We start from the raw sequence: 57,671 nt of genomic DNA on the forward strand, positions 1-57,671 counted from the left end.
GCAGACTCGGCGCCCATGGAGCTGATCGACCAGACGTATGTCGACAAGGAGTTGCCGGCCCTGCTGGCGACGGCCACCGACGCGGTGTCGTTGCTGCGGTGCGACCTGCGCGGGTCCGACCTGCGGGACGTCGATCTCACCCAGGTCACCTTCACCGACTGCGTTCTCGACGAGGTGCGATTGGACGGCGCATCGCTCGGCGGGGCGACCTTTGACGGGTGCCGTTTGATGGGTGCCGCGTTGCCGCACACCCGCGGCCTCGGCTTCACGATGCGACGCTCGAATCTCTTTGCTGCCAACCTGATCGGCGCGGTGCTCTCGCACACGGACCTGACCGGGTGCCGGTTCACCGAGGCGGTGCTGCGGGGCGCGGACCTGCGCTCGTCCGTGCTCGACGGTTGCGATCTCACGCACGCCGATCTGTATGACGCGAAGCTCGACGGCGCCGACCTGCGTGGTGCAGCGCTCGGCCCGTGCGACCCGGACCGACTGCGCGCCATGAAGGGCGCGATCATCACCGCAGAGCAGGCCACGCAGATCGTCGTGGAGCTCGCCGGAGTGACAGTGCTGGGTTAGAGATGCACGCCGTTGGTCTCGATACGTCGCTCGTCGCTCACGACTACTCGACCCGCGGTTTACGGGCGGTCACTGCGCGCGGCCGGCCAGCCAGATCGCGGTGATCGGCGACTTCGGACCAACCTTCCCGGGCAAGTGCGGCGGGCAGCGAATCTCCTTGACTGTCAGCGTGTTCCATCACCAGCAGGCCACCCGGGCGCAACAACTCGTGCGCCCGTCGCGCGACGGCGAGCGGGATCCGCAGGCCGTCCTCGCTGCCGCCATACAGGGCCACCTCGGGGTCGTGATCGCGGACCTCCGGATCGATCGGCACCATCCCGACCGGAATGTATGGCGGATTGCTCACCACCACGTCCAGCGTTCCCTCACGTCCGGGCAATGCCGACTCCGCGGGCCCCTGGACGACGTCGACAGCGAGCCCGAGCAACTCCGCATTGCGGGCCGCCCAGGCGTGCGCCATCGGATCCAGCTCCACCGCGGCCACCGCTGTGCCGGGCGCCTCGTGCTTGATCGCCAGCGCGATCGCGCCGGAGCCGGTGCACAGGTCGACGATCTGCATGCCCGACCGGTCGCCGATCTCCGCGAGCACCAGCTCGACGAGCAGTTCGGTCTCCGGGCGCGGAATGAAAACCCCTGGACCGACACGTAATTCGATCCCACGGAACGGTGCCGTGCCGGTGAGGTGCTGCAACGGCACCCGGGTGACGCGCTCATCGATCAACTCGGCGAACCGACGCTCCACCCCAGCGGGCGGTTCATCGCCGAGCACCTGTCGGCGTTGCAGCTCCCCGGTCGACACGTCCCACGCGTGAGCCAGCAGGAGCTGCGCGTCGGTGCCGGCACTGGGCACACCCGCGCCGGCCAACCGTTCGGTCGCGGACCCGAGCAGCGGACGGACCTGGGTCATGTGGTGGTCGAACCCTCTGCAACCGCAGCCATTCTCGCGGCCTCGTCGGTGTCGATCGCGGACTGGACCACCGCCTCGAGGTCGCCGTTGAGGACGGCGTCGAGGTTGTAGGCCTTGTAACCCGTGCGGTGGTCGGCGATGCGGTTCTCCGGGAAGTTGTAGGTGCGGATCCGCTCACTGCGGTCGACGGTGCGCACCTGCGAGCGCCGCGCCGCGGATGCCTCCGCCTCCTTGGCCTCCCGGGCCTGCTGCCGCAGCCGCGCCTTGAGCACGCGCATCGCGGCTTCCTTGTTCTGCAGCTGGGACTTCTCGTTCTGGCAGGAGACGACGAGCCCGGTCGGCAGGTGGGTGATGCGGACCGCCGAGTCGGTGGTGTTGACCGACTGTCCGCCCGGGCCGGAGGACCGGTAGACGTCGATCTTCAGGTCATTGGGACCGAACTCGATCTCCTCGTCATCACCCTCGTCGAGGTCCGGCATCACCATCACCCCGGCCGCGGAGGTGTGGATGCGGCCCTGACTCTCGGTCACCGGCACCCGCTGCACGCGGTGCACGCCGCCCTCGTACTTCAGCTTGGCCCACGGCGCCTGCCCCGGCTCCGGCTGGCCCTTCGCGCGGATCGTCAGGCGCACGTCCGTGTAGCCACCCAGGTCGGACTCGGTGCCGTCGGTGATCTCGGCGCGCCAGCCGGCGTGCTCGGCATACCGGAGGTACATGCGCACCAGATCGGCAGCGAACAAAGCGGATTCAGCACCGCCGGCACCAGCCTTCACCTCGAGTATGACGTCCCGGTCGTCGTCCTCGTCCCGGGGCAGCAGCAGCTTGCGCAGCTTGTCCTCGGTCGCGCTGACCGTCTCCTCCAGGGCTGGTATCTCCTCGGCGAAGGCGGCGTCCTCATCGGCGAGTTCGCGCGCCGCGGCCAGGTCGTCACGCGCCGCGGTCCACGCGCGGTATGCCGCGACGGTCGGCGCCAGTGCGGCATACCGCTTGTTGAGGCGGCGCAGCGCCTTGGGATCGGCGTGCACCGCCGGATCGGCCAGTTGCCGCTCCAGGTCCGCGTATTCGTCGGCGACGGCGGCTGCTGACTCGATCATGGGAATGCCTTCCAGGAGAACGGATGCGCTGGGCAAAGCAAACCGCCGGCCCCTTCTCTCGCGAACGAGAGTGGGACCGGCGGTGCGGGAAAGCTACTTGGCTGCTGCCTTCTTGCCGTAGCGCTCCTGGAAGCGTGCGACACGACCACCGGTGTCCAGAATCTTCTGCTTACCGGTGTAGAACGGGTGGCACTGCGAGCACACGTCGGCGGCGATGGCGCCGGACTGAGCAGTGCTGCGGGTGGTGAAGGTGGCGCCGCAGGTGCACGTGACCACGGTCTCACCGTAGGACGGGTGAATGTCCTTCTTCATGGGATCTCCTCGCGATTTCATGCCCACCGGGTCGCTGTCGCGGGTGCGAAGCGTGAACCGGGGAGCCAACCGATGATTCTGCCAGCTGGCAGACAATCAGTCCAAACGAGAACCGTTCCCGACATATTCCCGTCGAGGACGCGCGCGCTGAAATCAGGCGACCTCCGGAAACCATTTACGTGCGATCCCGTGCCAAAGTGAAACAGTCAGCTCTCCCCTGGGCCGATTGTCCTCTGATGATCATGGAGCAACGATGAGTCGTCATCCTATTTCCCGACGCAACTTCCTGGTGGCCGCACTGGCTGTGCCGGTCGCCGCCACGGCCACCGCCGCCCCGGCCCTTGCCGTGGATGAGCACGCCCAATTCACTGCAGCAGCAACCAAATATGGCGTGCCCGCCTCCGTGCTCGCCGCGATCTCCTACGGTCAGACCCGCTGGGAGGACCACGCGGGTGTGCCGAGCACCAGTCTCGGCTACGGCCCGATGCATCTCGTCGACGGAGCTGCCGCACAGGCGCAGCGGGATGCCGCGGCCGGCAAGCGCGCCGCGGGCGTCATCGACACCCTGGGGCAGGCCGCAACGCTGACCGGGCTCTCCAAGGACGAGCTGCGCACCGACACCGCGGCGAACATCATGGGTGCCGCGGCCGTGCTCGCCGCCGCTCAGCGGGAGGCCGGCCACGCCGTCGGCACCGACACCGACCCGGCCACCTGGTATGTCGCGATCGCGTCGACCTGTGGTTTCTCCGCCGTCGCTTCCCAGCGCGACTTCGCCGACGACGTGATCAGCGACCTGCGCGCCGGCGCCAGCAAGAAGGTGTCCGGTGCGCAGCTGGAGCTGCAGCCGACCCGCGTCGGGAGTGTCACCTCGCAGCGCGCGGTCATCACCCGGCGGGTGGCTGCCGCCCAGCAGGCCGCTCCGACCGATCCGATCGATGCGCCCACGGGCCTGCCGGTCGAGTGGGTCGAGGCGCCATACGAGCAATTGAGCTCCGACCCGGGCAACTACGGCAACCACGACCTCGGCAACCGGCCGGCCTCCCCCGCGCTCAACACCATCGTCATCCACGACACCGAGTGCTCGTATGACGAGGCGCTGAAGCTGGTGCAGATGCCGACCTACCTGGCCTGGAACTACACGGTGCGCTCCAGCGACGGCATGATCGCGCAGCACCTGCAGGCCAAGGACGTCGGCTGGCACGCCGGCAACTGGTACGTCAACGCCCACTCGATCGGCGTCGAGCACGAGGGTTATGCCACAGCCGGCCCGACCTGGTTCACCGAGGCGATGTACCGCAAGTCGGCCCGGTTGATCGCCTACCTGTGCAAGAAGTACGACATTCCGGTCGATCGCGCACACATCATCGGGCACGACCAGGTGCCGGCCACGACGACGAACGGCATCAAGTCGATGCACTGGGACCCGGGCCCGTTCTGGGACTGGGAGCACTACTTCGAGCTGCTGGGCGCGCCGCTGACGCGCGGGACCAAGGGCATCAGCCAGTTCACCGCCGGCGACATGATCCGGATCCTGCCCGGTTTCGAGGGCAACGAGCAGATCGTCACCGGCTGCGACACCAACAACCCGCCGATCTGTGTCGTCGACGGCCCGCAGCCGGCCGCCAACTTCGTCGCGCTGCACCAGCAGCCCGACGCGAACTCACCGCTGGTCAAGGACATCGGCCTGCACCCCGGCGGCGGCCCGTCCGGCACCGGACCGGCCGACGTCGGCGCCCGTGCCGCGGCCGGTGAGGACTACGTGGTCGCGGACGTCGACGGCGACTGGACGGCGATCTGGTACCTCGGTGCGAAGGGGTGGTTCCACAACCCGGCGGACACCCCCACCGCGCGACTGCTGAAGAACGGCACCAAGGCGACCGCCACGAGCGACATACAGGTCTACGGCCGGGCCTACCCCGAGTCCTCGGCCTACCCCGACCCGTCGTGGGACCAGGGCGTGTCGCCATACAGCTATGTGTGGGGCGCCGGTCAGGAGTATGTCGTGGCGGACACCAACGTCCCGACCGACTACTACAAGGCCTGGTACTACGACATCAACACCCCGAACGACCACATCGACATCGTCGGCAAGACGAAGTACTACCTGGTCTACTTCGGCCACCGCGTGATGTACGTCCAGGCGGACGACGTCACGCTGAGCTAACCCTCCCCCCGGCCCGGCCCACCCACCCGAGTGACGGCCCACCCATCCCGAGTGACGGCTCTCTCGGCGAGTGACGGTCCGATCGGGCCGTCACTCGGCGAAGAAGCCGTCATTCGGGATCAGGTATGACGAAAGCGGCGGGGAGCTCACCGAACTTGTTCGGATGAGCTCCCCGCCGCTTTGCGAGGGGCGAGGCGAAAAGTCCGCTCAGTCCTCGTCGTCGAGCTTGATGGAGCTGGTCTGCTGCACCTGCATCAGGAACTCCGTGTTGGACGGGGTCTTCTTCAACCGGTCCAGCAGCAGCTCGATGCCCTGCTGCGAGTCGAGCGCGGCGAGCACTCGACGCAGCTTCCACATGATCTTCAGCTCGTCGCCGCCGAGCAGGATCTCCTCGCGGCGGGTGCTGCTCTGGTTGACGTCGACGGCCGGGTAGATGCGGCGTTCGGCGAGCTGACGCGACAGGCGCAGCTCCCAGTTACCGGTGCCCTTGAACTCCTCGAAGATGACCTCGTCCATGCGCGAGCCGGACTCGATCAGCGCGGTCGCCAGGATGGTCAGCGAGCCGCCGTTCTCGATGTTGCGGGCGGCACCGAAGAACTTCTTCGGCGGGTAGAGCGCTGCCGAGTCGACACCACCGGACATGATGCGGCCGGAGGCCGGCGCTGCCAGGTTGTAGGCGCGGCCCAGACGGGTGATGCCGTCCAGCAGCACCACGACGTCCTTGCCCAACTCCACCAGACGCTTGGCACGCGCGATGGCGAGCTCGGCGACCTCGGTGTGGTCGGTGGCGGGACGGTCGAAGGTCGAGGAGATGACCTCGCCCTTGACAGAGCGCTCGAAGTCGGTGACTTCCTCGGGACGCTCGTCGACCAGCACGACCATCAGGTGGCACTCGGGGTTGTTCTTCGTGATCGCGTTGGCGATCGCCTGCATCACCATGGTCTTACCGGACTTGGACGGCGCGACGATCAGCCCACGCTGGCCCTTACCGATCGGGGCGACCAGGTCGATGACGCGGTTGGTGATGTGCTTCGGGTCGTCCTCGAGACGCAACCGCTCCTGCGGATAGAGCGGCGTCAGCTTGCCGAACTCGACACGCTCCTTGGCCTGCTCGGGCGTCATACCGTTGACGGTGTCCAGGCGCACCAGCGCGTTGAACTTCTGTCGGGTCGGCAACTGCTCGCCCTCGCGCAGCGCACGGATCGCACCGGTGACCGCGTCACCCTTGCGCATGCCGTTCTTCTTGACCATGCCCATCGGCACGTAGACGTCGTTCGGGCCGGGCAGGTAGCCGCTGGTCCGCACGAACGCGTAGTTGTCGAGCACGTCGACGATGCCGGCGACGGGCACCAGCACGTCGTCCTCGCGCACCTGCGTGTCGACATCACCGAAGTCGTCGGCGCGGCCACGGCCACGCTTGCGGTCCCGGCCACGCTGGCGCCGGCGGCCGCGGCCGCCACCGTCGTCGTCGTTCCAGCGGTCATTTCCGCGGTCATTGCCACGGTCGTTGCCGCGGTCGTTGCCACGGTCGTTGTTGCCCTGGCGGCCGCCCTGACGGTTGTTGCCGCCCTGGCGGTTGCCCTCGTTGTTGCGGTTGCCGCGGTCACCGTCGTTACGGTCGCTGGTGCGGTTGCCACCGTCGTTGCGGTTGCCGCCCTGGCGGTTGTTGCCGCCCTGACGATCACCGTCGTTGCTGCGGTTGCCGCGGTCACCGTCGTTGCGGTCGCCGGTGCGGTTGCCACGATCGTTGGCGCGGTCATTGCCGCGGTCATTGCCACGGTCGTTGCCGCCCTGGCGCTGCGACTTGTCGCCGTCGCGGTCGGTCCCGCCATCGGCGCGGTCGCCCCGGTCGGCGGACATTTCGGTGGACTGGTCGGTGCCGCTCTCGGTGGCCTTCTCGGCAGGCTTGTCAGCAGCCTTGTCGGAAGGCGTGTCGGCGGGCTTGTCGCCCGGGACCTCGACCGGCTGCCCGGCGGACTTGTCGCCGGGGTTCTGGTCACTGCGGTTGTCCGACGTGTCGGCGGCGGGGGCCGACTCGGTGCGCTCGGCCTCGACGGGCGTGGCCGGCGCGGAGGTCGCGCGGCGGGAACGGCGCGGGGCGCTCTGCGCACTCTGGGCGCCGTCGGCGGCGGGCTTGCTCTCGCCGCCGCGCTCGCGGATCGCCGAGAGGACGTCGCTCTTGCGCATCTTGGAGGTGCCGCTGATGCCCATGGTCACCGCGAGCTGCTTGAGCTCGTCCAGCTTCATCGTGCTCAGGTTGCCCCGAGAGCTCGAAGCGGGCGCCGATGTCGGCGCGGAGAGTTCGGTGGTATCGGTCACGAAGGTTCCTTCCCCCTCGTTCGTCCGGCGCTGAGGCCGGTGTGGGGTATGCCAAAAATGGTTACTTCTCTGTCCTTGCTGAACCAACTTCAGCGAAGCAACACTCATCACCGACATGCGCACTGCCGAAAGGATCGGTGAGAAGCGTTGCGGTGAGACATCGACATCCGGGACAGAACTGTCACGCGGACGGCTTGGGCCGTCGATGTATGGCCAAACTTACACCGTCGAGGGCCGGGAATGCGAAACGACTCGCACACCGGATGTGGCGATCCCCGGCCGCAGCACCTGCCAGCCGGCCGGCAGGTCGTCCGCAGCCACTTCGAATTCGCCCGCGCTGAGGACCAGAACGGCCGGCCCGGCGCCGGAGATCGTCGCTGCGAGACCGCGTGCTCGATGGCGGTCGACGACCTCCATGCTCTGCTCGTATGACGCCCTGCGGGGCTCCTGGTGCAGCCAGTCCCGGGTGGCCGGCAGCAGCAGCTCCGGCTCCTCGGTCAGCGCGTGCACCAACAGGGCGGCGCGCCCGACGGTCGAGGCCGCGGCCGACATCGACACGGTGTCGCCGAGCGCGGCCCGCGCCGAGTCGGTGGACAGCGTCGCTTCCGGGAGCAGCAACGCAACGGTGACGTCGGGGTGCAGCCGCGGACGCACTGTGCGCCAGCCGGCTCCTTCGTCGTCGGCCCAGGAGACGGTCAGGCCGCCATAGACACTGGCCGACGCGTTGTCCGGATGACCCTCGGCGTCGCCGGCCATGGTGCTCAGCATCGCGAGGGATGCCGGAGCATCGATGTGATCGCGGACCAGCGCGAGCGCTGTCGTCATACCCGCGACGATCGCGGCGGCGGACGATCCCAGACCGCGCGAATGCGGAATTCCGTTGCGGCAGTGCAGGATCAGGCCAGGAGGTGGTTCAATGCCGAGCCGTTGCCACATCGTCAGCGCCGACCGCCAGACCAGGTGCGTCTCATCCGTCGGCACCATGTCCGAGCCGTGACCCTCGACCGTGATCTGCAGGCCGGCGTCACTCACCGTCGCCTGGACGGTGTCGGTGATGCCCAGGCCGAGGCCTATCGAGTCGAAGCCCGGGCCGAGGTTGGCACTGCTCGCCGGGACCTCGACAGTGACGGAGGCACCGAGCGAAAACTGTTCAGAATCCATCGAAGCGAGTCCCGGTCAGCCCTCGAGGCCGAGCGCACGCGCCGCGGTCACCGCGTCCACCGGCACCTTGGTCGGCTGGACCTGTTTGCCGTCCGCGTCCTGCAACGCCCACTGCGGGTCCTTCAGACCGTGCCCGGTGACGGTGCAGACGATCGTCGCGCCGGCCGGGATCTCACCACGCTCGTGCATCATCAGCAGGCCGGCGATGCTCGCAGCCGAGCCCGGCTCGACGAAGATGCCTTCCTTGCTGGAGATGAGGTGGTGCGCGCGCAGGATCTGCTCGTCGGTCACGGCGTCGATCAGGCCGCCGGACTCGTCGCGCGCCGCGATCGCCTGCTCCCAGGACGCCGGGTTGCCGATCCGGATCGCAGTCGCGATGGTGTCCGGCTCATCGACCGGGTGACCCTTGACGATCGGCGCCGAGCCCGCAGCCTGGAAGCCCCACATCTTGGGCTTCTTGGTTGTCGCACCGTCGGATCCGCCTGTCAATGCAGCGGATTCGCGATATCCCTTCCAGTAGGCGGTGATGTTGCCGGCGTTGCCGACCGGCAGGCAGTGGATGTCCGGGGCATCGCCGAGGACGTCGATCACCTCGAACGCCGCGGTCTTCTGGCCCTCGATCCGCGCCGGGTTGACCGAGTTGACCAGCTCCACCGGGTACGACTCGGCCAGCTTGCGTGCCAGCGTCAGGCAGTCGTCGAAATTACCGTCGACCTGCAGCAGCTGCGCCCCGTGCGCGATCGCCTGGGCGAGCTTGCCCATCGCGATCTTGCCCTCGGGGACGAGCACGCCACACGTCATACCGGCCTTGGTCGCGTATGCCGCGGCGGACGCCGACGTGTTGCCGGTGGAGGCGCAAATCACTGCCTTCGCACCGGCTTTCGCGGCTGCCGAGATGGCTGCCGTCATACCGCGGTCCTTGAACGAACCGGTCGGGTTGAGACCCTCGAACTTCACGTGCACGTCGGCGCCGACGTGCTTGCTGAGCCACTCCGCATGGATCAACGGGGTGCCGCCCTCGCCCAGCGTGATCACCGGTGCGCCCTCGAGAGACGGCAGTCGGTCGGCATATTCGCGGACGACGCCGCGCCATTGGTTGGCCACTACATTCCTTCCACACGGAGCACGGAGCTGACCTCGTGCACATCATCGAGCTTGCGAAGTTCTTCGACTGTTGCGACCAGCGCCTCGTCCGCGGCTTGGTTCGTGACCAGCTGCAGGATCGCCAGACCTTCCTCCGACCGGCGCACGCCCTGGCGCATGCTCTCGATCGAAACATCGTGTGCGCCAAAGACATTCGCGACTCGTGCAAGCACACCGGGGCGGTCCAGCACGTCGAGCCGGATGAAGTAGCTGGTCTGTGTCCGGGCGATCGGCAGCACCGGCAGCTCGGCGTATGCCGACTCCCGCGGCCCGTGACCGCCCACGACACGGTGCCGGCCGGCCTGGACCAGGTCACCGAGCACGGCCGAGGCGGTCGGAGCCGCTCCGGCGCCCTGCCCGTAGAACATCAGCTCGCCCGCCAGCGCGGTCTCCAGGAAGACGGCGTTGAATGCGTCGTGCACCGAGGCGAGCGGGTGCGAGCGCGGCACCAGCGTCGGGTGCACGCGTGCGCTGACCCCGTCGGAGGTCCGCTCGCAGATCGCGAGAAGCTTGACGACACAACCGATTTTGCGCGCATCGCGGATATCGGCATCGGTGATCGCCATGATGCCTTCGCAGTAGACGTCGTCACTGGAGACACGGGTGTGGAACGCGAGGGAGGCGAGGATGGCGGCCTTGGCCTGCGCGTCGTGGCCCTCGACATCAGCCGTCGGATCGGCCTCGGCATACCCGAGCTCCTGGGCCTCGGCGAGCACGTCCGGCAGCGCGGCACCGGTGCGGTCCATCTTGTCCAGGATGTAGTTGGTGGTGCCGTTGACGATGCCCATGACCCGCTGCACGTCGTCCCCGGCGAGCGACTCGCGCAACGGTCGCAGCAGCGGTATGGCGCCCGCGACCGACGCCTCGAAGGACAGGTCGACGTTGCGCGCGTCCGCCGCGGCATACAGGCGTGGCCCGTCGGCGCCGAGCAGCGCCTTGTTGGCGGTGATGACCGCCGCACCGTGCTCGATCGCTCGCAGCAGCAGCGTGCGCGCGGGTTCGAGGCCACCCATCAGCTCGACGACCAGGTCGGCGTTGGAGACCAGGGACTCCGCGTCCGTGGTGAAAAGCTCTGGTGGCACACCGGATTCGGGTCTCGGCTTGGTCACGTCACGCACCGCGACACCGATCAGCTCGAGTGGTGCGCCGACACGGGCAGCGAGGTCCGCGGCGTCATCGGTCAACTGTCGGGCTACCGCACTGCCGACCACTCCGCAGCCGAGCAGCGCAACCCTCAGTGGCTTCGCCATACGTTCTCTACTCCCCTTCGAGGGCCAACAGGTCGTCAATGGTCTCGCGTCGCAGCCACGTGCGTACGGCGTCCGGCGTGACCGCGAGCACCGGCGGCCTCGTGACGTGGTTGTACTGGCTGGACAACGCCCGACAGTAGGCGCCGGTGGCGGCAACCGCGAGCAGATCCCCCGGGCGGATGTCCCCCGGCAGCTGCTGGTCGCGAACGACGATGTCGCCGGACTCGCAGTGCTTGCCGACGACTCGCGCCTGGGTCATTGGCTCGTCACTGCGCCGATTGGCAAGCGCCGCAGTGTAATCGGCCTCGTAGAGCGCCGGGCGCGGGTTGTCACTCATGCCGCCGTCGACGGAGATGTAGGTGCGCACGAGGTCGTCGGTGGCCTGCACCGGCTTGACCGTGCCGACCTCGTAGAGGGTGACGCCGGCGGGCCCGATGATGGCGCGGCCGGGTTCGATCGAGACCCGCGGGACCGGCGTCTGCGCGGTCTCGCACGCGGCCTGCACGATCGCGGCCAGTTGGGTCGCCATCTCCCGTGGCGACAGCGGCTGGTCCTCCGGAACGTAGGCGATGCCGAAGCCGCCACCCAGGTCGAGTTCGGGCAACACGACACCGTGCTCCTGTGCGACCTTCAGCTGCATGGCGATCAGGCGCTCCGCGGCGGCGCGGAAGCCGTCCGAGTCGAAGATCTGCGAACCGATGTGTGAGTGAAAACCCAGCAGGTGCAACTCATCCGGGTGCCGCAGCACCTCCGCGGCCGCTTTCGTCGCCTGGCCGCCGGACAATGAGAAACCGAACTTCTGGTCCTCGTGCGCGGTCGCGATGAACTCGTGCGTATGTGCCTCGACGCCGGTCTTGACGCGCAGCATGACGCCGACGCGAACGCTCTTGCGGCGGGCTGCCGCGACGACCCGCTCGATCTCCTCCAGCGAGTCGACGATGATCCGGCCGACCCCGTAGTCCACCGCGGCGTCGATCTCGGCGACGGACTTGTTGTTGCCGTGCATGCCGGTGCGCGCGCCGGGGAAGCCGGCCTTGGCCGCCACGGCGAGCTCGCCACTCGTGCAGATGTCGAGGTTGAGGTTCTCGGCATCGAGCAGCCGGACCAGCGCCGAGCACAGGAACGCCTTGCCCGCGTAGAAGACGTCGCAGGTCGTGCCGATCGCCTCGAATGCCGCGCGGAACTCGTCCCGGAAGTCCCGGGCGCGCGCGATGAGGTCCGGCACGTCCACCAGGTATGCCGGCGTGCCATGGGTCGTCGCAAGCTCGGCCAGCGTATGCCCGTGTATGGCGAGGTCGCCACCGGCATTCTCGGTGAGACCGGTCGGCCAGATGTGCGCATCGAGTCGGGTGGTCGCGGAAGTCACGGGCGACACGATACGGCGCGGCGGTTGCGCCATACCCGCTCGTCCGTCGGCTGAACATCGACCGCAACCGCCACCGTGTCGAGAGCACCCTCTCGCGGCTGATAATCTTGCGACGTGCCGGCCGCAGAATGGGCCAGTGGCACATGCGATTGACGCGATGATGACGAACGAAACGTCGCGCCAGGAGCACGGTTCATCGCACGCCCCCGTAGCTCAGGGGATAGAGCACCGCCCTCCGGAGGCGGGAGCGCAGGTTCGAATCCTGCCGGGGGCACAAAGAAAAATGGTCCGCAGCTTGCTGCGGACCATTTCTTTGTGCCCGCAGCAGAAGCAACAGGCGCATCGCACGACCGAGGAACGAGGTCGAATGAACACCCCACGAAGTTCTCCACTCGTCCCTCGCTCCGATACTTCGCGGGGACCCCGTTAGGGAGGCGCCGACGGGGGCACAAATCGGCCACCGAAACGCGTACCCACCGGTAGCCGGTCGCACGGCCGGCAGTTACTGTCCCGATGGCCAGTGACGCGGGGCACATTGCGGCGGAAGACTGGATCAGGGAGCCCACGCAGCGGATATCTTCATCGTCCGCGGCTTGTACGCCGACCCCCTGAGGAGCCCCCCATGCAGACCCCTCTGAATCCCGCGGTCGCCGAGGTGACCGACCGACTGACCGAACGCAGCCGAGCCGATCGCACGGCATACCTCGAGCGCATCTCCCGATCCGCATCCGAACTCAGCCTGCGCCCGGCGCGCACCGACCTCGGCTGTTCCAACCTGGCCCACGCGGTCGCACCGTGCACCGGAAGCGACCGGGACCTGTTGGCAGCCGACGAGGGCGTGAGCGTCGGCATCGTCACCGCCTACAACGACATGCTGTCCGCCCACGCACCGTTCGAGCACTACCCGTCGCAGATCAAGGCGGTGGCGCGCTCGGCCGGCGCCGTGGCGCGTGTCGCCGGCGGTGTGCCGGCCATGTGTGACGGCATCACGCAGGGCCGAGCCGGAATGGAGCTCAGTCTCTTCAGCCGTGACGTCATCACGATGTCGACGGCGATCGCGTTGTCGCACGACGTCTTCGACGCCGCACTGCTGCTCGGTGTCTGCGACAAGATCGTGCCCGGCCTGGTCGCCGGAGCGTTGTCGTTCGGCCATCTGCCGGCGGCACTCGTGCCCGCCGGGCCGATGGCCAGCGGACGTTCGAACGCCGAGAAGGCGGAGACCCGCAAGGCATACGCCGCGGGCGAGGCGGGCCGCGACGAGCTGCTGGCCAGCGAGGTGGCCTCCTACCACTCGCCGGGCACCTGCACGTTCTACGGCACCGCCAACTCCAACCAGATGCTGATGGACGTCATGGGCCTGCACCTGCCCGGCGCCGCGTTCATCCACCCCGACGACCCGCTGCGCGACGCGCTCACTGCCGCTACGACCCGCCGGGTCGTGGAGATCGCGGCGAGCGAACGTCCTTACGGCACAGGGCAGATCGTCGACGAGAAGTCCGTCGTGAACGGCGTGGTCACACTTCTGGCGACGGGTGGCTCAACCAACCACACGATGCATCTCATCTCGATGGCGGCCGCTGCGGGGATCGACCTGCGATGGGAGGACTTCGATCAGCTGTCGGCCGCTGTGCCACTGGTGGCGAGGATCTATCCGAACGGTCCGGACGACGTCAACCACTTCCACGCCGCGGGCGGGACACCGTTCCTCGTCCACACCCTGCTCGATGCGGGCCTGTTGCACGAGGACGTCCTCACCCTCGCCGGCCCGGGGTTGCGCCGTTACAGCCGGCGGCCCACCCTCGATGCCCATGGTGAGCTCGAATTTGCCACCGCGGTAACGGAATCCAGCAACCACGATGTCCTCCGCCCTGCGCACGAACCCTTCGCCCAGGACGGCGGCCTGCGGGTGCTGCAGGGCACCCTCGGCCACGCCGTCATCAAGACGTCGGCGATCGCCGGGAAGGATCGCGTCGTCGAGGCACCCGCCCGGGTCTTCACCGACCAAGTCGCCTTCCTGCGTGCCTTCTCCCGCCGCGAGCTGGACCGGGATGTCGTGGTCGTGATCCGCGAGCAGGGTCCGTCGGCCAACGGTATGCCGGAACTGCATGGCCTGACGCCCTCCCTCGGCGTCCTGCAGAAGCGTGGCCACGCGGTCGCCCTGGTCACCGACGGCCGGATGAGCGGTGCCTCCGGATCCATCCCGGCAGCCATCCACGTCACCCCCGAGTCGGTGCACGGGGGCCCGATCGCCAAGATCCACGACGGCGACGTCGTGCGTGTCGACTCGCTCAGCGGTCGGCTCGATGTGCTCGTCGACGAGGACGAGTTCGCCGCACGCGAGCCCGCAGCCCGGGTGACCGAGGATGGTGTGGGCACCGGCCGCGAACTGTTCGCGTCCATGCGAGCCGCCGTCGGCCGTGCCGACGAAGGTGCCCACGTGTTCGGCGCCTCCGACCTCCGCAGCAGCCGGCACGCCGTGCCACTCACCGTCTCCGAGGAGTCCCGATGACCGCCACCCCCAAGACCCAGCCCACCATCGCCAGCGCGGCCGACGTGCTCGATGTCGCACCGGTGATCCCGGTCGTCGTCGTCGACGAGGTCGAGCAGGCGGTGCCGTTGGCTCGGGCCCTGGTCCGCGGCGGGATACCGATCATCGAGCTGACGCTGCGTTCGGAGGCCGGGCTGGCGGCGATCGAGGCCGTCGCGTCGCAGGTGGAGGGCATCGTCGTCGGTGCCGGCACCGTCCTCACACCCACCCAGGTGCAGCAGATCGTGGACGCGGGCGCACAGTTCCTCGTCACGCCCGGTTCGCCGCCGCACCTGCTCGACGCGGCGCTCGGCTGCGGCCTGCCCTTGCTCGCCGGGGCGGGAACCCTCACCGAGATGCTGACGCTGGCCGAGGAGGGACTCCTGGTCCAGAAGTTCTTCCCCGCGGAGGCCAGCGGCGGACGGCCGTACCTGTCGGCCGTGTCCGGGCCGTGCCCGCAGCTGCGCTTCTGCCCCACCGGCGGCGTCACCCCACAGAACGCCTCGGACTGGCTCGCGCTGCCCAACGTCGGTTGTGTCGGCGGCACCTGGCTGACGCCGAAAGATGCGGTCGCACAAGGTGATTGGAACCAGATCGAGCGCCTCGCACGCGCCGCGTCCGCGCTCGCTCCTGCGTAGTGCGGCGGTGCGGCGTCCGTGACCCACTGCACTAGGTCGCTCGCGGCCTCGCCCGCACGTGCGCCTTCTCCCCCTGCTTGCCGAAGAGGCTGAGGAACTCGACGGGGTGCTCGTCCGCGGCGCCGAACCAGTGCGGCGTGCGGGTGTCGAACTCCGCCGCCTCACCCGCCTTCAGCACCAGATCGTGGTCGGCCAGCACCAACCGCAGGTTGCCGGTCAGCACGTATACCCAGTCGTAGCCCTCGTGGGTCTTCAGGCTCGGTTCCTGCCGACGGCGCCGCCCCGGTATGACGAACTTGTAGGCCTGGATCCCGCCGGGGCGGCTGCTGAGCGGCACCATCGTCATACCGTGGACGCTGACCGGCCGCAGGTTGACCCGGGGATCACCGGTCGGCGGTGCATCGACCAGCTCGTCGAGCGTCACCCGGTAGATCTCGGCCAGTGGCAGCAGCAGTTCCAGGGTCGGGCGTCGGCCGCCGGACTCCAGCCGGGACAAGGTGCTGACCGCAACTCCGGTGGTCGTCGCGACCTCGGTCAGCGTCAAGCCGCGTTGCTCGCGCAGCTGCCGCAATCGCGGACCCACTGACGTCAGTGCCGTTTCGAGATCCCTTGTCGCCATACATTGCAGTTTGCCATAACAGCAACATAGTTTGCCAACCGAGCTGCGCAGGCCGCACGCTGTCCGTATGACGAAAACAGACGAACTCAACGGCCGCTACGACGTGGCGGTGATCGGTGGTGGCGCAGCCGGGCTGAGCGGCGCACTCATGCTGGGTAGGTCGCGACGATCGGTGCTGGTGATTGACTCGGGCGCGCCACGCAACGCACCCGCTGCCGGCATACACGGCCTGCTCGGGTATGACGGCATGCCGCCCGCCGAATACCTGCGTCGTGGCACCGAGGACGTGCTCCGTTACGGCGGCACCGTCACGCCGGGCGAGGTCGTCGAAATCGCCCGTGACGACACAGGATTCGCGGTCACACTCGCCGACGGGCGTTCTACCCGTGCCCGGCGGATCCTGTTGGCCACCGGGCTGGTCGACGAGCTACCCGACGTCGAAGGGCTGGCCGAGCGGTGGGGCCGCGACCTCGTCCACTGCCCCTACTGCCACGGCTGGGAGGTCCGCGACCGGGCGATCGCCGTCCTGGCGACGGGGCCGATGGCGTTCCACACCACCCTCCTGTGGCGACAGCTGTCCGACCGAGTCGTGTTGTTGCGCAACGGGATCGACTTCCCGGCGGAGCAGCTTGCGCAACTCGCGGCGCGTGGTGTGCGGATCGCCGAGGGCCGCGCCCAGTCGGTCGTCACCGCCGACGACGCCATCACCGGTGTCGCGATGGTGGACGGCCGCGTCGTCCCGTGCGAGGTGGTCGCGGTCGGTTCGCGCATGGTGGCGCGCGGCGGCGAGATCCTCTCCTCGCTCGGCCTCACACTCACCGAGCATCCGTCCGGGATGGGCAGTCATCTCGCCACCGAGGCCGGCGGACGCACCGACGCCCCGGGCGTCTGGGCGGCCGGGAACATCACCGACCTGTCGGCACAGGTCGGCGCCGCGGCGGCGGCGGGCGCGATGGCCGGCGCGCAGATCAACGCCGACCTGGCGATGGAGGAAGCCGCCGAAGCCGTTGGCGCTCAAGCAAAGGCCGGCTGACCGGCGGGCGCACGCAGCGGGGGGCCTAGCCTGAATCCATGTCAGACGAGTCCGCGTCCGCTGACTGGATCGACCGCACCGGCATCTGCTCGGTGACGTTCCGCCGGTTGGCACCACCCGCGCTTGTCGACGTCACCGCTGCAGCGGGACTTCGGTGCATCGAGTGGGGTTCCGACATACACGCTCCTGCGGACGACCCGCGTGCTCTCGATGAGGTACGCAGGTACACGCTCGACGCCGGACTCACGGTCAGCTCGTACGGCAGCTACTGGCGCGCGGGCGAGCGCAGTTCATCACCGTCGATCGAGGAGTTGGTGTCGGGCGCGGTGCGCCTCGGCGCTCCCCGCTTGCGGGTCTGGGCCGGGTCGGTCGGGTCTGCGGAATGCCCCACGCCGCAACGGAATCGGATCGTTGCCGACCTTCGACGCGCGGCGGAGGTCGGTGCCGACAGCGGCATACGGATCGGCTTGGAGTTTCATCGGCTCACCCTCACCGACACGGTCGAGTCGACGCTGCGACTGCTGGACGAGGTCGGGCACGACAATCTCGCGACCTATTGGCAGCCGCGCGTCGACGAGCCGGCCGGCGACGCGATCGAGGGGCTGCGGCGGCTGGTCGATCGGGTCTGCGCGGTGCATGTCTTCTCCTGGTGGCCCTTCGCGGAGCGGCTGCCACTCACCGATCGCGCCGATCTCTGGCGGGGCGTGACGGCGCTGCTGCGCGCATCCACGCGGCCGATGGATCTGTTGCTGGAGTTCGTCCCCGACGACGACCCCGCGGTGCTGTCGCGCGAGGCGGAGACGCTGCAGTCGTGGCTCAGCCCGTGAGGTCCCTCGAACCACGCGGTCACTGCACCAGCAGACAGAACGGATGCCCGGCCGGATCAGCCAGCACGTAGAGCGGCTCACCGCCATCGGCCGAAAGGTCATGCAGGACACGAGCGCCCAGCTGCACGGCACGCTCGCGGTGGCGCTCGAGCTCCTCGACAGTGGGCACCCTGAAATCCATGTGCAGCTGCATCGGCACATCCTCGGCCGGCCACGTCGGCGGCCTGGTGTCCTTCTTCTCCTGGACGGTCAGCACGCGCTCGCCCGTGTCGTTCAGCAGCACGAGCCAGTCTGCGTCATCGGGCGCACCCTCCGGCGGCGGTCCGTCGCCCGGCCGATAGTGCAACCCGAGCAGTTGTCGATAGAACTCCGCGAGCGCTCGACAGTCGCGAGCGTCGATCGCCGTGTGCAGCAGGACGGGGTATGCCGACATGGGCTCCTCCTCGATCGGAAGTCCCTGTCACGCTAGTACGGCGGCTACCGCTGGGTGGCGTCGTCGACCTCACCGACGAGTTCCTCGAGCACGTCCTCGAGGAAGACCACGCCGAGCACCTTCGCCGCGGCACTGTCGACGACTCGCGCGAGGTGCGCGCCGCTGCGCTGCATGGTGACGACCATGTCGTCGACCTCGTCGGTCGGAGCGACGGTCGCGAGCGGGCGGATGCGACGAGGCGGCACCGGCTCGGCATACGCCTCCTCGGTCGCGTAGAGCACGTCCTTCAGGTGCACGTAACCGGCGATGACGCCACGGCGGTCGAGCACCGGATACCGCGAGAAGCCGTGCTTGGCGACGAGCCGCTCGATGTCCTCGGGCGTGGCGCCGACGCTGACGGTGATCAGCTCGTCGACCGGCACGGCGACGTCCGCAGCGACGCGATCGGTGAACTCCAGCGCACCCTGCACCCGCGCGGACTGCTCCTCCAGCAGCAGGCCCTCACGCTGCGACTCCGCGACGATCAGCTCGACCTCCTCGGCCGAAAACGCTGACGTGGCTTCGTCTTTCGGCTCCACACCCAAGCGGCGAACGGCCCACTTGGCGATCGCTTCGAGCGCGCGAATGATCGGGCCCAGCACCCGCGTCACCCACAACAGCGCGGGCGCGAGCAACAGTGCGGCGCGGTCGGGGCCGGCGATCGCGAGGTTCTTCGGCACCATCTCGCCGAGCACGACGTGCAGGTAGGCGACGATCAGCAGGGCCAGCAACAGGGCGACGACGGTCGCCATACCGTGCGGCGCGCCGATGCTGGTGAAGATCGGCTCGATCAGGTGGTGCAGCGCGTCCTCGGCGACGGCACCGAGCAGCACCGAGCACACGGTGATGCCCAACTGCGCGCAGGCGAGCAACGACGAAACATTCTCCAGCGCCTCAAGACTCAGCTTCGCGCGCTTCGACCCGGACGCGGCGAGCGGCTCCAGTTGCGAGCGCCGCGCCGCCATCACCGCGAACTCCGCACCGACGAAGAACGCGTTGCCCATCAGGAAGACCAGCGACAGGACGAGCTTCATTCGGTCCCCTCCGCCTCAGCCGGTATGACGGGGGCAATCCGCACCCGGTCGACGCGCCGACCGTCCATGGCGACCACCCGCAGCGACCAGCCCTCCAAGGCGACCTCGTCCCCGACCTGCGGCACACGGCCGACCGTCGCCATCACGAAACCACCAACGGTCTCGTAGTAGGCGCCCTCGGGGATCGTTGCGCCGATCCGGTCGTGCACCTCGTCCGGGCGCCACAGCCCGGGCACGGTCCAGGACCCGTCCGGCAGAAGGCGACTCACGTCCACCCGCGGGTCGTGCTCGTCGCTGACCTCGCCCACGATCTCCTCGATGACGTCCTCGAGCGTGACGACGCCGGAGGTGCCGCCGTACTCATCGACGACGATCGCGAGCTGGAAGCCGCCGGCGCGCAGCAGGAGCAGCAGCGGGTCGAGCAGCATCGTCTCCGGCACCAGCACCGGCTTGATCATCAGTGCTGTCACGGGCACGTCGTCACGACGGTCCTGCGGCACCGCGATGGCCTTCTTGACGTGGACCACGCCGACGACGTCGTCCCAGTCGTTGCCGATCACCGGGAAACGTGAATGCCCAGTGTTACGAGCCAGATCCACCACATCGGTGGCAGTGGCATCGCGTTCGACATACACACAACGCACGCGTGGACTCATGACGTCCGAGGCGGTCCGCTCACCGAAGTTGAGCGACCGCGTGAGCAGTCGTGCGGTGCCCTCCTCGAGCGTCCCGGCCTCTGCCGAGCGACGCACCATCGAGGACAGCTCCTGCGGCGTACGTGCCGCGCTCAACTCCTCCTGCGGCTCGATCCCGAAGCGACGCAGCACGGCGTTCGCCGACCCGTTGAGTATGACGATCAGCGGCTTCGTCACGGCAGCGAAGACCCGCACCGGTCCGGCGACGATCTTCGCCACCGCCAGTGGCGCGGAGATGCCCAGGAACTGCGGGATCAACTCGCCGAAGATCATCGAGAAGAGCGACGCGATGACCAACGCGACCACCGTGGCGACAGCCGCCGATGCGGTGCCGGAGATGCCGATCGACTCGAGCGGATCCTCCAGGAGCGAGCCGAGGGACGGCTCGACCAGGTAGCCGAGCACCAGTGTGGTGATCGTGATGCCGACCTGGGCCGCGGACAGTTGGGTCGAGAGCCGGCGCAGTGCGACCAGCACGACACCGGCACGGACATCACCGCCGTCGATGGCACGCTGCACCGTCGGGCGGTCGAGTGCGACCAGGCTGAATTCGGCGGCAACGAAGAGAGCGGTGCCGACGGTCAGCACGACCCCGGCGAGGATGAGGAGCCATTCCACCAACATGTCGCGCACATACTTTCATGCGGCCCGCGAAACGTCCGCATTTGCAAGGGCGCGGGGTGGGGACCCCTACTTCAGCTGGTCGATCTGGCGCTGCGCCTCGTGCACGATCCGCAGCGCCGCGGTGCGCACGGTGTCACTCGTATGACGCGAACGCACCAGCTTGCGAGCGCTCTGCCGCAACTCGTTGATGGCGGCCTCGAATTCGCCGCTGGCCTGTCCGCGCGACGTGTAACCGCCGGATGCGGGCTTGGCGACCCGACGCGCTTCCTGCGCTGCCGCCTTGAGCTCGGCGCGCAGGTCGGCCGCATCGCCCTTGACCCGCGAGCGCACATCTTCGGCGAGTTGGCTGACCGATCTGTCGAGGTCGTCCTCGAGGTCGCCGAGATCGGACTGGCGCCTGGCCACCTCCGCCCGGCCGGCATCGGTGATCGTGTAGGTCACCTTGCGGCCGTCGTCGCCACGGCTGACCAGCCCCTCCTCCTCCAGCTTGGCCAAGCGCGGATAGACCGTGCCGGCGCTCGGCGTGTAGAGGCCGTTGAAGCGCTGCTCGAGGTCGCGCATGATCTCGTAGCCGTGCCGCGGCCCCTCCTCCAGCAACGACAATAGGTAGAGCCGCAATTGCCCATGCGCGAAAACCGGGCTCATGTCTGGTCTTTCACAAGACTCGGACCTGCGGGAGCGGCACGCAGCACCACGACGTCACCGGAGACCGACGACGCCTCGATCCGCAGCGCCTCGTCGCCGTCACGCGCCTCGCCTCCCCGATGCCACTTGCCACCGAGCTTCATGCCGTCGACGATCGCAGCCCCACTCATCGTGGACACCTTGACCCGATAACCACCCCCGGCGGGCACCCGCACCGTGACATTCCCGGACACGGTGTTGGATTCGACGCGCATGCTGCTGTTGGTCAGGTCGAGCGTGATGTCACCCGAGACCCCGTTGAGTTCGACCGGGTCGAGCACGCTGTCCTGCACGGTGATGTTCCCGGACACGGTGTTGGCCTCGAGTCGTCCGCACAGCTTGCGACCCTCGAAAGTGCCTGACACGCCATTGATCTCCATCCGGCCGTCGATGTCGTCCGCGGTCACATCGCCGCTGACGGTGTTGAGCGACGTCCGTGCATGTATGCCGCTCACCACCGCTCCGGCGCTGACGGTGTTGATGTCCGTTCGGGCATCCCGTGGGATGGCCACCGAGACCCGCGCCCTGATCTGCGTCGACCCGCCGCCGAAGCTCTTCAACGTCTCCCACAGGTTGCCGTCATGCTTGACGTGGCTGATCTCCAGCTTGTGGCCGTTCCAGTTGACCTTGAGCGGCGGTCCGACGACCTCCTGGACCTCGACCTGCGCGGTCGGTGCATCGTGGGTCACCACATCGACGTGGCCGCCGACGAGGCCCACCGTCAGCCGGTCGACGCGCTCCCCCTCGCCGCCGATGTCGAGCACCTTCGGCCCATCGATCTCCCACTGCTGCGCCATGCCGCTTCTCCTCTTCGTCAATCACGACATATCGCGTCTATCAAAACACGACATGTCGCAACTGGCAATACTGTCCCGCTACTGCTCGGTTTTCGGACATCAGCTTCGCGGCATACAACGTCCGCGCTACCATCCGACGGGGAGGAGGCGGCATCACGCATTCTCCAATTGCCTTGAATCGCAGGGAGATGCAATGGGTGTCGCCGAGCACGTCAGGCCCGACAGGGCCTTCCGGCGTTCGACCCTGCGCACCGACGTCGCCCAGCAGCGACACCGTTTCCGCACCGTCGTCGCCGCGCTCGATCTCCTCGCCATCGCCATCGCCATCGTGATCGCCGTGCTGCTGCGGTTCGGCAACGACGAGGCCCGGGTCAACACCGGAACCGGCGCCCTCGGTTACACCTCCTTCTCCATCCTGCTCGGCATCGCGTGGGCCATCGGCCTGCATGCCACGCAGTCCTACCGCTCGGAGCTGTTCGGCTTGGGCGACGGAGAATTCCGGCGGGTCGCTCGCGGGACGTTCGGCGTCTTCGGCACGGTCGCGATCGTCGCGCTGTTGACCAAGCTCGATCTCGCCCGCGGCTACCTGGCCATCGCCTTCCCCCTCGGCCTCGTGCTGCTCCTGTTGGAACGCGTCATCGTCCGCCGCTGGATCGTGCGCCGGCGCCTGCAGGGTTCCTACTGCGACCAGACGCTGATCATCGGCACGCCGCCGGAGGTTCGGTTCGCAGCCGCCACGATCGCCCGCAACCCGGCCGCGGGTTACCGAATCGCCGCGGTGTCGATCATCGGCAACACCAACTCCCCGTTCGTGCTCTCCGATGGCACCGAGGTCGACAACCTGGGACCGATCGGCGACGTGTCGGCGCTCGCCGGGTCGATCAACGCGCTGATCGTGGCCGGCCAGAGCGCGATCACCCCGGCGGAGCTCCGGCAGATCGGCTGGCAGCTGGAGGGCACCGACATCCGGCTGGCACTCACCAGTTCCATGACCGATGTGGCAGGCCCGCGCATCCACCGGCGTCCGATCGAGGGGCTGCCGCTGATGAGTGTGGAGTCGCCGACCTACTCGGGACGGAAGTTCCTGGTCAAGCGCACACTCGACATCGCGCTCAGCGCGTTCCTGATCCTCATCCTGTCCCCGGTGCTCGCCGTCATCGCCGCATGCGTCCACCTCGAGGATCGGGGCCCGGTGCTCTTCCGCCAGGTCCGGGTGGGGGTCAACGGCCGCACCTTCCGGATGACAAAATTTCGCTCCATGGTCGTCAATGCCGAGCAGTTGCGCGACGACCTCGTCTCCGACGACACCAGCGGCGTCCTGTTCAAGATGAAGAACGACCCGCGCATCACCCGTGTCGGCAGATTCATCCGCACCTATTCGCTGGACGAGTTGCCGCAACTGTTCGATGTTCTCGTGGGCAACATGTCGCTCGTCGGACCTCGGCCGCCGCTGCCCGACGAGGTGCGTCGCTACGAGAAGCACGTCCACCGCCGTCTCAATGTGAAGCCCGGCGTGACCGGCCCGTGGCAGGTGGGCGGTCGCTCCAACCTGACCTGGTCGCAGAGTGTCCAGAAGGATCTCTACTACGTCGAGAACTGGTCCGTCACCGGCGACCTGGCAATCCTGGCCCGCACCGTGCGTGCGGTCCTCCAGCGGGACGGAGCACACTGACTCGATGCTCCTCACCGAGAGCATGCCGATGAAGCAGGCCGTCAATCTCGCACACGCGCTCTGTCAGGCGGTCGCCGACGAAGCGGGCGTTCGCGCCCTGTTCCTCAAGGGACCGACCGCAGCGATGCAAGGGCTGCGCTCCACCAGCCACGTGTCCGGAGATGTCGACGCACTGTGCGTGCCCGCCGACCGGGACGCCATGGAGGCCGGTTTGCGCGCGCGTGGCTGGCGACTACGCCCGGTGTCGACCGCCGCTCGCGAATTCACCACGCACTCCGTCACATTCATCCATGACTCGTGGCCGTGCGACATCGACCTGCACACCACGTTCCCCGGCATGCTCGCGGATCCGGTGACGACGTTCGACGCACTCTGGGAGCGACGCGAAGAACACCTGCTCGCAGGCGTGCCGGTCATGACACCCGACCGCGTCGCGCAGTTCCTCATCCTCGTCCTGCACGGCCTGCGCTCCCCTGGCCTGGTTCGCAACGCGCAGGAGATCGAACGCGCACGCTCCATGTACCGCTCGGACCTCACCGACTGCGAACGTGCCGCATTGCGGGAGCTGGTGGCCCGGACGGAGTCGGCCGAGCCGACGCAGGACTTCTTCCGCAGTGTCGGCGACCCGGTCGAGGTGCCCTCACGGCCCTCGCCCAGCTACGCGCTCTGGCAGTTGAAGACCGGCCCGAGCCGGACCGAGAGCTGGATGGTCTACGCGATCGAATCCCATGGGTGGCAACGCGCCCGGATTCTGTTCCGGGCGCTGCTGCCGACGCGCGCCGACATGTACGCCGATCACCCCGAGAGCGCGGAAGGCGTATGGCGCCTTACCCGTGCCCACATACGCCGGCTTTCGCGAGCGGCACGCCTGACACCACGGGCGGCCGGTCAGGTGGCACGTGCGCGACGCGCACTCACCGCCCCGCAACCGGACCCCGCCGCCACGGACAGCGCACCGACCGTGACCGCCCCGCAGCCCCAGCATTCGCCGCGACGTCCTGTCACGCCGGCCCGGACACCACTGATCGCGCCACACGCGTCCGAGTGGACCGACGACCGCGAGATCCTCTTCGTGCTACCACTGCAATCGACCACCTCCGGTGTCCTGGCACTGCGAGACACCGCGGCAGCGCTCTGGACGTTGATCCAGGAAGCGGGCACCTCCCCCGACGGGTTGGCTTCTGCTGCCTGCGCGTACTGGGAGATCCCCGCGGAGGTCGTGCGCGATGACGTCGCACTCTTCCTCGCGCAACTGGTCGACTGCGGCGCCCTGCTCGCCGCGTGAGGCGACTCGGCCGACCGACGACACGCCCCGGATGTCGGGAAATCTCGCCATAGCACACGCCGTTGACCTGCTGTGGCTTCAGCCGGCGCGAGCGTTAGGCTGGACGGGTATGGCGATCCCCGTCGTCATACGCCTGAAACCCGCACGGCCGACACCTCAGAATGGCCGTGCCGACCTTGATGAAAGAGGCGCATTCGCGTGTCATCCCAGTCGCCTGACCCGCTCGCGACATTCGGACCCAATGAATGGCTCGTCGACGAACTGTACGAGCAGTACAAACAGGACAAGAACTCCGTCGACAAGGCGTGGTGGAGCTTCTTCGCGGACTACAAGCCCAGGACGCCGGACGCGCAGTCGGGCAACGGCGGGCAGTCAGCCACGACGACGTCGGGGACGAGCGACATGGCAACTGCCGAGGCCAAGAGCCCGGACAGCAAGAACCCGAATGCCACCGAGGGCGCCGGGACGACGAGCAAGTCCCCGGCCGCCGAGCCGCCCAAGGGTGCAGCGCGACGGGCTCCGAAGGACGCACCGCGGCCCAACCCCCGCGACTGGGAACTCAAGAACGCCAAGGTCATCGCCCGCGATGCCGCGACCCCCAAGGTCCCTGACGTCGACCCGGCCGAGGACCAGAGCGTTCCGCTGAAGGGCGTCGCCGCTCGCATCGTCACCAACATGGAGGCCAGCCTCGAGGTCCCGACCGCGACCAGCGTGCGCGCGGTCCCGGCCAAGCTGCTGATCGACAACCGCATCGTCATCAACAACCACCTGTCCCGCAGTCGCGGCGGCAAGGTCAGCTTCACCCACCTCATCGGCTACGCCATCATTCGCGCTCTGAAGCTCATCCCGGAGATGAACTACTCGCTCGGCGAGGACGACAAGGGCAAGCCGACCCTGATCAAGCCGGGTCACGTCGGGTTCGGCCTGGCGATCGACCTGCAGAAGCCGGACGGCTCGCGCACCCTGGTCGTGCCCAGTGTCAAGGGCGCCGAGGAGATGGACTTCGCGCAGTTCTGGGCGTCATACGAGGAGATGGTCCGCAAGGCGCGGGGCAACAAGCTGACGCTGGAGGACTACGCCGGCACGACGATCAGCCTGACCAACCCGGGCGGCATCGGCACGGTGCACTCGATCCCCCGCCTGATGAAGGGCGCGGGCGCGATCATCGGCGTCGGCGCGCTGGAGTACCCCGCCGAGTGGCAGGGTGCCAGCTCCGACACGCTCAACAACAACGCCGTCAGCAAGATCATCACGCTGACCTCCACCTACGACCACCGCGTCATCCAGGGCGCGGTCTCGGGTGAGTTCCTGCGCGTGGTGCACCAGTTGCTGCTCGGTGGCGACGGCTTCTACGACGACATCTTCCAGTCGCTGAAGATCCCCTACGAGCCGATCCGCTGGGTCCAGGACATCGACGCCGGTCACGACGACGACATCAACAAGGTCGCGCGCGTCCAGGAGCTGATCCACGCCTACCGCGTGCGCGGCCACCTGATGGCCGACACCGACCCGCTGGAGTACAAGCAGCGCCGGCACACCGACCTCGACGTCACGACGCACGGCCTGACGCTCTGGGACCTGGACCGCACGTTCCCCACCGGCGGGTTCGGCGGCAAGCCGTTCCTGAAACTGCGCGACATCCTCGGCATCCTGCGCGACGCCTACTGCCGCTCGATCGGCATCGAATACATGCACATCCAGGACCCCGAGCAGCGGGCCTGGATCCAGAGCAAGGTCGAGAAGGGCTACGAGAAGCAGTCCAGCGCCGAGCAGCTGCGCATCCTGCGGCGGCTCAACGCGGCGGAGGCCTTCGAGACCTTCCTGCAGACGAAGTTCGTCGGCCAGAAGCGCTTCTCGCTCGAGGGCGGCGAGTCGGTCATCGCGATGATCGACCGCATCCTGTCCGAGGCCGCCGACACCAGGATGGACGAGGTCTGCATCGGTATGCCGCACCGCGGCCGCCTCAACGTGCTGGCCAACATCGCCGGCAAGTCCTACGGGCAGATCTTCCGCGAATTCGAGGACCAGCAGTCACCGAAGTCGGTGCAGGGTTCGGGCGACGTGAAGTACCACCTCGGCACCGAGGGCACCTTCACCTCCGACGCCGGCAACAGCACCAAGGTCTACCTCGCGGCCAACCCGTCCCACCTGGAGGCGGTCAACCCGGTGCTCGAGGGCATCGCGCGCGCCAAGCAGGACCGCATCAATCTGGCCGGCGCCGATTTCACCGTGCTGCCGATCCTGATGCACGGCGACGCGGCGTTCGCCGGGCAGGGTGTCGTCGCCGAGACGCTCAACCTCTCGCAACTGCGCGGCTACCGCACCGGCGGCACGATCCACATCGTCGTCAACAACCAGGTCGGCTTCACGACCGCACCGTCGCAGAGCCGCAGTTCGACATACAGCACGGACGTCGCCCGGATGATCCAGGCGCCGATCTTCCACGTCAACGGCGACGACCCCGAGGCGTGCGTCGGGGTCGCGGAGCTGGCGTTCGAATACCGGCAGAAGTTCAATCGCGACGTCGTCATCGACATGGTCTGCTACCGCCGCCGTGGTCACAACGAGGGCGACGACCCGTCGATGACCCAGCCGATGATGTACAAGCTCATCGAGTCCAAGCGCAGTGTCCGCAAGCTCTACACCGAGGCACTCATCGGCCGCGGCGACATCACGCCGGAGGAGGCCGAGGCAGCGCTGAAGGATTACCAGAAGCAGCTCGAGCGGGTCTTCACCGAGACCAAGGCCGCCAAGAACGAGTCGTCTGCCCCGGCCGCCGACAGCTCGGTCGGCACCGACGCCGAGGGCCACGGCGGGCTGGAGCGCCCGTCCGCCCAGGAGGAGGACGACACCCGCGCCGACGGCAGCGTCTTCGACACCGCGATCACCAGCGACGAGCTGCTGACCATCGGCAAGACGTGGGCCAGCCCGCCGGACGGCTTCACGGTCCACCCGAAGCTGGCCAAGCTGATGCAGCGTCGTTCGGACATGACGACCAGCGGTGGCATCGACTGGGCGATGGGCGAGATGCTCGCGTTCGGGTCGCTGCTGATGGAGGGCACCCCGGTGCGCCTCGCCGGTCAGGACAGCCGCCGCGGCACGTTCGTGCAGCGACACTCGGTGCTGATCGACCACACCAACGGTAACGAGTGGACTCCGCTGCGCTACCTGTCCCAGGACCAGGCGTGGTTCTGGGTCTACGACTCGCTGCTGAGCGAGTATGCCGCGCTCGGCTTCGAATACGGCTACTCCGTCGAGCGTCCCGACGCCCTCGTGCTGTGGGAGGCGCAGTTCGGTGACTTCGTCGACGGTGCGCAGACCATCATCGACGAGTTCATCAGCTCCTCGGAGCAGAAGTGGACCCAGCGTTCCTCGGTCGTGCTGCTGCTGCCGCACGGCTACGAGGGCCAGGGCGCCGACCACTCCTCGGCACGCATCGAGCGTTTCCTGCAGCTCTTCGCCGAGGACAACATGACGATCGCCTACCCGTCGACGCCGGCGTCGTACTTCCACCTGCTGCGTCGTCAGGCAGCGGCCCGCCCGCGCCGGCCGCTGATCGTCTTCACACCGAAGCAGCTGCTGCGCCTGAAAGCCGCGACCTCCAACACCGAGGACTTCACCAACGGTCGCTTCCGTCCGGTGATGTCCGACCACGAGTCGCCGAAGCCGGAGGACGTGACCCGCGTCCTGCTGGCGTCGTCGCGCGTGGTCTACGACCTGGAGGCCGAGCGCGCCAAGCGAGAGGACAAGCAGACCGCGATCGTGCGCGTGGAGCAGCTTGCACCGATCCCGGCACAGGAGATCGCCGCGGAGCTGGCCAAGTACCCGCACGCCGAAATCGTCTGGGTGCAGGACGAGCCGAAGAACCAGGGCGCCTGGCCCTTCATGGCGCTCAACCTGCCGGAGTTGCTCGCTCCGCTCGGCGAGACCCGCCCGCTGCGGCTGGTCTCCCGTGCGGCGTCCGCGGCCCCGGCCACCGGCTCGCACAAGCGCCACGACGAGCAGCGTGACCAACTCGTCAAGGACGCCTTCGACCGCTGATCGACAACACGAGTGGGGCCGCACACCGACCGGTGTGCGGCCCTTCTTGTATGTCGTTCGCGTGCGCCGGCCGGGCCGGTCCCGAACCGGCGACCGTTGTCACTTAGGCACGCAGATTCAGCCCGAACCCGTCCCGAACCGGCGACCGTTGACACTTAGGCACGCGGCGGGAGTATGCCGATCAGGCCTTGGCACGCTTCGACCGGCGGCTGAACACGTCACCCATCAGCACGAAGACCACGGCGAGCAGGAACATGATCGTGCCGATCACGTTGACCTGCATGGGCACACCGCGCTGCGCCGAGCCCCACACGAACATCGGGAACGTCGTGGTCTGGCCGGCATTCAGGTTGGTGATGATGAAGTCGTCGAAGGACAGCGAGAAGCTGAGCAGCGATGCGGCGAGTATGCCGGGCAGGACGAGCGGGAAGGTGACCTTCCAGAACGCTTGCCGTTCATTGGCATACAGGTCCATCGCGGCGCTCTCGAGATCCTCGTTCATGCCGCCGAGCCGTGCTTTGACGGTGACGATCACGAACGACAGGCAGAACATCACGTGCGCGATCAAGATGGTGACGCCACCGAGATGAGCGCTCTGGTGCATCGACACGAAGAGCGCGAGCAGCGACGAACCCATCACGATCTCCGGTGACGCCATCGGCAGGAAGATCACGATGTTGGCCAGGGACCGTCCGGCGAACTTGTGCCGCACCAGCGCGAACGCGGCCATGGTGCCGATCGCGACCGAGATCAGCGTCGCCACGACGCCGATCCACAGGCTGGTCTTCAGCGAGGAACACATCCCCTGCGGGCCGCAGATGTTGGTCCAGTTGTTCGTCGTAAAGCGTTGGAACGAATACAGATTGCGATTCTTGCTGCTGTCGTTGAAGCTCATCAGCATGACGACCGCGATCGGCAGCAGCATGTAGGCGAGCACCAGCAGCCCGATGATGAGCGCGAACCTCTCGCCGATGACGCGCCGGACCTTGGTGCCGAAGCCCGGTCCGCGTGTTGGTGCCGAGGAGCCGGTGGGTGCCATGCGGTCGGCGAGAGCCTTCGTGGGAGGTGTCATACCAGTTCCTCAGTGCCGCTCTTACGGATCCAGATCATCACCATCACCAGAATGATCACCATCAGCACGACCGACAGTGCACCGGCAGCGGCGTAGTCGTTGCTCGTGGTGAACAGGTCCTGTATGACGTTGCCGACCATCCGCTGGTTCGGGCTGCCGAGCAGTTGCGCGTTGATGTAGTCACCGGTCGCGGGGATGAAGGTCATCAACGTCCCGGACACGACACCGGGCAGCGACAGCGGGAAGGTGACCTTCCAAAACGCTTTGACCGGAGTGGAATACAGGTCCCCGGCTGCCTCGATCAACCGCGGATCCATCTTCTCCAGACTCGCGTAGAGCGGCAGCACCATGAACGGCAGGAAGTTGTAGGTCAGGCCCGCGATGACAGCGACCGGTGTGGCGAGCAGGTGCCCGTCGTGCCCGAGGACGTGGACGCCCTTCAGCGAGTTCACGATGACCGAGTCGTCGCCCAGGATCAGCTTCCAGGACAGCGTCCGCACCAGGAAGCTGGTGAAGAACGGCGCCGCCACCAGCACCAGCATCAGGTTGCGCCACCGGCCCGCCTTGAACGCGATCGCATAGGCGAGCACGTAGCCCATCAGCAGGCACAGCAGGGTGGCGATGACGCCATACACCAGCGAGCGCAGGATGAACGGCCAGTACTTGTCGATCACGTGCGGGAAGTTCTGCACGTGCCACGTCATGTGGTAGCCGGTGTTGATCGAGCCCTTCGGGTTGAAGAGGCTCGCCGCCACCAGCGAATAGAACGGTATGACGAAGAACAACCCCAGCCAGACGGCCGCCGGCGCGAGCAGCAGGTAGCCGGTGTATTTGCGCTTCACTAGTCGTCCTCGATGCCGGCGTTGACGTCCTGGCTGGCGTCGAGCAGGAAGGCGTACTCCGGCCGCCACGAGACCGAGACCTTGGTGCCCGGAGCGAGCAGCCCGCGCGCCCCGGTGTTCTGCTCGAACGCCATCAGCTCGGCGCCCCACGGCATACGCACCTGGTACTGCGTGCTGACGCCGATGAAGCTCGCGTCGGTGATCACCCCACCGTTGAGTGTGTTGCCCGGTGCGTCGATCTCCTCACCCTCGGGGGCGATCAGCACCTTCTCCGGGCGTATGCCGAGCCAGCCCTCCCCCGAGTCACTGTGTGCACGGTCGGCCGGCACCGACACCTTGGTGCCGTGCATGTCGCCCACCACGAAATCGCCCTCATGACCGTGGATCGTGGTGGCGATCAGATTCGACTGGCCGAGGAAGTTGGCGACGAAGGTGGTCTTGGGGTTCTCGTAGAGCTCGCTGGGCGCACCCATCTGCTCGATGACTCCGCCATTCATCACCGCAATGGTGTCGGCCATCGTCATGGCCTCCTCCTGGTCGTGGGTGACGTGCACGAAGGTGAGACCGACCTCGGTCTGAATCCTCTTGAGTTCCAACTGCATTGCCCGCCGCAGCTTGAGGTCGAGAGCACCGAGCGGCTCGTCGAGCAGCAGCACCTCCGGGCGGTTGATCAGGGCACGCGCGAGCGCCACTCGCTGTTGCTGGCCACCGGACAGCTGGGCCGGTTTCTTCTTCGCCTGCGCCTGTAACTCGACCAGTTCGAGCATCTGGTCGACAGCCGACTTCACTTCCTTCTTGCCCCGGCGGCGCAGTCCGAAGGCGACGTTGTCGGCGATCGTGAGGTGCGGGAAGAGCGCGTAGCTCTGGAAGACGGTGTTGACCGGGCGCCGGTAGGGCTTCTCGTAGGTGATGTCGAGATCGCCGAGATGGATGCTGCCCGACGTCGGGCGCTCCAGCCCCGCGACCATCCGCAGCGTGGTGGTCTTGCCGCACCCGGACGGGCCGAGCAGCGCGAAGAAGGAACCTTGGGGCACCACCAGGTCGAGCGACCTCACGGCGGTGAAAGTGGCGAATTCCTTTGTCAGCTGGGAGATTCGCAGGTCTCTGCCACCCTCATCCACCTTGGACGTCATTGAAGTCTCCCTTGTAGTCGCGCTCTTTGTATTCGGCCAGGCTCATGAACGAGTGGGTCTGCTTCAGCGTCTTCTCGGACGGGAAGATCAGCTGGTTGTCGACGAGGGACTTGTCGACCTTCGCCATCGCCTCCTTGGCACCCTTCACCGGGCAGATGTAGTTGTTGTATGCCGCCAGCCGCGCGGCCACTTCCGGCTCGTAGTAGTAGTTGATCCACTCCTCGGCATTGAGCTCGTGCTGCGCCATGTTGGGGACCAGCATGTTGTCGGACCAGATCATCGCGCCCTCCTCGGGCGTCACGAAGACGAGGTTCTTGTCGCCGGAGGCGGCGATGTCTCCGGACCAGGCGATGGAGGCCTTGAGGTTCCCGGCCGACAGGTCGTTGATGTAGTCGTTGCCGGTGAAGGCGCGAATCTGACCTATTTCTCGTGCTTTTCGCAGCTTCTCGATCGCCCGCTGCCATTCGGCGTCGTTGAACTTCGATGGGTCGGCCCCGTCGGACAGCAGGACCAGCCCCATCGTGTCGGGCATCTCGATCAGCACCGAGATGCGCCCTCGCAGGTCGCGACGGGTCAGCAGGTCGGTGACGTTGTGCACGCCACCGGGCAGCACCTTCTTGTTGTAGGCGATGCCGGCCAGCCCACCCTGCCACGGCGCGGAGTACTTGCGCGTCGGGTCGAAGTCGACGTGCTTGTACTGGTCCAGGAGGTTCTTGTGCAGGTTGGGCACCTTGGCCGCGTCGAGCGGCTGGACCCACCCGAGGTCGATCATCCGGGCCGCCATCCAGCCGGTCAGCACCATCAGGTCGCGACCGGTGCTCTGGCAGCCGCCGAGCTGGTTCTTCACCTTGGCGAAGAACTCGTCGTTGTCGTTGATGTCCTCGGTGTACGTGACCCGGATGCCGGTGCGTTGCTCGAAGTCCTGCATCGTCGTCCTGGTCTTCGAGCCCTTCTCGGGCTGGTCGATGTAGAGCGGCCAGTTGGACACTCGCAATCGCTTGTCCGAGGAGCGATCGGCCACCCGGCACGACGAGGGGCGCTGCTTGAGGCTGGGTGTGCCGAAGGCCGGTAACGCGGCAACGCTGCCGATGCCGAAGGCGCCGGCAGCACCCCATTTGAGGACGGAGCGCCGGTCGAGGGACCGTGGAGCACCGGAGGATCTGGTCAAGGGGGAACCTTCCGAAGAGAACCCGGAAAGCCTGGCACGGCAACCACCCGCCGACAAGCAGGTCGCGGATTTCGTTGCGGCCGTGATCAAGGCATGGACAAACCGCGGAATGACGCCATTTTCGGGGCTACGGAATCCGCACATCATGCGGGGACACGAAGGTGACCGAGGAGGTCGCGAGGGACCGGGCGACCATCTCCCGCCCCGCTGCACAATAGGCCCATGTACTTCACGGACCGAGGCATCGAAGAACTGGCCAATCGGCGCGGTGACGAGGACGTCACCCTGGGCTGGCTGGCGGATCAGTTACGCACCTTCGTCGACCTGAACCCGGACTTCGAGACACCTGTGGAGCGACTCGCGACGTGGCTTGCCCGACTCGACGACGAGGATGAGTGAGAATAGCCCACGTGACAAACCACCACGACGGCAGCGATCCGGAGTTCAGCCCCACCACGCGCTTTCACGTGACTGAGGGCGATCGTCGGGTCGGTCTCTGCTTCGTCGGCGACTCATTCGTCGCGGGCCTGGGCGACCCGAAGGCCCTCGGTTGGGTCTCTCGTGTGGTGGCGCGCACACCCCACTCGGGCATCGACCTCGCGAGCTACAACCTCGGCATCCGAGGACAGAGCTCGACCGACGTGCTCGCCCGGTGGCAGGAAGAATGCGAGCCTCGCTGGGCGAAGGCCAACGAGCGCCGCCTCGTCGTCAGCGTCGGCCTCAACGACATCGCGCAGGGCCTGACGACGGCGCGCTCCCGTCTCAACCTCGCCAACATCCTCGACGACGCGTCGTCATCGGCGATCTCCTCGTATGTCGTGGGGCCCTCCCCCACCATCGACGCGGAAACCAACGACCGGTTGCAGATTCTCGTCGACGCGCAGTCGGACGTCTGCTCACGTCGTGGCATCACGTATGTCGACTGCTTCCGCCCACTGCTCGGCCACGACCAGTGGCACGCCGATTTGGCCTCCGGCGACGGCATGCACCCCGGTCAGGCGGGGTACGGCCTCATCGCGTGGCTCGTGCTGCACGCCGGCTGGCAGAGCTGGCTGCAGCTCGACAGCTGATTCACGGCCCGCAATAACAAAGGGCTGCCGCACCACATTCGGTGCAGCAGCCCTTTGTTCTTGCGTCTATTGCCGAGTCAGACCTCTTGCTTCTTCCCCAACGTGGCAGCAGTCGTGTCCAGCCGATCGATTGCTGCAATTGCTTCCACCGCCTGCGGCGCGATCTTGTTGCCCGCGCCGGTCAGCAGGTTCCGTCCGTCCCTCTGACTGCGATGCAGCAGCCGCACGTGCCAACGACGTTCCAAGCCGCGAATATGGGCTCGAACCGTGGAGGGGTCGTAATGCAGTGTGCGTGCAGCCGCACTGACCCCTCCCGTGCGTACCACTGCGACAAATGATCGCAACGCATCCACGCTGCGCATCTCGTGTACCTCCCATGTCCCTGCCCTCGATGAGGACCCCATGCCGCTGTATTTTTCGCCCACCGGTTGTCGCGCGGCTTCCCACAGTGACGACGGACGAATGTCGGCCGCCCACCCGGATCCGGCGACGGAATCAGGCGTGCGGCGTCGTCTCGAACGTGTTAGTGCCGGCAGGCGAGGTGGTGGTGATGCGCCAGCTGACCATGTTCGTCGTCGAGACCCCCGGCATCGACGACGGCATCCGAATGTCGTACGTGATGGCGTCACAACCGTCGTGGATGTTACAAGTGTCCGCGGTCCAAGTCAGAGTCCAGGTCCACGTCTGGCGACCGCCACCGGTGGATGGAACGCCGAAGTACTGGTTGGAGTTCGTCGACGTCTGTGCGTCGTAGCCGGTGCATTCGAAGTACTGGCCACAGCCACCGAGATGGTTGTCGCGGGGCACCAGGAACGGCCAGGTGTTCGTCCCCCGGGCAAGGGTTGGTCCCGTCAACTCCGTCATGACCACCGTGACCACGGATCCCTTTCCGTAGCACGCGGCCGTGTTGCAACCGGCACCGCCCTGGTACACGCCGCTGACATTCTTCGTCGGCGGGTAGGAGGCGTCACCCAACGGGTCACCCGCTGCCAACGCGGGCGTGGACTGGTTGAACGCGCCCGCTGCCGACGCGGAGGTCGGGTACATGACATAGGGCAGGTACATGCCGTCGTGTCCGTTGGTGTTCCTGAAATTGTTGTAGGTGTTCTGCCATGGCACCGAACAGATCATCCCAGCGCATACGCTTGACGGAGTCGAAGCGGCCGACGCCGGCGCAAATGTTCCGATAGCGATCACTGGAACCGCCCAAGCGGCACCCCGTGCCACCGTGCGTCGAGGAACGACCCGATTCGAGTCTTCTGTCATGGCCTAATTCACTTTCTGTTAATTTGATTCGGCCGACGCATTACGTCGCCGCGCGGGCGCAGTTCAGCTTGCGCCCACCCCCGAGTGGCGAGATTGTCAGTGCGCGATTCCGCGGGTCAACTTTGAGGGAGACTTCACCCGTTGGCTTGACCGCCGCACGGGGCGCCTGCTAAGGCATCGGACCGGTGATGATTCACAGGCGATCAACGACACCCGAATCCCCTAACGGGCGTATGAGTCCGGCGTCAAGCCGCCGAGCGAAACTCGCCCCAACAACGGCCTCGATTGGACATCCGATCAATTGATGCCCGAATCTGAACAGACGGATAGCTGCGCATCTGGGGGGTGCAGCTGGCCATTTCGGGAAAAGGCCGCTTTCGAGCATGGGAGTGCTTTACGTGGAGTCGTGCGAGAGGATGGGAATCGTTGCACATTGTTCTGATCGTTCTCCTCTCGATCTACTCCGTGTCGATCGTCGTCGTCGCACTGCTTATCGGACACGCGATATGGCGAGAGCGCGCCTTGGCGCTTCCGGCGCCCCTGCGCCCGAACACGGTCCAGCCATCGCCGGCGTCCGAGCCAGCAACGCAACCGGTTCAACCACACGAGAGACATGCCACTCATGAATCTCCTCCGTCGTAAGACGGCAGAAGACCTGTGCCGCCGATGCGGGCACATCGCCGGCCACCACGTGAACACCAGCGTTGGCTGTCGGCTGTGCGCTTGCCCGCGCAGCCCCGGACAGGTGATGCGCGGTATCGATCCGGACCTACAGGTCCGCCGTCGGCGGGGCAGATAGACGACGGCCAACGAGCGCAGGCAGCCCCCGGAACTGGGCCGCGAGCGAAAGGAACCGAAGTCAACGACTTCCTTCGACCAAACCGCGATCAGCTCTCGATAGCATGGTGACGAATTTCGACACGAATTGCATCGGGGGGACATGTTCAGGCAACCGGCCGCGATCTCCGACGGTCCGCGCCGTGGGCAGCGAACTCTCGGTTTCGATCTCATCCGCATTGCTGCTGCGTCATTCGTTCTGTGGGGACATTCGGAACTGCTCAAGAACCTTCCCGGTGTCGCGTTCTATTTTTCTGACCGAAAGGTCGCCCTGGGCACCATCGGTGTCCAGATATTCTTCGCTGCCAGTGGCTTCTTGGTGGCCAACAGTTGGTTACGGAGTCGCAGCCCGAGAGAGTTTGCATACCACCGGTTCTTCCGTATATGGCCAGGAATCGCGATCATGGCACCGGTCGTCGCACTCCTCATCGGACCGCTCTACACGACAACTCCGACATACTTCACCGAACCGTCGACGTGGACCTTCATCGCGCGAAATTGGTTGGTGATTCCCTTCCAACAGACGCTGCCCGGCGTTTTCACCTCGTCGCGCATTCCTGAGGCGAACGGCACCTTGTGGAGCTTGGGACTGGAGGTGGGCTGCTACGTCATGGTTGCCGCGCTGGGCGTCCTTGGGCTTCTGAAGCGGTCGGTGTGGCTGCTCGTCTGTGGCAGTGTCGTGACGGCCCTGCTTTCGTGGACCTATGTTTCACATGCTGTGCTCGGCGATGGAATGACCATGCGCTTGGGGTGCGTCAGCTGCTTCATCACCGGCATGACGATCCGCAGCATCAACCGCGCCATTCCGGCATACCTCGCCGCATCAAGCATCGTCGTTATCCTGATCGCCGCGCTGCTTCATGCGCCGTTCTCCGGGCCGGCCGCGCCGTTGCTCGCGATCGCAACCATCTTCCTGGGAACGCGACGATGCACCTGGGCGAGACCCATTACCCGCTTGGGTGATCCCTCCTACGGCGCCTACATCTATGGTTTTCCACTCCAGCAGATGATTCTCTCCGGTGCAGGAGGTATAGGACACATCCCATTCGCCGTTGCGTCCGTGTCCGCCGGCCTCGGTGCCGGGTACCTCTCGTGGCATCTGATCGAGAAGCACGCAATCCAATACGGCCGACAAGCCGCTCGTCGCGTGAACGCAGACGCACTCGTTCGAACCACTGCGTAGCGCCGGGCTACGCCCCAGTCACTCGCTCCACGACGGCCTTCATCGCCGGGAGACACGCATCGATCGAGAAGCGCTCAATAGCGCTCTCCCGCGCCCGTTCCCCGAGGACGCGGCGGGTCGCGGGGTCGGCTCCACGCTCGAGGGCTGCGCTGAGAGCCTGCCGGTTTCCCGCGTCGAAGAGAATTCCCGCGTCGCCGAGCGCCCATCGGATGGGTGGGAGGTCAGACGCGATGACCAGTCGGCCCGCCATCATGCCGTCGATCAACTTGGCCGGCAGCTGTCCATGGGTGAACGGCGTCGACTTGCTGGGTATGACGGCGATGTCACTCGACCGCAGCAGTTCCATGGCCGCCTCGAACGGAAGTCTCCCGACCCAGTCCTCGTTGTCGCGAGCATCCGGAGGGGCTTCATCGGTGACGACCAGCTTGAATCTCTCCGGACCGAATCCCGCCACGGCATCTCGCACTTCGTCGATCCCCTTGTGCTGGCGCGCTGTCCCGATGAAAGCCACTGTCGGCTTCTCCGAGGTGTGGTCCGCGCCGCGCGCTCCGATGGTTCGCGCATGGGGAACGATGGTGCCACCATGACTTCGCTGTAGCTGCGGGTTGCTCACGATGTATTCGATCCTGCCGTTGAGTCGGTGGCGCCACCGCGCAACGCGAGCCATCTTCAGCGCGATGAGGGGGTGCCGCCCCCACCGAGCGCTGACGCGCCACAACGGTACGGAGTATGGCGACCAGACTTCTTGGTCCGGGTCGTCATAGTCGAGGATCATTCGGCGCCCAGTCGCATCGACGATCGGCGCAAGGAGCCCGAACGACTCAGGCAGCGCCTTCGTCGCAATCACCACATCGCTCCGAGCGGCAAGATCGGCGAGCGCGTCGGCGCGACCGGCACCATCCAGCGAGCCCAATCCCTGACACGCGCTCGCGAATTCCGTGCCGACCACTGGTTGCCAAATGTCAGCGTCGCCGGGCGCGACGACAGAGACTTCCCACCCGAGCTCGCTGAGCAGAGTCCAGGTGACCATCGTGCGGCCCAAGGAGTTCTCGCCGAGACTCGGCGTCACGATCACGGCGCGTCGCGTCAACGCGTCGGCACCTTATCCAGCTGGAGTGCGACAACGGCTGTTGGATCAGCGACCGCGCTTTCGTCCTTGACACCGTTCCGCACACCGATACCGGCAGCCGCAGAGAACATCACGATCATCGGCCCCCAGAACAGCGAATCGAAGAAGGCGCAGCCGATGAAGATCACGAGAAGCAGTGATCGGTTGATCACCTGCCCGGTCCGCCAGCCGACGACCGCAATAAGCACGAGGACCAGGAGAGACACGAGGCCCCCTGTGGCGACCGTCGAGACGTACTGATTGTCGACCACCCGGAGCTCGTTGGTCTGGCGAAGGATGTTGGAGTCGAAGAGGCTGGGGATCGATGACCAGCCGTGCCCCAAGAGCACGCTGTGCGTGTCCATCCCCAGCAGATTTTCGAGCGACTTCAAGGCGTTCGAACGATTGGTGTACGACCCGGTTTCCTGCCACTCGCCGACGATTTCCGCGATCAGCGAATACGCGGCGTAGCCGATCGCAAGAAATGTGATCCCGCCGATGATTCTGGCCCCGAACGATATGCGCACCTGGGGCGAGAGCATCCAATACGCAACCAAGGCGAGGAGCGTGAGAACGGCGCCACGTGATCCTGACAGCAGCAAGAACCCAACCAATGGCACCGCAAGAACCACGCGATGTCGGACAGGTCGTGTGCGCCAGAAGACCAGTCCGACACATCCGAACACCATGACGGCACCGAACAGGATGCTGTGCCCGGTGGCACCCTCGAGTCGAGGGATGCTGGTCGGAACGATGTTGTTGGACTGCACGAAATCGGCGGTGCCCGAGGCGTTCTTCGCATACCCCCAGACCGGTTTTCCCCTCCATATCTCGACAAGGGCACAACCACATTGCACGAGCGCGGTCCACACCAGCCACTGCATCAGCCGGATCACGCCGGATCGGTCGATGTAGCGGGCGACCAGTGCCACCGGTATCGCGACGACCGCCACCTCCAGCAGACTGCGCAGTCCATTGGAAGCAACCGTGTTCGTCAGGAACAACTGGAGCAGCCAGAAGCCGCACACGAGACAGGTCTCCAGCCTGCGGGATGCCTTTCGCCGTTCAACTGGTGGCCACCGAAGCAGCGCAATGCCAATGACGATGAAGCTGATGAGCGACGTGAGGTGCAAATGTCCCGGAAGACGGTCGGTCTGCGCTCGGGTAGCAACGGTCTGCAGCAAATAAACGAAGCCGAGCGCGTCCGCTGGCGCGTTTCGCCATCCGCCGATGCAAAGCCGCACTGCCATCGCGATCGAGGAGACCGCGATCACTATGAAGAGAATCTCCTTCATGAGGTCAGTCCTCCGAGCTTCCACGGCCACAGAGCCGCTGCTCGGCGTCAGCGGAGCCAAGCATGTCCTGGACCGCGGTCAGCAGCATCTGCACCGTTGCGCTGTCTTCGAATTGCTCCGTCGACGCCATGGCAGCGTGCGACAGACGACGGGAGAGGAGCGGGTCATCAACAGCGGTCACTATCTGGTCTCGCAGGCTCGCGTCGTCACGGGCTCGAAACACGAGACCGGTCTCCCGGGGCCGGACCATCTCCAGTGGTCCCCCCTCATCGGGAACGATCACGACGCATCCGGCCGCGAGTGCCTGGGCGACGGACTGGCCGAAGGGCTCGGGCTGCATGGTGGGCAGGACAAAGATGTCCGAGTTGCTCAGCACTGTGGAGACGTCATCGATGTGCCCTCTGCGGGTGACCTTCACCGGGGAAGTGGCGACGAGCGTATCGAGCTCGGCGAGGTATTCGGCATCCGAAAAGAAGTCCCCACCATAAAGGTCCACCGAGATCGACTTCGCAGGATACCGCTCTGCGAGATCTGCAACCGCTCGAACAAGCAGGTCCAAACCCTTCCAGCGGTCCGGACGGCTCAGCGTGACGATCCTGATCGTGTCGCTCGAGCACGGATCGGTGCCACGGCTGCGGGCGGGTGCATGGATGCCGGACACCGGGTAGGCGACGTAGCGTTGCTTACCCAGGCTGGCGGGTATGCAGGAGGCGGTCCACGCACTGTTCGCCAAGAACGCGTCGAACACCGGGAAGATGCCTCTGATGCCCACCAAGCGCTTCGTGCCGGTCAACGACTCCATTGATACGCGTGAGTAGTAGGAGCTTCCGGTATGCCGCGCGAGTCCACAGCGATTGAGAAGTGCATAAACGGCAGCAGCATAGAGGCTGTTGATCACTATGAGGTCGTAGCCGCGTCCAACGATCAGGCGCCGCAGTCGGTAAGCGTAGAGCGGAGTCTTCCGGAATGAGAATGCGTCCTCATCCAAGACGAATGTCGATGGCGCCGCGTCGCTGAAGTCGGCCCGCAGCTTGCCGCCGCTGAGGAGGGCAACCTCCGGGCGAATGGATTCCGGCGGGGCCTGCTGTAGGAATCGGAGCAAGCCCAACTGGCCACCGCCGGGGTCGGCTGAATGATCGACAAACAGGACGCGGGGAGCTAGCGCGCCAGTCCCTCCAGCAGCCTGGGCGATGCCCGAGTTGGCAGGCAAATACTTGATCTCCCCTACGTGACCGGCGTCGCCGGAGGTCAGTTCTGGTGAGGAATGCAGCCGCCAGTACGGCTGCTACCCTCGCCCGCCGTACCGACCGAGGACTCGTCCTCGTCGCAGTGTAGCCGTTGGTCGCGCGATGGTACGTGGCTCCTGGGTCCTGGTGCAGGTAAGGTCAGCGACTGTGCAGCCCTGGACCGTTTCGCCGTTGCCGTCCGGACGCGGGTCCGGGCCTACCGCGTGAGAACTCGTCGACAGGTCGGCCGGCACAGAGCCGCACAGCAGCCATCCACGCTCCCAGCAACACGGCGTGCTCACGTCGGGCGGCTGTTGGGTTTCGCCGTCCTTCCCGCACTCGGTTTCCTCAGCTCCTTGGCGATCTTGCCCGCAGTCACGTCCGCGTACGGCGACCGCGGCTGGCCGGCTATCGCTCTCGGCATATCGATCGGTGGCACGACGGGCGTCATATCCGAACTCGGCTGGGGAGTCAATGGCCCGTCACATGTCGCCCGTGCTCGCCCAGCGGCCCGTGCCCGTCTTTACGTCCTTTCATTGGTCACTCAAGCAGCTGCGGCGCTTCCCATATCCATTCTCTCGGCTCTCGCCGGGTTCCTCATTTCTGAGCATTTTCGCATCGAATGTGCCCTGACGGCCCTGGCGACATGTTGGGCAGCGATGTCGCCCAGTTGGTTCTTCATCGGCTCTGGAGAACCGTCCAACATTGTGCGCACTGATTCGATCCCCAAGGTCTCGTGCACCTTGGCCGCGGCCGCGGCGATCGCTCTTGGTGCACCGTTGTGGGTGTATCCACTCGGGCTGTTGACCGCGACCGCTATCGGATTGACCGTGGGCATGCGCTTGACGGGCGCTCACTGGCACATGCTCAACGGCTTTGGCCTCCGACGGGTTGTTCGTGTCTTTGAGATTCAGTGGCTCGCGCTCCAGAGCACCATCGCCAGTGCGATATACATCGGTGCGCCAACAACCATCGTGGGGATGGTGGCACCCGGCGCACTGGGAATCTTCTCCGCAGCAGACCGCTTGCAACGAATGCTTCTGAGTCTCCTACAGAGCGTTCCCCAGGCTTTTCAGAATTGGGTCGGATCCGCGCCGTCACCCGCGGCGCGGAGAGAACGTGCGATTCGCGCTGTCAAGATCAATTCCGTCATCGGCGCGCTGTGCGGCGGTGCATTCGTCGTCGTTGCTCCTATTGCATCGCGCATTCTCTTCACAGGTCATTTCACTATCAGCTGGCGGCTCGCGTCAGCATGCGCGGTGGTGGTCTTCTGCACAACGACGTCAAGAGCAGCCGGAAAGATCGGCTTGGTCATTTTCCGACGTCTCGATGTGCTGCGCACGAGCAGCGTGGCCGGCGCCGGCGTCGGCGTCGTCATGCTGCTGACGTTGCCCACTCGGTTCGGGGCGATGGGCGGCCTCCTCGCGGTCGCAGCTGCCGAGGCCACAGTGCTCGGGATTCAGCTACTCGGACTGCGCAGGGCACACCTGAACCACGCAGGCATCATGCGCGAAGACGCGTCCATGAACACACGACAGTCGTCGTGATCAACTGGGAATTTCGGCAGCCACATCACGAATAACCGCCGCTACGCGGTCCCACGCGTAGGCGGCATTCACTCCGTTCGGCGCGCCCTGACGACGTCGTGGGACACCGCTCACCTCGTCGATCTCTCGAGCAATCGCACGGACGTCGTGCGGGTCCACGAACCGCGCGACCTTTCCGACCGTTTCGCGCAGAACCGGTATGTCGCTGACGATCACCGGACACCCGAAGTGCGTGGCTTCCAGCGGCGGGAGCCCGAAACCCTCATCGAGGGAAAGATAGAGCGTGACAGACGCATGCTCATACAGCCACCGCAGGTTTCCATCGGTCACTCGACCGAGGAAGCGGACCGTCCCATCCGCGACGAGATCCTGCACATCCTGTGGGACACCGCCTACGCCTGAATGAAGCTGGTCACCTACCACGACCAGTGGGTTATCGGGGGTGATGCGGTGGGCTATACGAGCCGCCGTCATCGCACTCACCAAATTCTTGCGGACGTTCAGGCGTCCGACCACCAGCGCGAACGAGTGCGGACAGTTTTGCGGTTCCTCGGCGGTGGCATGTGTCAGCGACGTGCCGACGGCCAGACCGGTGGCGCGGACCTTCTTGACCCAAGGCGCAATGCGCTCGATGCGTGCCACCTCGGCTTCGGAGGACGTGACGACTCGGCTCGCACGCCGAAGGCTGGGTGCCATCAGCCCGAAGTAGGCGCGCTCCGAGCGGCTGAACCACTCCGGATGGTCGCCGAACATCAGGTCGTGGACGAACACGACGTTGCGTCCGGACAACGGGGCGTAGTTGTGCGAGACCACGACATCGGCGTGGCACCTTTTCGCCAACACGGGCAGCTCTATTGCATTTGAGACCGCTTGCGGCCACAAGCGAGTTGGCACCACGGACAACCCATCGACGTCGGCTGTCATCTCACCACGGTGAGCGGAGCGGACAGCGAGAACCAGTTCGTCATCCGGGAATGAGTCCCTCCACGACCTGATAATTTCTCGCATGACCGTCCTGTTGGCCGCTGGGCCATTGACCCACCAGTAGCCATCAAACAGCACACGCATTGCTTCGCCCCTCACGGACAATGACGGAATGGATGATGCGGTGAGACGCCGCGCGTTTGGTGTCGTACTACCGTTGATGACTTGGCTCGGACGGACACGAGCCGACCAGCGCAGCCGACAGCTGCCCTTCGTAGGCCGCAAGCACCTGCTCCCACGAGTAGTGTTCTTCGGCTCGTTCACGGGACCCCGAAGACAGGTCGGCCCGCTCGTCGCGATCGTGAAGCACAGCCGAGAGCTGCTGCTGGATGCTTGAGGGGTCGGGCGATGCAAAGGCGCCACTGTCGCCAAGCACTTCGTGGTTGAAGACTGTGTCGCGCGCGACGACAGCGGCTCCGCACGCCATCGCCTGGACCAGCGCGGGGTTTGTGCCGCCCACGCTATGGCCGTGGAAGTACACACCGGCGTTCGACCACAGTGCATGCAGGAACTCGTCGTCGCTCACGTGCCCGAGTAGCCGCACGCTGTCCCGCTCGGCGGCCAGGGATTCGGCCGCGCTCTGGATCGGGTCGCCGGCCGGTGCACTACCGACCACCACAACCGGCGTCGACGGCTTCATCAGGCGGACCGCGTCGAAGAACTCGTGCATGGTGTTCTCCGGCACGAACCGGGCGACCGCGAGGACATAGCTCCCGACCTCCAGGCCAAGGCGCTCCCTCACGAGATGCGAGTTCGGCCCGTCAGGGACGGTGCCGCCATACGGGATGAACTCGGTGTCCCGTCCGAAGTGCTGTTGCCAATGGCGGCCGATCTCAACGGAATCGGCAATGAGCGTGTCCGCGAACTTGGCGCTCATGGTCGCACCGGCACGGAAGACACGCTTGGCGGGCGCGCTCCATTTCTCTCGCTCCCACTCCAGGCCGTCGACGTTGAGCACGACCGGAATGCCCCGTGCTTTGAGCAACGGCAGAAAATAGCCGTTCGCGACGTTCATCACCAGGGCCACGTCGGGCTTGCGTCGAGCTGCATCGGCGCAAGCGGTCAGCCCGTAGGAAAGCGTGCTCGCCGACTTGGACTCCACTCCTCGGGTGAATCGTTGCGTGACCCCGGGTGGAATCTTCTCGTCCGCAACATGCTCGGGCCGGCTGTAGACATCGACCTCCCAACCACGCTCGGCGAGATACGGAACGAGGTATCGAACAAGGGTCTCGAAGCCGCCGTAGTAGCTGGGAAAGCCGCGAGTGCCGATGATGGCAACTCGCGGCGAATCGGCCAGGAAACGTGACTTCAACTCTTGATCTCCATCATCTCTCTCAGTGACGCCGCCCACTCAGACGTTCCAACACTGCCCGTCCGGCCGAGCACACTGTATGCCGGGCGCGGTGCGGGGCGTGGGAAATCGTTTGTCGTGCAAGGGTTTACCCGCTCCGCGTCGAGACCCGCGAGGCGGAAGATCTCCTTCGCGAAGCCGCACCAACTCGTCGTGCCCGATGAAGTGCCGTGGTAGTAGCCGCCGGGTTGGCCCGTTTCGATCAGGTCGACCACGTATGCCGCGAGGTCCTTCGTCCACGTCGGCTGGCCGATCTGGTCATCGACCACCTTGAGGGTCTCGCGCTCCCCCGCCAGCCGCAGCATGGTCTTGACGAAGTTGGGGCCGTGCTCGCCATACAGCCAGGCGGTGCGCACGATCAGTGCGTCGGGGTTCGTGGCGCGGATGGCCCACTCCCCGGCCGCCTTGGTCCTGCCGTACGCCGACTGCGGGTTCTGCGGATGATCCGGCTGATACGGCTCGGTGGCCGTGCCGTCGAAGACGTAGTCGGTCGAGAGGTGCACCATCCGAGTGCCGGTCTCAGCAGCTACGAGGGCGACGTTGCGAGCGCCGACAGCGTTGATCGAAAACGCTTCGGGCTCATGGGTTTCGGCATCGTCGACAGCGGTCCACGCGGCGGCATTGACCACGACGTCGAAGCCCTGCATCGTCGCTCGGACCGCATCGACCGACCGCACATCGCACTCGGCCGAACCGACCGCGACGACGTCCTCGCCCCGTTCCTGCAGCAGCAGGACCAGGTCGGTGCCGAACATGCCTCGGCCACCGGTGACCAGCCAGCGCATCAGTGGCCTTCGCCGATGACGGACTGGCCGGCATACCGTGCCTCGGCGGCGGCCTTCTGCGGGCGCCACCACGACTCGTTGTCGCGATACCAGTCGATGGTCGCCGCGAGGCCGGCGTCGAAGTCGGCGAATTCCGGTGTCCAGCCGAGCTCTTCGCGCAACCGGGTCGAGTCGATCGCGTAGCGGCGGTCGTGGCCCGCTCGGTCGGTCACATGGTCGTAGTCATGCGCGTCCTTGCCCATGCCGACCAGGATCTGCTCGATGACGGCCTTGTTGTTGCGCTCCCCGTCCGCGCCGATCAGGTAGGTCTGCCCCAGCTCGCCGCGCTCGAGGATGGTCCACACGGCGCGGTTGTGGTCGTCGACGTGGATCCAGTCGCGGACGTTGAGGCCGTCGCCATACAGCTTGGGGCGGACGCCGTCGATGATGTTGGTGATCTGCCGCGGGATGAACTTCTCGACGTGCTGGCGTGGGCCGTAGTTGTTGGAGCAGTTGCTGATCGTCGCGCGCACCCCGAAGGAACGCACCCACGCGCGCACCAGCAGGTCGCTGCCGGCCTTGGTCGAGGAGTACGGACTGCTCGGGTTGTATGGCGTGGCCTCGGTGAAACGCTCGGGGTCGTCCAGCTCCAGATCGCCATACACCTCGTCGGTGGAGATGTGGTGATAGCGCACATCGTGGCGCCGGACCGCCTCGAGCAGCGTGTAGGTGCCGATCAGATTCGTCTGCACAAACGGCCACGGCTCGGCCAGCGAGTTGTCGTTGTGCGACTCGGCGGCGAAGTGCACGACCGCATCGGCGTCGGCAACGAGCCGGTCGACGGTCTCGGCATCCGCGACGTCGCCCTCGACGATCTCGACCGTGTCCTCGAGGCCGGCCAGCGACGCACGATCCCCGGCATACGTGAACGCATCGAGCACCGTCTGCTGCACATCGGGGCGGGTCGCCGCCGTCAGGTGCACGAAGTTGCTGCCGATGAATCCGGCTCCGCCGGTGATGAGTACGCGCACAGCCGAAGGATAACGAGCACGACTAGGGTCGGCATCGTGAAGGGGATCATTCTCGCCGGCGGGTCGGGCACACGGCTGCACCCGATCACGCGCGGCATCAGCAAGCAGCTCATGCCGGTCTACGACAAGCCGATGGTCTATTACCCGCTGTCGACCCTGCTGATGTCGGGCATTCGCGAGATCCTGGTCATCACGACGCCGCACGACATGGAGCAGTTCGTCCGCCTGCTCGGCGACGGCAGCCAGTGGGGCATCGACCTCAGGTATGCCGTGCAACCCTCACCGGACGGCCTGGCCCAGGCCTTCATCATCGGAGCGGACTTCATCGGCGACGACACCGTCGCCCTCGTCCTGGGCGACAACATCTTCTACGGCTCCGGGCTGGGCACCGCGTTGCGGCGGTCGACCGAGGGCCTCACCGGCGGGCACATCTTCGCCCACCACGTGACCAACCCCTCGGCGTACGGCGTGGTCGAGTTCGACGCGGACGGCCACGTCCGTTCGATCGAGGAGAAACCGGACAAGCCCAAGTCGCGGTATGCCGTGCCCGGCCTCTACTTCTACGACAACGACGTCGTCGAGATCGCACGTGGACTCACACCCAGCGCCCGCGGCGAGCTGGAGATCACCGGCGTCAACGACGCCTACCTGCAGCGCGGCGACCTGACCGTCACCGTCCTGCCGCGCGGGACCGCGTGGTTCGACACCGGCACGTTCGAGGGTCTGATGGATGCCGCACAGTTCGTGCAGGTCATCGAGGACCGCCAGGACCAGAAGATCGGCTGCATCGAGGAGATCGCCTGGCGGGCCGGCTGGCTCGACGACGCCGGACTGGCCACCCACGCCGACGACCTCGCCAAGAGCGGCTACGGCGGCTACCTGCAACGACTCCTGGAAGGCCCTCGCTGATGGACATCGAACCACTGCAGATCGCCGGTGCCTTCGTCGTGACACCACGCCAATTCCCTGATGACCGTGGGGTTTTCATGGAGGGCTTCCGCGGTGACAAGCTCGCTGAGCACATCGGGCACCGCCTCGACGTCATACAGACCAACATCTCGGTGTCGTGCAAGGGCGCCGTGCGCGGCATCCACTACGCCGACGTGCCGCCCAGCCAGGCGAAGTACGTCACCGCGGTCAGCGGCTCCTTCGTCGACTACGTCGTCGACATCCGCGTCGGGTCACCGACCTTCGGCACCTGGTGCAGCGTCGACCTCGACACCGACACCCGACGGGCGGTCTACCTCTCCGAGGGCCTGGGCCACTGTCTCGTCTCCCGCGAGGACGACTCGACCGCCGTCTACCTCTGCTCGACGTCCTACAACCCGGACCGCGAGCACGGCATCAACCCGCTCGACACCGACCTGGCACTGACGTTCCCGGACGACATCGAGCCGATCCTCTCCCCCAAGGACACCGCTGCCCCCACGCTGGCCGACGCGCGTGAGCGGGGCCTGCTGCCGTCGTATGACGAGTGCGTCGCCTTCGTGAACGGCCTGCAGTAGCCGCCGGCCTCGCAGGCTGGGCGACGGGAAGGACCTCCGACTTCCACATCGCTCAACCTGCGAGGGACGGACGTTCAACCTGCCAGGGACAGGCACTCGCTCGGCACAGGTGCCGGCGCGTCATACACGGCTGATCCGGTCTGTTGCCACCAGATCGCACTGCTCTGCAGCCGCCCGTCACCCGGGTACGGATTGCTCGCGAAACGCTCGAGATCCGGATGGTTGCTCATCCCCGCGGCATGAACCACCGCCGGCGCCAGCGCCGGGTCCTCCGCCAGTGCGGCCAGGTCGACGTCCGCCGGCACGCCGCCCGCATAGGACAGTGCACGCAGCATCGCGGCCCTGCTGTCCGGCACGGTCTCCAGCAACTCCACGAGCCGGTCCCGATCCTCCGGCGTCGCCAGGTAACTGAGCGCGTGCCCGGCGGCCTGCGCGGCGTACGGGCCGACCGGTGTGCGGACCTGTTCGATGGCGACCTGGGCCAGCTCCGTGGCATAGGGGCTGGCGGCCAACAGCAGTGACGAGTGGTGGCGACGCTCGACGAAGTCCGGTGACATCGCCTCACGCAGCAACCGATCCAGCATCGGGTCGTCCAGTCCGGACTGCCGCAGGGCCGCCGACCGGTAGTTGCTCAGCGCGGTCGGGCTCTGCACACGTGCACCGATCGCCGCGGGCGCCGGGTAGTAGCCCAATCGTGCGACGACCTGCTGGGTGAGAGCGCCCGAAAGCCGTTGTGCCACAAGGAATGCGGGCTCTCCGCGCAGCGGCCCGTCGGCCGCCGCGTCGAGCACGGCCCGGCTGACCTGGGGCACCACACCTGCCGGCATACGACCGCTGCAGATCAGGTTGAGCAGCCCGTATGCCGCGCCGGACAACTGCTCACCCTCGGAGTGCTCGAAATGCTGGATCAGCCAATGCTGCACCGCCGGGTCGGTGCTGCTGCCGAGGACCGGGATGACGTTGGTGACCGACTGCGCGCCGGGCCGCACGACCGCACGAGCCACGGCGTCGAGCACGACGCTTCCGGTGGCCCGATCGGTGAGCAGCAGCTCGAGCGCATGGGTGCGTGTGGTGTAGGCGTGGCGCACCGCTCGCATCGTCTCCGACACGAGCTTGTCGACCCAACTGCGCAACATCGACGGCGGCAGCACGGGCCCGGACGGTTGGGTGATCGCGGCCGCGAGCTGGATCCAGTCGGTACCGCCCATGGAGCCGGCCTCGACCCGTGTCTCCCAGTCGCCCAGTGCGTCGGTCAGAGCGGCCCGGGACACGCCCTGCGAGCCCTCACCTGCCAGCGCCGGGCCGAACATCCGGTCGATTCCCAAGCACACGCCGAGCAGGCCTCCGGCGGGTAGTCCGAGCGACTTCTCGTACGCCTGCAGGATCGACCTGGGCACACCCTCCACTCCCGTCTCGTAACGGCACAATGTGCTCGGCCCGAGCATGCACCCCTGTGCTCTCAGCATCTCCACGAACCGACCGGCCGGCCCGGGCGCGACCGCCAGCCGACTCAGCCGCAGCAGCCAGGCGATACGCGCTCGCGCGTCGATCCCCCGCCCGCGCAGTGGTGTGTTGTCCTCCGGCATCACGACCGGCCTTCCCCGCCCTGGCGCCCACGTCATCGTCCCGCTCCCTTCAAGACGGCACGACCGGTTCGCGTGCCATTTCCTCCAGTCGATGGCCGCGGAGTTCGGCCTCCTACGAACTTGCGCTCGCCGCACGGATGGTCCCGCAACAGCGCGTCGAGCAGACCCGGCACCAGATGGCTGTGCGGCCCGAAACAGGCGCGTACGTCCAGCACCACCGGGTCGCCCCCGACGCGATGACGCAACGAGACCTCGACCGGCCCGGTCAGACCGAGTGCCCGGACCGCCGCTTGGGCGAGGCGCTCCACCCCCGGCACTGTGCTCGTGTCGATCACACACGCGCCGATGACCTCACCGTCATCGAGGACCGTCTCCTCCAGAACGGCCGTCAGCCGGCCCTTTCCCTCGGCAGGGCGGTAGACGACGACCTTGTATGCCGCGCCGGGCACGAACTCCTGCACGAGCACGTCGTCGCTCAGCGACGCCCAGTCGATCCCGGCGGGGTCGTCCACCACGATCGGCGGCCGGCCGTCATCCACCCACCGCGCACGCAGGATCAACGGGCTCTTCATCAGCGAGCACACGATCGTTCGATCGGCGAGGTCGCTCGGGATGCCGAAATCGGGCACCCCGATCCCGTGCGCCCACAGGCTCCAGGCGGTGAGCAGTCGGTCCTGCGCCGTGGCCGCCGGTCCCGCCGCCGGGATGACCAGGTCGATGTCGGGCCCGAGCACGGCCCGACCGGACGAAACGGTCGAGAGCACATCGCTGCTCGCGGGCACGACCAGGTCGATGCCCTCGGTCCTGACCAGCCTCGCGAGCGCCGGCAGGAAGCCCGGGCCCTCCGCGATCAGGTGGCAGGTGGCGGACGGGATGTGCATCGGGCGGACATCGGCACAGTGCACGCGCAGCCCACGGGCCCGAAGCTGCTCGGCCAGTGACCTGCCCGAGGCACCCGCTGCGCCCACGACGAGCACCGAGCGCCGGCGCCCATCTGCACCCGAAATTGGGTCCGGTTGATTGAGCCTTGACATTTGATCCCCTGAAACGGCGTTACGTGCGAATTGAGAAGACGCCGCAAGCCCAAAGATCGGGGGCGGTCACGTGGAGAGCAACACCCGGGTCAGGGGCATCGCTGTCAAACCTGCAGCCGGCTTTCGGCCGGCCAGAGTCCTGGCTGGTGTTGCTACGAAGAGCAAGCTACCGCTTTACCAAATCTTGATCAAGACTTTGCCAAAACTTGGAAAAGATTTCTCCTGCCGCCTGAGTGAGCAGAGGCGGGAGGAACCGTCCATCAGCCGCCGGCGGCGTCGCCATTGGGGGTGGCCGCGAGGTGTCGTGCGGCCCGGACGATCGGGGGCAGCAAGTGGCCCACCTGCGCAGCCATCCGGCCGAAAACCTCCGGCGAGCGGCGGTAGGGATCGACGATCCCCGCGCCGTCGGCATCCCGCACCGCGACCTCGTCACGTCGCGCGGCGGCACCCGCCGCCAACTGCGCCACGAACGAACCATCGCCGGTCGGCTGGAGATCGGCACCCGCGACGAGATCGCTGAAGTCGTCGATCGCGTGCGTATGGCGCAACGCCTTCGGCGCCATACGCACGACGTGCCGGCGGTGATCACGCGTCGCGGTCAGCACAAGGTCCGCCGACCGCGCGAGGTCCGGCGTGAGCTGGCGCGCGACGAAGCCCTCACCCGAGAGGCCGGCGTCCGCGAGGAGGCGCGCGACTTCGGGGTCCATCGGCTCGCCCATGAGTGCGTGGGTGCCGGCGCTCGCGACCTGCACGCCGTACGGCGCCAGCTGGGCCGCCAGCAGCCGCTCGATGTATGGCGAACGGCACACGTTCCCGGTGCAGACGACCAGGATCAGTCCGGCACCCACGTCCACCGCTCCTCACTCCCGCGCAAAACTCCGGAACAACCGCCCGGAAAACTGCCCACCCCGAACCTACCCGGGCCACCCGGAACGCGGGCGCGGAATGCATTTGTTCCCAGGCACATTCAGCCCTCCGATCGGCCTTCCCGGATGCTCCGCGACTGCGCATCGAATGCAGCGGTCAGGCCGGCCATCACCCGGTCGGCCTCCGCCGGATCGGCCGTGTCGACACGATCGAGCACCTCGGCCAGCCACTGGTCCGAGCGGTCGAGGTGTGCATTGCCCGCGGCCGTCAGTCGCACGACGATCTGCCGGCGGTCGGTGGGATGTGGCGTGCGCTCGGCCAGGTCCGCCGCCTCCAGCCGCCCGAGCAGCGCCGTCACCGTCGACGGCGTGAGCCCGGTGAGTTCGGCGAGTTCGCGGGCGCTGAGCGGGCCCTGTCGGCGCAGGTGGCTCAGGGCGGCAGCCTCCGTCATACCGATGCCGAACTGCTCGGCGACCACCTGCCGGAAGTGTTCGGCGGCAAGCACGAGCCCGCGCAACTGCGCGGCTCTCTGGTCCTTCGCGGACATGATGGGACTCCCAGGGATGTGGTTCACGCTTCAATATTACGACAATCGCACTGTGTGATGGACGTACTGTTTGACAATCGAACGATTTACCTTTACTTTACTACTTGACGCCGCGACGAGTCTGCAGATCGGACTTCGGGACGGCGGAGTGCGCGGGCGTCGCCCGGCCCACTCGCCGAGCAGGCAACCGAGCCTGCGAACCCCCACTTCTTCCATTGGCCCGAAAGGCGATCCCGCATGTCCACGTCCACTTCCATGTCCACTTCAAAGGCCCCCTCCCGCCGCCGCAACGCCCGCCTGCTCATCGCCGGCGCGATCGTGGCCGGCCTCGCAGCATCCGCCGCCGTCGTGTGGCACGCGTCCTACTCGGCGTTCTCCGCGCAGACGACCAACCCCAGCAGCAACTGGACCGCCGGCACCGTCGGCCTGTCCGACGACGACAGCAATACCGCGCTCTTCAGCGCGACCGGCCTGAAGCCGGGCTCGACCGGCACCAAGTGCATCGCGGTCACCTCGACCGGCTCCCTGGCCTCGGCGGTGAAGCTCTACGGCACCAACTCGAGCACGACCAACGCGCTCGCCGGCTCGATCAACCTCTCGATCACCCAGGGCACCGGCGGCGGCTTCGGCTCGTGCACCGGTTTCACCGCGCTCGCCACCGGCGCCGGCGTCTACAGCGGCACGCTCGACGCCTTCGGCAAGTCCGCGACCAGCTACGCGACCGGCCTCGGCACCTGGGCCCCGACCGGCAGCGGCTCGGAGACCCGCGTCTACCAGATCACCTACACGCTCGACGCTGCCGCACCCAACACCGTCCAGGGCGGCACCGCCTCGATCGGCCTGACCTGGGAAGCCCAGAACTCCTGAGAACCCGCCGATGGCAATCGTTTTCGCGCGATTGCCATCGGCTGATCGCCCCGCGAACCGACCCTGACCCACGACCCTGCGAGAGGCCCATGGCAACCGTGCACAGCGCGTCCGACACCGGCCCCGGCTGGGCCTCACTGCTCGTCACGGCCCTCTGCCGCGGCCTGCTGGTGATGCTTGCGAGTATGGCGCTGTGGGCCGTCCTGCCGGCTGCGCTCGGCTGGCAGGTCACTGTGGTGATGAGCGGTTCGATGGAGCCCGCGCTGCGGCCGGGTGACGTCATCGCGTCACGACCGATCTCCGGCAGCGCGGTGCGACCCGGCCAGGTGGTCCTGGTCGACGACCCGGATCACGCAGGACGACTACGCCTGCACCGGCTGGTCAAGATCACCGACGCCCATCTGGTCCTGCGCGGCGACGCGAACCGCTCCGACGACTCAACACCGGTGCGCCGCAACGCTGTTCACGGTGTCGGCTCACTGCGCGTCCCCCTCATCGGTGCCCCGGCATACTGGCTGCGCACCCACCAGATCACGCCGCTGATCCCGACAGGGCTCGCGCTGATCCTGGTCGCACTGGGCGCGATCGGCCGCCGCGAGAAGGGCGATCCGCCGGATGACGACACCGGATCGTCCATGCCGGAGACGGACCGGCCCGGCGGTCGCCGGTCCCGCCGGTCACGGCGCAAGACCCTCGTCGTACTCACGACGGTTGCGCTGACAGCCGCGACGGTCGCGACGAACGCACCCGCGCAGGCGGCGACCGCTTTCCGGGCGACCGTCGCGAACCCCACGTCCTCCTGGACCGCGGGCTATTTCAGCTGCTCGGCGGCGGTGAAGGCGGACGCGCCATACCTCTACTACCCGCTCAGTGAGAAGTCCGGGACCACCGCGGCCGACGCCTCCGGCAACGCCCGCAACGGCGCCTACTCCAGCCTCGGGGTGTCGTACGGCGCTGCGGGCCCGTGCGCGCGGGACAACGCCACGGGCGTGACGCTCGACGGGACGACCGGCGCGGTGTCGACACCCGGCCCGATCAGCGGCCCGCAGCAGTACACGCAGGAGATCTGGTTCCGAACCACCAGCTCCCTCGGCGGTTCCCTGATCGGCTTCGCCTCCTCGGCCTCCGGGTTGGGACTCGACTTCGACCGGCAGCTCTACCTGACCGCCAGCGGGAAACTCGTCGCCGGTGTGCACCCGCGCACCTCCAACCAGACCATCACCAGCAGTGCGAGTTACAACGACGGCGCCTGGCACCTCGCCGACGTCACACTCTCCCCCACCACCGGCCTCACCCTGTATGTCGATGGGGCGCCGGTCGTCGCCAACGCCGGCCTCAAGGGGGCGCAGGACTTCTCCGGCTACTGGCGCTTCGGTGACACCCCACTCACCGGCTGGCCGAGCGCACCGCTGGGGTCGCACTTCTCCGGGTCGCTGCAGGGCGCCGCCATTTTCCCGGCCGCGCTGTCGGCGAGCCAGGTCGCCGCGCACTACGCCGCACGCTGAGTCGCGCCGGAGCGGCCGGCCGGAGGCTCATCGGTACCCGCGCCGTGAGTGACCAGCCCGCCAGAATACGTCTCGCATACGAGACGGATTCGACCGGTGGTGATGCACGACACATCACGTGACGCTGCGAAGATGAACCACCGCAGGGTGCTCGGACACTCTCCACCGACGAAAGGATCCCCATGTCGGCATGGTCACGCGGCGGGCCGATGGTGCTCGCCGGCGGCCTGGTCGCATCACTCCTCGCAGGGTGTGGCGCGACATCTCTCGGGCTCGGCTCGAGCGAGCAACAGACCGCCACCGCCGGTTGCTCCTCCGGTGGGCTGAAGAACGCACTCCCCTCCGACGTGAAGCCGGGCACGACGCTCACGGTGGCGTCGGACGCGTCATACGAGCCGAACGAATTCCTGGCCGCCGACGGACAGACGATCATCGGCATGGACATCGAGCTCATGCGCGGTGCACTGCAGTGCCTCGGGCTGAAGGCGAAGTTCCAGAACGCGAAGTTCGACAACATCCTGCCCGGCATCGTCGGCGGGAAGTACGACGCGGGCGTCTCGTCCTTCACCATCACGTCGGCCCGCCTCAAGCAGGTGACGATGATCAGCTACTTCTCGGCCGGCACGCAGTGGGTCGTCCGCAAGGGCAACCCCAAGAAGGTGAATCCCGCCAAGCCGTGCGGGTATTCAGTCGGTGTGCAGACCGGCACCACCCAGGCCGACGAGATCAAGGCGCTCAACAAGGGCGAGTGCAAGGGCAAGCCGATCAAGGCCGTCGTCGAGGACCTGCAGTCGAAGGTCACCACGGACCTGCTCGCCGGGAAGGTCGACGCGATGGCCGCCGACTCCCCCGTCGCCCTGTATGCCGTGAAGAAGACCGGCGACAAGCTGCAGGCGGCCGGGAAGATCACCGGCTCTGCGCCATACGGCGTGGTGCTGCCGAAGGGCAGCGACAAGCTCGGCGTCGCGATCGCGCAGGCCTTCGCGCAGATGGCGACCAACGGCAGCTACCAGAAGATCCTGGCCAAGTGGGGCCAGCAGAGCGGAGCAGTGGAGATGTTCGCAGCGAACCCGGCGGTGGCCAATGGCTGACGTGATCGCACCCGACAGGCCCGCCGCCGCGGAGCGCCCCGGCAAGGTCGACGCACGTCCGGTCCGCCACCCGTGGCAGTGGGTCGGCGTCGTCGTCATCGCGGTCCTCGTCGCGATGATGATCAACTCCTTCGTGACCAACTCCAAGTGGGACTGGCACTTCGTCTGGCGCGTCATGGAGTACCGCCCGGTGCTCGAGGGCCTGGTCAAGGGCACCATCATCTGCACGCTCGGCGCGATGGTCGTGGGCATCGTGCTCGGCATCACCCTCGCGGTGATGCGGTTGTCGACCAACCCGGTACTGCGTGGTGTGGCCTTCGTCTTCACCTGGTTCTTCCGCGCGGTGCCGCGCTACGTGCTGCTTGTCGTGCTCGGCGTGGGCGTGCTCTACCTCTACCCGAAGCTCGACTTCGGCCTCCCGTTCACCGACGTGCACTTCTACACGCTGGACGTGAAATCGGTCAGCAACGGCATCCTCGTCGGCATCATCGGCCTGGGGCTGTCCGAGGCGGCATACATGGCCGAGATCGCGCGTGCCGGCCTGTTGTCGGTCGACACCGGCCAGCACGAGGCCGCCAGCGCCATCGGGATGAGCCGCGGCAAGGCGATGCGGCGGATCATCCTGCCGCAGGCCATGCGGGTGATCGTCCCGCCGACCGGCAACGAGACGATCGCGATGGTCAAGGACACCTCGCTGTTGTCGGCGGTGCCCGTCACCACGGAGTTGTTCTTCCAGGCGAACGCCGTTGCGAACTCTACGTATCTGGTGATGCCCGCCCTCGTGGCCGCGGTGATCTGGTATCTCATCGTCTGCTCTATCCTGATGGTCGGCCAGACCATGCTCGAGCGCTACTTCGGTCGCGGCTTCGGTGGTCAGACCGGTGGCAACAAACAGAGTTGGCGCGGACGGATGCTGTCCCTGCGCGCCGGTGGAGGTGGCATGTGAACGCCGTAGAGCGCCGACCCGAGCGAGGACACGAGCGAAGCGAGGCCCGCAGCGAGGGACAGAGGCGCGACATCAAGCACAGTCGACCGCTGGTCGAAGCGGTCAATCTGCACAAGCACTTCCATGGCGTCGATGTGCTCAAGGGCATCGACATGACTGTCGCCGAGGGCGAGGTCGTCTGCCTGCTCGGGCCGTCCGGCTCCGGCAAGACGACGTTCCTGCGGTGCATCAACCAGCTGGAGATCTTCGACGGCGGCCGGCTGTATGTCGACGGCGATCTCCTCGGGCTGCGCGAGTCCGGCGGCTCGCTGCACCGGCTGTCCGAGAAGCACATCGCGCAGCAGCGACGGCAGATCGGGATGGTCTTCCAGCGCTTCAACCTCTTCCCACACAAGACCGCCCTGGAGAACGTCATCGAGGGTCCGGTCCAGGTGGGTGGCGTGTCCAAGAAGCAGGCGCGCATCGAGGCCGGTGAGTTGCTGGAGCGCGTCGGGCTCAGCGAGCGCGCCGACCACTACCCGGCGCAGTTGTCCGGTGGCCAGCAGCAGCGGGTCGCCATCGCGCGGGCACTGGCGATGAAGCCCAAGCTGATGCTCTTCGACGAGC

Annotated in this window: 51 protein-coding genes and 1 tRNA gene (1 of these 52 running past the window's edge); 21 read left to right on the top strand and 31 right to left on the bottom strand. The window is 66.8% G+C overall.

All coding sequences use genetic code 11. The features are described from left to right. On the top strand, positions 1-576 hold a 576-nt coding region (locus VG502_RS03100), incomplete at its 5' end, for a pentapeptide repeat-containing protein (protein ID WP_325548560.1). A gap of 43 nt (positions 577-619) precedes the next feature. On the opposite strand, the gene prmC is transcribed toward VG502_RS03100, so the two are convergent. The 3 genes from prmC to rpmE all read right to left on the bottom strand — a co-directional run bounded on the left by prmC (position 620) and on the right by rpmE (position 2,889). Beyond that, a complete protein-coding gene (gene prmC, locus VG502_RS03105) occupies positions 620-1,483 on the bottom strand; it encodes a peptide chain release factor N(5)-glutamine methyltransferase (RefSeq protein WP_325548561.1) in 864 nt (287 codons plus the stop codon). After that, a complete protein-coding gene (gene prfA, locus VG502_RS03110; RefSeq protein WP_325548562.1) occupies positions 1,480-2,577 on the bottom strand; it encodes a peptide chain release factor 1 in 1,098 nt (365 codons plus the stop codon). The genes prmC and prfA overlap by 4 nt, the downstream gene beginning before the upstream one ends. A 93-nt stretch (positions 2,578-2,670) precedes the next feature. Then, a complete protein-coding gene (gene rpmE, locus VG502_RS03115; protein WP_325548563.1) occupies positions 2,671-2,889 on the bottom strand; it encodes a 50S ribosomal protein L31 in 219 nt (72 codons plus the stop codon). A gap of 253 nt (positions 2,890-3,142) precedes the next feature. On the opposite strand from rpmE, the gene VG502_RS03120 reads away from it, so the two are divergent. Further along, positions 3,143-5,053, top strand: coding sequence for an N-acetylmuramoyl-L-alanine amidase (locus VG502_RS03120; RefSeq protein ID WP_325548564.1), 1,911 nt, complete (start codon positions 3,143-3,145; stop codon positions 5,051-5,053). A 207-nt stretch (positions 5,054-5,260) separates the two neighbouring features. On the opposite strand, the gene rho is transcribed toward VG502_RS03120, so the two are convergent. The 5 genes from rho to lysA form a co-directional block, all read right to left on the bottom strand. Further along, positions 5,261-7,372: a transcription termination factor Rho gene (gene rho, locus VG502_RS03125; RefSeq protein WP_325548565.1), complete on the bottom strand. Its 2,112-nt coding sequence runs from the start codon at positions 7,370-7,372 to the stop codon at positions 5,261-5,263. Between the two features lie 219 nt (positions 7,373-7,591). Next, the gene (gene thrB, locus VG502_RS03130) at positions 7,592-8,533 is read right to left on the bottom strand and encodes a homoserine kinase (protein ID WP_325548566.1); all 942 of its coding nucleotides are present in this window, start codon (positions 8,531-8,533) and stop codon (positions 7,592-7,594) included. Positions 8,534-8,548: 15 nt separating this feature from the next. After that, on the bottom strand, positions 8,549-9,637 hold the full coding sequence (gene thrC, locus VG502_RS03135; RefSeq protein WP_325548567.1) for a threonine synthase: 1,089 nt from the start codon (positions 9,635-9,637) through the stop codon (positions 8,549-8,551). After that, positions 9,637-10,926, bottom strand: coding sequence for a homoserine dehydrogenase (locus VG502_RS03140; RefSeq protein WP_325548568.1), 1,290 nt, complete (start codon positions 10,924-10,926; stop codon positions 9,637-9,639). Before VG502_RS03140 ends, thrC begins: the two co-directional genes overlap by 1 nt. Positions 10,927-10,933: 7 nt before the next feature. Next, positions 10,934-12,325 (bottom strand): diaminopimelate decarboxylase, encoded by a 1,392-nt coding sequence (gene lysA / locus VG502_RS03145; protein WP_414655695.1) that lies wholly within the window; start codon positions 12,323-12,325, stop codon positions 10,934-10,936. 169 nt (positions 12,326-12,494) lie between these two features. Here lysA and VG502_RS03150 point away from each other — a divergent pair. The 3 genes from VG502_RS03150 to eda all read left to right on the top strand — a co-directional run bounded on the left by VG502_RS03150 (position 12,495) and on the right by eda (position 15,457). After that, positions 12,495-12,566: transfer RNA gene (locus VG502_RS03150), tRNA-Arg, on the top strand. Positions 12,567-12,914: 348 nt separating this feature from the next. Further along, a complete protein-coding gene (gene edd, locus VG502_RS03155; protein ID WP_325548570.1) occupies positions 12,915-14,801 on the top strand; it encodes a phosphogluconate dehydratase in 1,887 nt (628 codons plus the stop codon). After that, a complete protein-coding gene (gene eda / locus VG502_RS03160; protein WP_325548571.1) occupies positions 14,798-15,457 on the top strand; it encodes a bifunctional 4-hydroxy-2-oxoglutarate aldolase/2-dehydro-3-deoxy-phosphogluconate aldolase in 660 nt (219 codons plus the stop codon). The genes edd and eda overlap by 4 nt, the downstream gene beginning before the upstream one ends. Positions 15,458-15,488: 31 nt before the next feature. Here the strand turns inward: eda and VG502_RS03165 are convergent, their stop codons facing one another. Further along, entirely contained in the window at positions 15,489-16,076 is a 588-nt protein-coding gene (locus VG502_RS03165; RefSeq protein WP_325548572.1) for a helix-turn-helix domain-containing protein, read from the bottom strand. Between the two features lie 67 nt (positions 16,077-16,143). Here VG502_RS03165 and VG502_RS03170 point away from each other — a divergent pair, with 67 nt between their 5' ends. Further along, the gene (locus VG502_RS03170) at positions 16,144-17,109 is read left to right on the top strand and encodes an NAD(P)/FAD-dependent oxidoreductase (protein WP_325548573.1); all 966 of its coding nucleotides are present in this window, start codon (positions 16,144-16,146) and stop codon (positions 17,107-17,109) included. Positions 17,110-17,147: 38 nt separating this feature from the next. Continuing rightward, entirely contained in the window at positions 17,148-17,936 is a 789-nt protein-coding gene (locus VG502_RS03175) for a sugar phosphate isomerase/epimerase family protein (protein ID WP_325548574.1), read from the top strand. 19 nt (positions 17,937-17,955) lie between these two features. Here VG502_RS03175 and VG502_RS03180 read toward each other — a convergent pair whose 3' ends face one another. From VG502_RS03180 to VG502_RS03200, 5 genes are all read right to left on the bottom strand, one after another. Then, complete coding sequence (locus VG502_RS03180) at positions 17,956-18,369, bottom strand: VOC family protein (RefSeq protein ID WP_325548575.1); 414 nt, start codon at positions 18,367-18,369, stop codon at positions 17,956-17,958. 44 nt (positions 18,370-18,413) lie between these two features. After that, on the bottom strand, positions 18,414-19,442 hold the full coding sequence (locus VG502_RS03185) for a hemolysin family protein (protein ID WP_325548576.1): 1,029 nt from the start codon (positions 19,440-19,442) through the stop codon (positions 18,414-18,416). Then, on the bottom strand, positions 19,439-20,758 hold the full coding sequence (locus tag VG502_RS03190; RefSeq protein ID WP_325548919.1) for a hemolysin family protein: 1,320 nt from the start codon (positions 20,756-20,758) through the stop codon (positions 19,439-19,441). The genes VG502_RS03185 and VG502_RS03190 overlap by 4 nt, the downstream gene beginning before the upstream one ends. Before the next feature lie 69 nt (positions 20,759-20,827). Next, positions 20,828-21,406, bottom strand: coding sequence for a PadR family transcriptional regulator (locus tag VG502_RS03195; RefSeq protein ID WP_325548577.1), 579 nt, complete (start codon positions 21,404-21,406; stop codon positions 20,828-20,830). Next, positions 21,403-22,242, bottom strand: a complete 840-nt coding sequence (locus VG502_RS03200) for a DUF4097 family beta strand repeat-containing protein (RefSeq protein WP_325548578.1) — start codon at positions 22,240-22,242, stop codon at positions 21,403-21,405. Before VG502_RS03200 ends, VG502_RS03195 begins: the two co-directional genes overlap by 4 nt. Before the next feature lie 193 nt (positions 22,243-22,435). Here VG502_RS03200 and VG502_RS03205 point away from each other — a divergent pair, with 193 nt between their 5' ends. The 3 genes from VG502_RS03205 (at position 22,436) to VG502_RS03215 (ending at position 29,240) form a co-directional block, all read left to right on the top strand. Further along, positions 22,436-23,914 carry a sugar transferase gene (locus VG502_RS03205; RefSeq protein ID WP_325548579.1) on the top strand — a complete coding sequence of 493 codons (1,479 nt, stop codon included), beginning with the start codon at positions 22,436-22,438 and terminating at the stop codon, positions 23,912-23,914. Positions 23,915-23,918: 4 nt separating this feature from the next. Then, positions 23,919-25,199, top strand: coding sequence for a PqqD family peptide modification chaperone (locus tag VG502_RS03210; protein WP_325548580.1), 1,281 nt, complete (start codon positions 23,919-23,921; stop codon positions 25,197-25,199). A gap of 192 nt (positions 25,200-25,391) precedes the next feature. Beyond that, a complete protein-coding gene (locus tag VG502_RS03215; RefSeq protein WP_325548920.1) occupies positions 25,392-29,240 on the top strand; it encodes a multifunctional oxoglutarate decarboxylase/oxoglutarate dehydrogenase thiamine pyrophosphate-binding subunit/dihydrolipoyllysine-residue succinyltransferase subunit in 3,849 nt (1,282 codons plus the stop codon). 181 nt (positions 29,241-29,421) lie between these two features. Here the strand turns inward: VG502_RS03215 and VG502_RS03220 are convergent, their stop codons facing one another. From VG502_RS03220 to VG502_RS03235, 4 genes are read right to left on the bottom strand one after another with little or no spacing between them, the layout of a single operon-like run. Further along, positions 29,422-30,312: an ABC transporter permease gene (locus tag VG502_RS03220; RefSeq protein WP_325548581.1), complete on the bottom strand. Its 891-nt coding sequence runs from the start codon at positions 30,310-30,312 to the stop codon at positions 29,422-29,424. Next, the gene (locus tag VG502_RS03225; RefSeq protein ID WP_325548582.1) at positions 30,309-31,154 is read right to left on the bottom strand and encodes an ABC transporter permease; all 846 of its coding nucleotides are present in this window, start codon (positions 31,152-31,154) and stop codon (positions 30,309-30,311) included. The genes VG502_RS03220 and VG502_RS03225 overlap by 4 nt, the downstream gene beginning before the upstream one ends. Then, a complete protein-coding gene (locus VG502_RS03230) occupies positions 31,154-32,287 on the bottom strand; it encodes an ABC transporter ATP-binding protein (RefSeq protein ID WP_325548583.1) in 1,134 nt (377 codons plus the stop codon). The genes VG502_RS03225 and VG502_RS03230 overlap by 1 nt, the downstream gene beginning before the upstream one ends. Next, positions 32,268-33,455: a polyamine ABC transporter substrate-binding protein gene (locus VG502_RS03235; protein ID WP_325548584.1), complete on the bottom strand. Its 1,188-nt coding sequence runs from the start codon at positions 33,453-33,455 to the stop codon at positions 32,268-32,270. Before VG502_RS03235 ends, VG502_RS03230 begins: the two co-directional genes overlap by 20 nt. Positions 33,456-33,677: 222 nt before the next feature. On the opposite strand from VG502_RS03235, the gene VG502_RS03240 reads away from it, so the two are divergent. Both VG502_RS03240 and VG502_RS03245 read left to right on the top strand, forming a co-directional pair. Beyond that, positions 33,678-33,854 (top strand): DUF6104 family protein, encoded by a 177-nt coding sequence (locus VG502_RS03240; RefSeq protein WP_325548585.1) that lies wholly within the window; start codon positions 33,678-33,680, stop codon positions 33,852-33,854. Positions 33,855-33,865: 11 nt separating this feature from the next. Beyond that, on the top strand, positions 33,866-34,525 hold the full coding sequence (locus tag VG502_RS03245) for a GDSL-type esterase/lipase family protein (protein ID WP_325548586.1): 660 nt from the start codon (positions 33,866-33,868) through the stop codon (positions 34,523-34,525). A gap of 77 nt (positions 34,526-34,602) precedes the next feature. Here VG502_RS03245 and VG502_RS03250 read toward each other — a convergent pair whose 3' ends face one another. Continuing rightward, the gene (locus tag VG502_RS03250) at positions 34,603-34,887 is read right to left on the bottom strand and encodes a LysR family transcriptional regulator (RefSeq protein ID WP_325548587.1); all 285 of its coding nucleotides are present in this window, start codon (positions 34,885-34,887) and stop codon (positions 34,603-34,605) included. Between the two features lie 133 nt (positions 34,888-35,020). Continuing rightward, the gene (locus VG502_RS03255) at positions 35,021-35,644 is read right to left on the bottom strand and encodes a hypothetical protein (RefSeq protein ID WP_325548588.1); all 624 of its coding nucleotides are present in this window, start codon (positions 35,642-35,644) and stop codon (positions 35,021-35,023) included. A 1,087-nt stretch (positions 35,645-36,731) separates the two neighbouring features. Here VG502_RS03255 and VG502_RS03260 point away from each other — a divergent pair. Beyond that, positions 36,732-37,811 (top strand): acyltransferase family protein, encoded by a 1,080-nt coding sequence (locus VG502_RS03260; protein ID WP_325548589.1) that lies wholly within the window; start codon positions 36,732-36,734, stop codon positions 37,809-37,811. 7 nt (positions 37,812-37,818) lie between these two features. On the opposite strand, the gene VG502_RS03265 is transcribed toward VG502_RS03260, so the two are convergent. The 3 genes from VG502_RS03265 to VG502_RS03275 are packed head-to-tail and all read right to left on the bottom strand — an operon-like array spanning position 37,819 to position 41,424. Then, complete coding sequence (locus tag VG502_RS03265) at positions 37,819-38,901, bottom strand: glycosyltransferase (RefSeq protein ID WP_325548590.1); 1,083 nt, start codon at positions 38,899-38,901, stop codon at positions 37,819-37,821. After that, entirely contained in the window at positions 38,898-40,214 is a 1,317-nt protein-coding gene (locus tag VG502_RS03270; protein ID WP_325548591.1) for a hypothetical protein, read from the bottom strand. The genes VG502_RS03265 and VG502_RS03270 overlap by 4 nt, the downstream gene beginning before the upstream one ends. Positions 40,215-40,218: 4 nt before the next feature. Then, complete coding sequence (locus tag VG502_RS03275) at positions 40,219-41,424, bottom strand: glycosyltransferase family 4 protein (RefSeq protein ID WP_325548592.1); 1,206 nt, start codon at positions 41,422-41,424, stop codon at positions 40,219-40,221. A gap of 372 nt (positions 41,425-41,796) precedes the next feature. On the opposite strand from VG502_RS03275, the gene VG502_RS03280 reads away from it, so the two are divergent. Further along, entirely contained in the window at positions 41,797-42,987 is a 1,191-nt protein-coding gene (locus tag VG502_RS03280) for a polysaccharide biosynthesis protein (RefSeq protein ID WP_325548593.1), read from the top strand. Here VG502_RS03280 and VG502_RS03285 read toward each other — a convergent pair whose 3' ends face one another. From VG502_RS03285 to rfbB, 4 genes are all read right to left on the bottom strand, one after another. Beyond that, positions 42,988-43,911, bottom strand: a complete 924-nt coding sequence (locus VG502_RS03285; RefSeq protein ID WP_325548594.1) for a glycosyltransferase family 4 protein — start codon at positions 43,909-43,911, stop codon at positions 42,988-42,990. It lies immediately after the preceding gene. Positions 43,912-44,122: 211 nt separating this feature from the next. Further along, positions 44,123-45,283, bottom strand: a complete 1,161-nt coding sequence (locus VG502_RS03290; RefSeq protein ID WP_325548595.1) for a DUF1972 domain-containing protein — start codon at positions 45,281-45,283, stop codon at positions 44,123-44,125. Then, complete coding sequence (rfbD, locus tag VG502_RS03295) at positions 45,280-46,107, bottom strand: dTDP-4-dehydrorhamnose reductase (RefSeq protein WP_325548596.1); 828 nt, start codon at positions 46,105-46,107, stop codon at positions 45,280-45,282. Before rfbD ends, VG502_RS03290 begins: the two co-directional genes overlap by 4 nt. Next, a complete protein-coding gene (gene rfbB / locus VG502_RS03300; RefSeq protein WP_325548597.1) occupies positions 46,107-47,117 on the bottom strand; it encodes a dTDP-glucose 4,6-dehydratase in 1,011 nt (336 codons plus the stop codon). The genes rfbD and rfbB overlap by 1 nt, the downstream gene beginning before the upstream one ends. Before the next feature lie 36 nt (positions 47,118-47,153). Here rfbB and rfbA point away from each other — a divergent pair, with 36 nt between their 5' ends. Together rfbA and VG502_RS03310 are read left to right on the top strand one after the other, a co-directional pair. Beyond that, complete coding sequence (rfbA, locus tag VG502_RS03305; protein WP_325548598.1) at positions 47,154-48,026, top strand: glucose-1-phosphate thymidylyltransferase RfbA; 873 nt, start codon at positions 47,154-47,156, stop codon at positions 48,024-48,026. Further along, a complete protein-coding gene (locus tag VG502_RS03310; protein WP_325548599.1) occupies positions 48,026-48,622 on the top strand; it encodes a dTDP-4-dehydrorhamnose 3,5-epimerase family protein in 597 nt (198 codons plus the stop codon). The genes rfbA and VG502_RS03310 overlap by 1 nt, the downstream gene beginning before the upstream one ends. A gap of 74 nt (positions 48,623-48,696) precedes the next feature. Here the strand turns inward: VG502_RS03310 and VG502_RS03315 are convergent, their stop codons facing one another. The 4 genes from VG502_RS03315 to VG502_RS03330 form a co-directional block, all read right to left on the bottom strand. Beyond that, entirely contained in the window at positions 48,697-50,244 is a 1,548-nt protein-coding gene (locus VG502_RS03315; RefSeq protein WP_325548600.1) for a hypothetical protein, read from the bottom strand. Beyond that, a complete protein-coding gene (locus VG502_RS03320) occupies positions 50,241-51,176 on the bottom strand; it encodes a hypothetical protein (RefSeq protein WP_325548601.1) in 936 nt (311 codons plus the stop codon). The genes VG502_RS03315 and VG502_RS03320 overlap by 4 nt, the downstream gene beginning before the upstream one ends. A 326-nt stretch (positions 51,177-51,502) precedes the next feature. After that, positions 51,503-52,090, bottom strand: coding sequence for an arsenate reductase/protein-tyrosine-phosphatase family protein (locus tag VG502_RS03325; RefSeq protein ID WP_325548602.1), 588 nt, complete (start codon positions 52,088-52,090; stop codon positions 51,503-51,505). A 119-nt stretch (positions 52,091-52,209) separates the two neighbouring features. Beyond that, complete coding sequence (locus VG502_RS03330; RefSeq protein WP_325548603.1) at positions 52,210-52,656, bottom strand: MarR family winged helix-turn-helix transcriptional regulator; 447 nt, start codon at positions 52,654-52,656, stop codon at positions 52,210-52,212. Between the two features lie 255 nt (positions 52,657-52,911). Between VG502_RS03330 and VG502_RS03335 the strand changes: the two genes are divergently transcribed. The 5 genes from VG502_RS03335 to VG502_RS03355 form a co-directional block, all read left to right on the top strand. Beyond that, a complete protein-coding gene (locus tag VG502_RS03335; RefSeq protein WP_325548604.1) occupies positions 52,912-53,523 on the top strand; it encodes a hypothetical protein in 612 nt (203 codons plus the stop codon). 89 nt (positions 53,524-53,612) lie between these two features. Then, entirely contained in the window at positions 53,613-55,028 is a 1,416-nt protein-coding gene (locus tag VG502_RS03340) for a LamG-like jellyroll fold domain-containing protein (protein ID WP_325548605.1), read from the top strand. A 182-nt stretch (positions 55,029-55,210) separates the two neighbouring features. Continuing rightward, complete coding sequence (locus tag VG502_RS03345) at positions 55,211-56,119, top strand: ABC transporter substrate-binding protein (protein WP_325548606.1); 909 nt, start codon at positions 55,211-55,213, stop codon at positions 56,117-56,119. Then, positions 56,112-57,065 carry an amino acid ABC transporter permease gene (locus VG502_RS03350; RefSeq protein WP_325548607.1) on the top strand — a complete coding sequence of 318 codons (954 nt, stop codon included), beginning with the start codon at positions 56,112-56,114 and terminating at the stop codon, positions 57,063-57,065. Before VG502_RS03345 ends, VG502_RS03350 begins: the two co-directional genes overlap by 8 nt. Before the next feature lie 71 nt (positions 57,066-57,136). Beyond that, a protein-coding gene (locus VG502_RS03355; RefSeq protein WP_325548921.1) for an amino acid ABC transporter ATP-binding protein crosses the window boundary here: on the top strand, positions 57,137-57,671 show its 5' portion. 290 nt of this gene lie beyond the right edge of the window; the window shows 535 of its 825 coding nt (coding positions 1-535); the start codon lies at positions 57,137-57,139; the stop codon falls past the right edge of the window.

The sequence above is a fragment of the Flexivirga sp. genome (genome assembly GCF_035551235.1).
Taxonomy (GTDB): Bacteria; Actinomycetota; Actinomycetes; order Actinomycetales; family Dermatophilaceae; genus Flexivirga.

Bases quoted from the DNA above. Each gene is read 5' to 3' on its own strand.
- prmC (WP_325548561.1), bottom strand. From the start codon at position 1,483: ATGACCCAGGTCCGTCCGCTGCTCGGGTCCGCGACCGAACGGTTGGCC.
- prfA (WP_325548562.1), bottom strand. From the start codon at position 2,577: ATGATCGAGTCAGCAGCCGCCGTCGCCGACGAATACGCGGACCTGGAG.
- rpmE (WP_325548563.1), bottom strand. From the start codon at position 2,889: ATGAAGAAGGACATTCACCCGTCCTACGGTGAGACCGTGGTCACGTGC.
- VG502_RS03120 (WP_325548564.1), top strand. From the start codon at position 3,143: ATGAGTCGTCATCCTATTTCCCGACGCAACTTCCTGGTGGCCGCACTG.
- thrB (WP_325548566.1), bottom strand. From the start codon at position 8,533: ATGGATTCTGAACAGTTTTCGCTCGGTGCCTCCGTCACTGTCGAGGTC.
- VG502_RS03140 (WP_325548568.1), bottom strand. From the start codon at position 10,926: ATGGCGAAGCCACTGAGGGTTGCGCTGCTCGGCTGCGGAGTGGTCGGC.
- lysA (WP_414655695.1), bottom strand. From the start codon at position 12,325: ATGGCGCAACCGCCGCGCCGTATCGTGTCGCCCGTGACTTCCGCGACC.
- edd (WP_325548570.1), top strand. From the start codon at position 12,915: ATGCAGACCCCTCTGAATCCCGCGGTCGCCGAGGTGACCGACCGACTG.
- eda (WP_325548571.1), top strand. From the start codon at position 14,798: ATGACCGCCACCCCCAAGACCCAGCCCACCATCGCCAGCGCGGCCGAC.
- VG502_RS03165 (WP_325548572.1), bottom strand. From the start codon at position 16,076: ATGGCGACAAGGGATCTCGAAACGGCACTGACGTCAGTGGGTCCGCGA.
- VG502_RS03170 (WP_325548573.1), top strand. From the start codon at position 16,144: ATGACGAAAACAGACGAACTCAACGGCCGCTACGACGTGGCGGTGATC.
- VG502_RS03175 (WP_325548574.1), top strand. From the start codon at position 17,148: ATGTCAGACGAGTCCGCGTCCGCTGACTGGATCGACCGCACCGGCATC.
- VG502_RS03180 (WP_325548575.1), bottom strand. From the start codon at position 18,369: ATGTCGGCATACCCCGTCCTGCTGCACACGGCGATCGACGCTCGCGAC.
- VG502_RS03185 (WP_325548576.1), bottom strand. From the start codon at position 19,442: ATGAAGCTCGTCCTGTCGCTGGTCTTCCTGATGGGCAACGCGTTCTTC.
- VG502_RS03195 (WP_325548577.1), bottom strand. From the start codon at position 21,406: ATGAGCCCGGTTTTCGCGCATGGGCAATTGCGGCTCTACCTATTGTCG.
- VG502_RS03200 (WP_325548578.1), bottom strand. From the start codon at position 22,242: ATGGCGCAGCAGTGGGAGATCGATGGGCCGAAGGTGCTCGACATCGGC.
- VG502_RS03205 (WP_325548579.1), top strand. From the start codon at position 22,436: ATGGGTGTCGCCGAGCACGTCAGGCCCGACAGGGCCTTCCGGCGTTCG.
- VG502_RS03210 (WP_325548580.1), top strand. From the start codon at position 23,919: ATGCTCCTCACCGAGAGCATGCCGATGAAGCAGGCCGTCAATCTCGCA.
- VG502_RS03220 (WP_325548581.1), bottom strand. From the start codon at position 30,312: ATGACACCTCCCACGAAGGCTCTCGCCGACCGCATGGCACCCACCGGC.
- VG502_RS03230 (WP_325548583.1), bottom strand. From the start codon at position 32,287: ATGACGTCCAAGGTGGATGAGGGTGGCAGAGACCTGCGAATCTCCCAG.
- VG502_RS03240 (WP_325548585.1), top strand. From the start codon at position 33,678: ATGTACTTCACGGACCGAGGCATCGAAGAACTGGCCAATCGGCGCGGT.
- VG502_RS03250 (WP_325548587.1), bottom strand. From the start codon at position 34,887: ATGCGCAGCGTGGATGCGTTGCGATCATTTGTCGCAGTGGTACGCACG.
- VG502_RS03260 (WP_325548589.1), top strand. From the start codon at position 36,732: ATGTTCAGGCAACCGGCCGCGATCTCCGACGGTCCGCGCCGTGGGCAG.
- VG502_RS03270 (WP_325548591.1), bottom strand. From the start codon at position 40,214: ATGAAGGAGATTCTCTTCATAGTGATCGCGGTCTCCTCGATCGCGATG.
- VG502_RS03285 (WP_325548594.1), bottom strand. From the start codon at position 43,911: ATGACAGCCGACGTCGATGGGTTGTCCGTGGTGCCAACTCGCTTGTGG.
- rfbD (WP_325548596.1), bottom strand. From the start codon at position 46,107: ATGCGCTGGCTGGTCACCGGTGGCCGAGGCATGTTCGGCACCGACCTG.
- VG502_RS03310 (WP_325548599.1), top strand. From the start codon at position 48,026: ATGGACATCGAACCACTGCAGATCGCCGGTGCCTTCGTCGTGACACCA.
- VG502_RS03315 (WP_325548600.1), bottom strand. From the start codon at position 50,244: ATGACGTGGGCGCCAGGGCGGGGAAGGCCGGTCGTGATGCCGGAGGAC.
- VG502_RS03330 (WP_325548603.1), bottom strand. From the start codon at position 52,656: ATGTCCGCGAAGGACCAGAGAGCCGCGCAGTTGCGCGGGCTCGTGCTT.
- VG502_RS03335 (WP_325548604.1), top strand. From the start codon at position 52,912: ATGTCCACTTCAAAGGCCCCCTCCCGCCGCCGCAACGCCCGCCTGCTC.
- VG502_RS03340 (WP_325548605.1), top strand. From the start codon at position 53,613: ATGGCAACCGTGCACAGCGCGTCCGACACCGGCCCCGGCTGGGCCTCA.
- VG502_RS03345 (WP_325548606.1), top strand. From the start codon at position 55,211: ATGTCGGCATGGTCACGCGGCGGGCCGATGGTGCTCGCCGGCGGCCTG.
- VG502_RS03350 (WP_325548607.1), top strand. From the start codon at position 56,112: ATGGCTGACGTGATCGCACCCGACAGGCCCGCCGCCGCGGAGCGCCCC.